Source organism: Streptomyces sp. CWNU-52B (assembly GCF_047444975.1).
Classification (GTDB): domain Bacteria; phylum Actinomycetota; class Actinomycetes; order Streptomycetales; family Streptomycetaceae; genus Streptomyces.
The window spans coordinates 1-45,318 of sequence record NZ_JBLFJV010000003.1; the positions used below are offsets into that span (position 1 = coordinate 1).

The following is a 45,318-nucleotide window of genomic DNA, read 5'->3' on the forward strand; positions in this document are numbered from 1 at the left end:
GGTGCCACCTGCGCCCTGCTGCTCCTGAGCCGCGTCCACGACCGCGCCCTCACCCGTCCGGGCCGCAGCAGGCCGGCCGCCACCTCGTAACAGGGGGCCGCCTCGGGGCCGTCGCCGCGCCCGCGGTGGCGCACGCGCCGTCGGAGGCCAGTCGGGCCGCTGCCGCGAGGTCGGTGTCCGGCAGGACGAACAGCGGGTCGTTACCGCCCAGTTCGAGCAGGAGCTTGCGGCCCGCGGCCATCGCCGCCACCGTGCGGCCGGTGGCGACGCTGCCGGTCAGGGTCACCATGGCCCACCTCCGGATGGCCGACGAGGGGCGGCCCCACCTCGCGTGGTCGGCCCACGAGGACCGCCAGCCGGTCCGGGGCCAGACCGGCTTCGACGAGGACTTCCGCGAAGCGGCCAGCGGTCAGCGGTGTTCGTTCGGAGGGCTTGACCGCGATCGGGCAGCCGGCGGCGACGGCCGGGGCGACCTTCACGACCACCTGGTTCAGCGGCCGGTTGAACGGGGTGATCGCGGCGACCACGCCGATCGGCTCGGGCACGGTGACCGCGAGCCGGTCGGCGCTCGGGACGGGGATCGACTCGCCGCGGATCCACTCGGCCTCGACGGCCGCGACCCGCAGGTTTCCTACGGCGCGTTCGACCTCGAGGGCCGACTCGATGCGGCAGATCCCGGCCTCGGCGGTGATCAGCGCCGCGAACTCCGTGGCCCGCCGGCTGATCAGGCCGGCGGCGCGGGAGAGGACCTTGCGGCGGTCGGTGGCCAGCGGGGTGGGGCCGGCGGCGCCGAGAACCGCCACTGCCGCCCCGACCTGTTCGGGACCGTCCGCCGGGAGGGTGCCGACGATGCCGGCCTGCTCGAACTCGCTGATGCAGCGCCAGGTGTTCATGGCGTTGCCGTAGCCGGCGTCCAGGTCCATGATCACCGGCAGGCCGACGGCGAGGCAGATGTTCTTGGCGTTCCATGCCATCTCGGTGACGGTGGCGAAGCCGGGGTCGGGCAGCCCGAACATGGCTGCCGAGGTGCCGGAGCCGGTCATGTGGACGGCCGGGAACCCGGCCTGTTCGATGACCCTGGCGCTCAGTGCGTCGTACGCGCTCGGCACCACGAGGATCTTCGGGTCGAGCATCAACCGCTTGAACTCACTGGCACGGGACATGCCGGTTCTCCTTGGGGTGGGTGGGCGGGCGTGGGAGGCCTACCAGCAGCGGCGACTCCAGCAGGCGCAGGAAGCGGTTGTACTTGATGATGCGGTCGCCGCGGCGGGGGCCGCCGATCTTGACGTGGCCGGCGCCGACCACGATGGCCAGGTCACAGACAGCAGTGCTCTCCGTCTCACCGGAGCGGTGGGAGGCCACAGTGCGCAGGCCCGCGTCCGCCGACGCGGTGTCCAGGGTGGCCGAGACCGTTCCGGCCTGGCTGGGCTTGAGGAGGACCGCATGCGCCAGACCGGGCCGGATGCGCCCGGCGTCGGAGACGAACAGGTCGTCGCCGACGGCGGACGCGCCGACCGCGCCCAGCCGAGGCGTGAAGGAGCCGGCGGAGGTGTGTGGTCGCGCCCTCGAAGCGGTAGCCGCCGTCCACGCTCAGATACTCGGCGGCCGCGTCGACGCCGAGGGCGACCCGGCCGCTGAGCCCGCACGCCCGCATGCCCGGACAGACGAGGCAGGGTGGTCAGTTGGTCCCCGGTCGAGCGGTTCGTGACCAGGAACCCGCTCGACGCCGACAGCCGGGCGTCGCCCAGTGTCCTGGCCAGCGCCGCACGGACCTGCAGGGCCACGCGGATGTCGCCGGTCAGGGTCTCACCGAGAGGAATAGCCATGATCTGCTGGAAGGAGTCCGCGGGACCTCGGGCACGGATACCGCCGGAGAAGGCGTTGACCAGCAGCCGAGACCGACGTCACGCTCGCGCTGTCCCTGGCCTTCGCCCGCGCTGCGGTCCGGCGCGGGCGACTCCAGCTCGTCGACAGGCTCGTTCGGCACAACGACGGGCTGCCTCGCAGCCGCCCAGCGCGTACTCGTCGTCCAGGGCACGCAGTACGGTGTCGAGTTCTCGCTGGCCCGCGACCTGCCGCCCATCGAGCACGGCATGCACCAGCTGCGCGGCGGGACCCTCGTCCAAGAGGTGACCGAGGCCCCCGGCGTTCAGACCACGGCGCCGCACGAGCCGCCCGGGCACGATGACGACCAGACAGGAACCCCAGCCGAAACTCCGCCCCCCTCAAGACGAAAAACGGCCACCACGGTGGGACGCGCGCCCCGGAATCGAGCACACCACACAGCCGTACTCGTTCGAACGACACGACCAGTCCTTGAACAGCCAGCCCATCAGTGCACAGGCACGCGTCAGCGGTAACGAACCCGAGGCGCTCCCCCTCTACGATGCCAAGGAGCCAGCCGGGGGCGAAGCCCCGCTCGATGTCCTCGCAGACAACGATGTGCTCCTCGACCAAGGAGCACAGCCTGGAGGTCGGTCGCCGAGCAGAGTGGGGACCAAGGCGGCGCAGTAGGCCTCGACGGGTTCGTCCGGAGCGGGTCCCGAGCGGGTGAACCGGGCCCCCGTCAGAGTGGCGAGGCCCTGTTCGGCGGGGACCTGACCGTACATCGACGTGGGCCTGGACACGGGTGCCGGCGTCGGCAGGGTATGGCCGCCGTCGCGTACCAGGATGATGTTGGCGGGTTTACGGTCGGCCCTCACACGGGCCTGGTTGACCGTACTGACCGCGACGAACGCGTCAACCAGGCCCGTGGTACGCCGAGCAGCCCCACCCCCACCTCCGTGCAAATGATCAGCCCTGAGTGCCGGTGCGAAGTCGTAGTCATACCTAGCGTTCACTCAATTACGGTTGCATCCACGCCTGGGTCTTCAACTCCCGGCACTGTAAGGGTTTTTGTGGTTGCCTGAGGGGGAAGTGACAGCTGACCGGGCATCGGTTTCCGCGGGATCCTGATCGGTCGCTAAGTGGTTGTGAGGAGGTGTTGCGGGGCTGCGGCCTCGCCGTGTCGCCGATCCGTCGTTGCTCTCCGGGAGAGCCGTGCCTTCGACCATCACGTATTCCGCGGCGCTTCGCTTCTGCCGTGTCAGCACCACCGACGAGAGGACATCCCCGCATGGACATGCTCGAGGCTCGCGCCCGGTTTCAGGAGCTTCGGAAGGCGGACGGGGCTGTCGCGCCCGTCGAGCTCGACCAGATCTGGGCCGCGTTGGCCACCGCTCGGCCCGAGGAGATACTCGGTGAGTGGAAAGGTGGGGAGTTCCGCACCGGTCATCCTCTCGACGGCATGCTGGAGGAGGCCGACTGGTACGGCAAGACGTTCGTCGCCCTGCACGACGCCAAACCGCTGATCTGCCGGGACGCGACGGGCAAGCTGTTCTCCAACCGCGAGCTCGGCCAGGGTGAGGCCAGTTTGTGGACCGTCGAGTTCCGGGGCGAGTCGACCGCCACCATGGTCTACGACGGGCGGCCGGTCTTCGACCACTTCAAGTGGGTGGACGACAGCACGCTGATGGGGATCATGAACGCCAAAGGGGTCCCCGCCGAGGGGCCGTTCTATTACTTCTTCCTCGAGCGCGCCACCGAGCCCTCGCAGGCCGGCGAGGGCTCGTGAGGCGTGTCCGCGTCGCGGTCGCCGAGGCGCCGGGTGCCCCGTTCACCGTCCGGGACGCGGACCTCGAGGATCCGCGGCCGCGCGAGGTGCTCGTGAGGATGACCGCGGTCGGGGTCTGTCACACCGACCTGGGGATGCGGGACACCTGGCCCCGGCGGCTCACCCCGATGGTCTTCGGCCACGAAGGCACCGGCCGGGTCGAGGCGGTGGGCGCGGAGGTGACCGGACTCGCTCCGGGGGACGACGTCTGCCTCACCTTCGCCAGTTGCGGTGCCTGCGAGCAGTGCGTGGCGGGCCACCCGGCCTACTGCCGCGCGGCGCGGACCCTGAACTTCTCCGGTGGACGCGACGACGGCACCACCCCGCTCTCGGTCGACGGCGCGCCGCTCCACGCCGGCTTCTTCGGCCAGTCCAGCTTCGCCACGTACGCCGTCGTCCATGAACGCGGCGTGGTCAAGGTGCCCCGCGACCTGCCCGCCGCGGTCGTCGCGCCGCTCGGCTGCAGCGGGCAGACCGGCGCGGGCACCGTGCTCAACCGGCTGCGTCCCGAGCCGGGCTCCTCACTGATCGTCCTGGGCGCCGGCGGGGTCGGGCTCAGCGCGCTCATGGCCGCGGTGGCCGTGGGGTGCGACCCCGTGGTGGCCGTCGACCCGGTCGCCTCCCGCCGCGCCCTGGCCACCGGACTCGGCGCCAAGGCGGCCCTGGAACCCGGGGACGGTCTGGTGGCGGCGCTGCGCGACCTGACCGGAGGCGGTGCGCACCACATCGTCGAGACCACCGGCCGACCGGAGATGGCCCGCCGGGCCGTCGGCGCGCTGCGTCCCCGTGGCGAGCTCGCGCTCCTCGCCCTCGGCGGTGAGGTGACGTTCGACGTGATGGGGCTGCTCGCCCAGGGGGTACGCGTCCACGGCGTGATCGAGGGAGACTCCGACCCCGGCCGTTTCATCCCCGAGCTGATCCGTCTGCACAAGCGGGGCCTCTTCCCGCTCGAACGACTGGTCACCACGTTCCCGTTCGAGGACATCGGCGTGGCCGTGGCCGCCATGCGGGACGGCAGTGTGGTCAAGCCCGTTCTCACCTTCGCCTGACACCGGCCCCCCGGCGGCGTGTGATTGACTTTCCGTATGGCCTCCGCCTCACCGTCCGCCCGATCGGCCGCGACCGCCGAGGCGGCCGCGGCCACTCGGCCCCGCAATCGCAAACGGCTCATCGTCGAAGCGGCCGGGCGGGTCTTCAGCGAGCGTGGTTACCACACCGCGTCGATGGAGGAGGTCGCCGCCGGCGTGGGTATCTCCGCCGCCGCCCTGTACCGGCATTTCCCGAACAAGTACGCGCTGTTCGCCGAGTGCGCCGACGTCATGGTGGACGGACTGGTCGCCGCGCTCGACGAAGTGCCGCCCGGCGCGGCCCTGGCCGACGTGCTGACCGCCGTCACCCGGATCACCGTCGCTCATCGCGCATCGGGCGGTGTGTACCGGTGGGAGGCCCGGTACCTCAGCCGCGAGGACCGCCGGCGTCTCGGGGCGAAGTTCGGCCGCCTCGTCGAGCGGGTCGACGAGGCGACGCAACGTGAGTACCCGTTGCCCGACGAGCACCTGCGGGCCACGGCCGCCCTCGGGGCGATCGGGTCCATCACCATGCATCACACCACCATCGCCCAACGCCGCGCCGAGGAACTGCTGCTGGCGTCCGCGCTCGGCGTGGCCGCGAGTGATCCCGCGGCGGGCCGACCGGTCGCTCACCCCGTCGAACTGCCCGCGCGGCCGGTGCCCCGCACACGACGCGCGGAGATCCTCGCGGCCGCCGTCCCGCTGTTCGCCCGGGACGGATTCGCGAGCGTCACGAACGGGCAGATCGCGGAGGCGGTCGGGCTGACCCCGTCCGCGCTCTACCGGCATTACCCCGGCAAGATCGACATTCTGGCGGCGGCCTGTCTCCAGGCCGCGGGACTGCTGGCCCAGGGTGTGGAGCGGAGTCTGCACGAGGTGGCCGGACCGCGCGACGCCGTCGTCGTCCTGGCCGCGACGTACGTGGCCTACAGCTTCGAGTACACCGAGCTCAACAGCGTGGCCGAGGCGGAGCTCGCCGGCTTGCCGGCCGGCCCACGGCGGCCCGTGGTGCTCGCGCAGCGGGAACACATCGCCGTCTGGGAGCAGCAGTTGCGGCTGGTCCGTCCGGAGCTGGACCCCCGTCAGGCCCGGGTGCTGGTGCACGCGGGGTTCGGCGTGGTGGTCGAGGCGGGACGCAGACTGCGGTGGCAGGACAGTCCCGGCCATCGTGCGGCCGTGACCGCTCTGGTCCTGGGCGCTCTGGGACTTTGACGGCTCTCGTTTTCTGAACGGCGCCGTGCGGCAGCGCTTCGTACGCCGTCCGGATCGGCGCCCGCCCCTCGGCCCTTCTGCCGCGGGGCGGGCAGGTGAGATCGGGCCGAGCGTTCAGGCCGCCCTGTTTCCGGTGGGGATCGTGATGGGGGTGGTGGTTCCCGAGGACCCCTTGTTGAGGAACAGCATGCCCAAGGCGCGCACGAACTGGTCGAACGTGTAGAAGGCGCCGGGCATGACGGGCGACAGTCCCTCACGGAACAGGATGAACGCCGGCCACACGGTGCGGACCAAGGCCGCCGACGCATAGTCGCGCTTCAGTCCCAGCCAGTCGCCGACCTCGTCGCTGAGGACGTAGCGGACGAACTCGTTCAGGAATCCGCGGGTGACGCCGAGGTCGATCTGTGCGGTCAGGCCGAGCAGGTCCTCCGCCAGTGCGATGCCCTCGGTCGACGGTGTGAGGATCGGGGTGAGCACCTGTGCCGACTGCCTTTCGGCGGCCGCCCAGGTCTGAGGTATGTGCTCGTCCGGCACACCGAGCAGGTGGACGGCGACCTGCCACGAGTGCAGGAACGCCTCTTGGTCCGCCGCCGGGAACGGGATCTTCCAGTCGAGCAGCTTCCTGTACACATAGGTGCCCAGGCTGTGGAAGGTGACCAGGATGTCGGCGGCGCTGATCGGGACGGTCTCGTCGGCGACCGCGCGCCAGTGCGGCGACTGGGGCAGCAGGTGACGCACCGCCGCGTGCACCACGCGTGTCTTGTTGGCGGTGACGACGAACTGCCCCGTCGGTGTGAAGGCTCCCAGCTGGGACAGGTCGTAGCCGAACGTGAACGTCTTGGCCGCGCGGTCCTGCATGTCGGCGCCGCCCGCGGACCAGTAGACGCTCTTGGCCTCGCGCGGGATCACGGTGCTCATGATTCCGCTGCCGAGCCCGTACAGCATGAAGAGGTACGTGTCCCTGCGCCGGTTGAAGTCGGCGGCACGGGCCAGCTTGGCGGGGTCGGCCCAGGAGGGCAGCCGGTTGACCTGGCGCAGGTGTGCGGCGAACTCGGCCGGCAGGCCGCTGGGCAGCGGGTCGTTGTTGTTCACCCATGACGCCCAGGCGGTGTTGATCGCCGGCACGTGGCCGTCGTCGAGCATCGAAGCCATCAGAGGGTCCGCCGCCTCGTCCCAGATCCACTCCGGGCCGGTCCCCGCGGCGGCTCCAGCCGTCGAGCCCGTCGACGCCCACGCCTGGGCCGGGTTCGCCACGCCGACGAGGCCGAGTGCGACGCCGAGCGACAGAGCTCTGCGTCTGCTGAGATTCTCCATTGACTTACCTGCTTCCCTCGAGGGCCGGGTGGTTCCAGGTTCCTTGCCGGGTCTGCGGGTTGAGCTGGATGAGCGTGATGCCTCTTGTCGCACGAATGTGATTTTCGATTAACATAGCGAGCTGTGTCGCGGTCGGCAATGGGGGTGGCTGAGGGCTCGTCACCCATGTTGCGATCCGGGAGCAGACAGCCCGGCGGTTCACCCTCTACGGGGCGAGCCGCCGGGCCGGTTCGGATCAGGCAGCCGGTGCCAGCAGGTCCGCGGGGATGCCTCCCTTGTCGGGTGCGTAGAAGTTCCTGATCTCGGTCTCCCAGGCATCCACGCCGACCCGGTCGGCGTCATCGGGCCCGAGGGCCTCGAAGAGGGCCTCGATGTTGGGCAGTTCGAAGCCGACCCCGCGCAGCATGCCGGTGAACACCGGACGGGTGACCGTACCGCTGCCGTCCACATCGCCGAGGCGGGCGAAGCCGGCCGCGAACGCGCCGATCGCCCCGCTGAAGCGCTCCGGCGACAGGACGCACGCCTGGTACTCGTCGTAGGTGATCCGGCCGTCACGGTCGGCGTCGAGTTCACCGGCCAGCGTTTTCCAGTAGCTCATGAAGCCGCCGTGCATGGCCTGCTTGCGTGCTTCGTCGGCGTCGGGCACAGCCGCGGCGACCCGGCTGCTCATCAGATCGAAGTCGTCGGATTCCAGGACTCCGTTGCCGTCGGCGTCGAACAGGGTGAACACGAGTTTCACACGGTTGACCGCTTCGTTGCGCATGGGCTCTTACCTTTCGTCAGGCCGGGGCGGGTCAGGTCGGGTCGGGTCGGGTCGTCGGGCTGAGGCCGGATCGGGATCGGGCCGGGAGACGGCACCGTGGCGGGTCGTTCGCACGGCCGTCGCGCTGTCACTGTGCGGGCTGTGCAAATCCGCTGTCCCGGGTAGCACCGGCTGATCAACAGAAAGAGTGAACTTGGATCCGCTCCGGCCCGGACGGGTGGACCGGCGCGCACGGCGCACTGGCCGAGCCGGCGGCACCCCGTTCGGGCTCCGCACGCCCTACCGCTGGTCACAGGGCCCCTCAATGATGAGCAGACCGCAGACAATCCAACCGACTCCGCACGCCTGCCTCCTGGCAGGTGGATGTGCGGGCGAAGGAGATCGCATTGTTGCTCCTCATCTCCCCGGACGGCGTCGAGGAGGCACTCGACTGCGCGAAGGCGGCCGAGCACCTCGACATCGTCGACGTCAAGAAGCCCGACGAGGGCTCGCTCGGCGCGAACTTCCCGTGGGTCATCAGAGAGATCCGCGACGCGGTCCCGGCGGACAAGCCGGTGTCCGCCACCGTGGGCGACGTGCCGTACAAGCCCGGCACCGTCGCCCAGGCGGCACTCGGCGCGGCCGTCTCCGGCGCCACGTACATCAAGGTCGGCCTCTACGGCTGCACGACACCGGACCAGGCCGTCGACGTCATGCGAGGAGTCGTCCGGGCGGTGAAGGAGTACCGGCCGGACGCCTTCGTCGTCGCCTCGGGATACGCCGACGCCCACCGGATCGGCTGCGTCAACCCGCTCGCACTGCCCGACATCGCCCTGCGCTCCGGCTCCGACGCGGCCATGCTCGACACCGCGGTCAAGGACGGGACACGGCTGTTCGACCACGTACCGCCGGACGTCTGTGCGGAGTTCGTGCGGCGGGCCCACGACGCCGGGCTGCTCGCCGCCCTCGCGGGCAGTGTGAAAGGGGGAGATCTAGGTGAGCTGACCCGCATCGGCACGGACATCGTGGGGGTGCGCGGGGCGGTCTGTGAGGGCGGCGACCGCAACGCCGGAAGGATCCGGCCGCGGTTGATCGCCGCCTTCCGCGCGGAGATGGACCGGCACGCCCGGGAAGCCGCCGCCGCCGTGACCACCGCGAGCTGACGGCGGCATGCCCACACAGCGGCCCCGGCACACAGCCGTGCTCCCCGGTGAGCGCTTCGCCGTCCTCGATCCGGCCACCGGCGAGGTCTTCGACGAGGCGCCCGACCAGCAGCCGGACGACCTGGACGCGGTCGTCGTCCGGTCCCACGAGGCCTGGCGTGACTGGCGGGCCGACCCCGGTGCCCGTACCGCCGCCCTGCTCGCGGCAGCGGACGCCGTGGAGGCGGCCGGGGCGGACCTCGCCCCTCTGCTCACCCGCGAACAGGGCAAGCCGCTGGCCGAGTCGTACCAGGAGATCGCCCGCACGGTGGCCCGCCTGCGCTACTTCGCCGGGCTGTCCCCGCGGCCCGAGCCCCTCGCGGACGGCCGGCCGGTACGCAGTGAGATCCGCTGGCGTCCGCTCGGGCCGGTCGCCGGGATCGTCCCGTGGAACTTCCCGCTCCAGCTCGCGTCCGCGAAGTTCGCGCCCGCGCTCGCCGCGGGCAACACGATGGTGCTCAAGCCGTCCCCCTTCACCCCTCTCGCGACACGGCTGCTGGCGTCGGTCGTCTCCGCCGCCCTTCCCGAGGACGTGCTGACGATCGTCACCGGCCACGAGCCCCTCGGCGCCCGCCTCGCGTCCCATCCGGGGATCCGCCACGTGTCGTTCACCGGTTCGGTTCCCACCGGACGGGCCGTCGCGCGGGGTGCGGCGGCCTCGCTCGCCCGCGTCACCCTGGAGCTGGGCGGCAACGACGCGGCCGTCCTGCTGGAGGACGTGGAGGTGGAGCGGATCGCGGACCGGCTGTTCTGGGCCGCCTTCCGCAACTGCGGGCAGGTCTGCATGGCCGTCAAGCGGGTCTACGCACCGGCCCGGCTCTACTCCCAGGTGGTCGAGGCCCTCGCAGAGCGCGCGAGGAGCACCGTCGTCGGAGCGGGACTCGATCCCGGTACGCAGCTGGGGCCGGTCAACAACGCCCATCAGCTGGCCCACGTGGAGCACTGCACGGCGCGGGCCCTGGCGGACGGCGCCCGAGCCGCGGCAGGGGGCCGTCGGCTGGACCGGCCGGGGTACTTCTTCGCGCCGACGATCCTGGCGGACGTTCCCGCCCACAGCCCGGTGGTGACGGGGGAACAGTTCGGGCCCGTCCTGCCCGTCCTGCCGTACGGGAGCCTCGACGAGGCCGTCGAGGCGGCCAACGCCACCGGCTTCGGGCTGGGAGGCTCGGTGTGGGGTACGGATCTCGACCGGGCCGAGGAGGTGGCCGGCCGGCTGGAGTGCGGAACGGCCTGGATCAACCACCACGCCGAGCTGTCCCTCGCCCAGCCTTTCGCGGGCGCCAAGGAGAGCGGGGTCGGCGTCGCGGGCGGTCCGTGGGGGCTCTACGGCAACCTCAGACCGTTCGTCGTGCACCGTCCGAGGGAGGCGTGACGATGAGGTTCGGTGCGGCGGTACTGCGTACGTACGAAAGTCCGTTCACCGTCGAGGAGGTGGTGGTGCACACCGGGCCGGCGGCCGACGAGATCCTGGTCGAGATCGCGGGCTCCGGGATGTGCCGGACCGACCTCGCGGTCCGGGGCTCGGCGGGCCGCTCACCGCTGCCTGCGGTGCTCGGCCACGAGGGCTCGGGGGTCGTGGTGGAGACGGGCGGCCCGCACACCGGCCTGAGCGTCGGCGACCATGTCGTGCTAAGTTTCGACTCCTGCGGCCGCTGCCGGAACTGCCTGCGCGCCTCCCCCGCCCACTGCCACTCGTTCGCCTCGCTCAACCTCTTCGGGGGACGCACGGAGAACGCCGCACGCTTCACCGACCTGGCGGGAACCGAACTCGCGCCCCGGTGGTTCGGCCAGTCCTCCTTCGCCGAGTACGCGATGGTCCCGGCCCGCAACGCCGTACGGGTGGACCCCGCGCTCCCGGTCGAGCTGCTGGGACCGCTCGGCTGCGGGTTCCTCACCGGCGCCGGAGCGGTCTTCCACTCCTTCGGCGCCGGACCCGGCGACACCCTCGCGGTCTTCGGCGCGGGAGCGGTGGGCCTGGCTGCGGTGATGGCGGCCACCGCCTCCGGAGCGGTGAGCGTGGCCGTCGACCGGCACCCCGCACGGCTGGCCCTGGCCCAGCGGTTCGGCGCGGCCCCGCTGCACGCCGCCACGCCCGACCTGCCGGGCCGCATCCGGCGGCTGACCGACGGCGGCGCGGCCTACGCGCTGGACACCACGGGCTCCGCCCAGCTGATCAACGACGCGCTCCGGGCCCTGCGCCCGACCGGCCACCTCGGTCTGGTGGCCCGCCTGCACACCACGCTGCCGATCGAACCGGGGGCGCTGGACGGAGGCAGGAGGATCTCCCACATCTGCGAGGGGGACGCGGTACCGGGACTGCTGATACCGAGGCTGACCGGACTGTGGCAGGCCGGGCGGTTCCCGTTCGACGAGCTGATCCGTACGTATCCGCTCGCCGACATCAACGAGGCCGAACGCGACTGCGAAGCGGGCACCGTCGTCAAACCCGTCGTGATTCCGGAGAGGCGGAGCCGATGAGCGAGACATTCGACAACGGAGGAAACGTGGTCGGCACACCGCATCACGACACCGGCATGGAGGGCGTGGACGGGGAAGGCCCCGCAGCAGAGGAAGGAGGGGTGGGCGAAGGCGGCGTAGGGGTGACCGCCCTCCTGGTCGCCGCGGCGCGCGCGATCGAGACCCACCGCCCCGACGCCCTGGCCCGGGACGTCTACGCGGAGCACTTCGTGCTCGCCGCACCGGCGTCCGCCGGCTGGCCCGTCCGCATCCAGGAGGTACCCGACGGGGACGCGAACCCTCTGTGGGGACGGTTCGCGCGGTACTTCGGTCTGCGGACGAGGGTTCTCGACGACTTCCTCCTCCGGTCGGTGCGCGCGGGCGGTGCCCGCCAAGTGGTGCTGCTCGGCGCGGGGCTGGACACACGCGCCTTCCGGCTCGACTGGCCCGACGGATGCGTGGTCTTCGAGATCGACCGGGAAGGAGTGCTGGACTTCAAGCACAAGGTGCTCGACGGGCTGTCGGCGAGTCCGAAGGCCACGCGCGTACCCCTTCCGGTCGATCTGCGCTCCGACTGGGTCGGAGCACTCGCCGACGCCGGCTTCGACCCGGCCGCACCGAGCGTCTGGCTGGCCGAGGGGCTGCTGTTCTATCTGCCGCCCGCCGCCGAGACGTACCTCGTCGACAGGGTGGACCGGTTGAGCGCCGCAGGCAGTGCTCTGGCGTTCGAGGTCAAGCTCGACAAGGACCTGCTGGAGCACCGTGACAGCCCGCTCTACACCTCTACGGCACAGCAGATCGGCATCGACCTGCTCGGCCTGTTCGACCGGGAGCCGCGGCCCGACTCCGTCGGCAACCTGACGGGCAAGGGCTGGTCCGCGTCGGTCCATGTCCCCTACGACTTCACCCGCCGGCACGGCCGCGGCCCGTTGCCCGAGCAGAACGACGCCCTGGGCGGCAACCGGTGGGTGTTCGCGAACAAGCCCCGCCCGTGACTCCGGCGGAACGCGGCTCAGCTCACGGTGAGGTGCTGTGCGACCGTGCCGGCCGCGTAGCCGCTGACGCCGAACAAGCCACTGCCGTAGGCGTCGTCGACGGCATCGACGACCGGATCGGCCCGCGGCGATGGGTGTGGCGTACGTGGCGATGTCCTCCGGCGGCAGTCGGGGCGGGACCGCCGTGATCAGTAGCGGACGGGGAGGGTGAGCAGACCGCGGGAGCGCATCGACGGCCGCCGGCGCGGTCCCTCCGGCGGAAGATCGAGCGCGAGCCCGGGAAACCGGTCGAGGAGCGCGGTGAGGGCGATCTCGGTCTCCATCCGGGCCAGCGGCGCGCCGAGGCAGTAATGGATGCCGTGCCCGAGAGCGAGGTGGCCGCTCGCGTCGCGGCCGATGTCGAGCCGGTCCGGATCGGTGAAGCGCTGTGGGTCGCGGTGTGCGGAGGCCAGAGACAGCAGGACGGTCGCTCCGGCGGGAATGCCGACCCCGCCGATGGTGACGTCCTCGGTGGGGAACCGGCGGATGGCCAGCGGCACGGGGCCGTCGTAGCGTGCCAGTTCCTCGACCGCGCCGCCCAGCAGGCTGGGATCGGCGCGGAGCGCGCCCAGTTGGTCCGGGTGGCTGAGCAGGGCCAAGGTGGCGTTGCCGATGAGGTGGACGGTGTTCTCGTAGCCGGCGATCAGGATCAGGAAGGCCAGGGACATGAGTTCGTCCTCGCTCAGCCGGTCTTCGTCGTCGTGCACGGCGATCAGGTCGGAGAGCAGGTCGTCGGCGGGGGCGGCCCGTTTGCCGGCGATGAGCTGGGTGAAGAAGGCCAGCATGGACCGGACTGCTTCCTTCGCCCGGTCCGGTCGGTCCGGGTCCGGGGCCACCAGGGTGTCGGTCCACGACCGGAAGTCCCGCCGGTCGTCCGGGGGCACTCCCAGCAGGTCGCAGATCACGGCGACGGGCAGCGGCGCGGCGTACGAGGCGATCAGGTCGGCGTGACCGTCCGACGCGATGGCGTCGAGCAGCAGGTCTGCGGTCCTCCTGACGGGTTCACGCAGGAGTTCGACACGCCGCGGGGTGAAGGCCCGCGACACCAGGCGCCGGATCCGGGTGTGATCCGGCGGGTCCATGTTGAGCAGATTGGCGTCCAGCGCCGGCGGCAGCGAGAATCCGTGGTAGCCGCCCGGCGTCGCGTTGCGCTTGTCGAGGGAGAGCCTCGGGTCGGCGATGCACCGGCGTACGTCGTCGTAGCGCGTGACCAGCCAGGCCGGAAGTCCGTCCGTACCGGTGACGCGGTGGACGGGTCCGGCCTCGCGCAGTCGTGCGTACCCGGCGTACGGGTCGGCGATCAGCGAGGCGGGGTCAACGAGGGGCGGCCCGCCGGGTGTTGTCGTTGGCATGACTCCCACCATAGGTCCCCGGTCCCCGGTCCCCGGTTCCCGGGACAGCCGAAGCACGCCGGTGCGGCGGGCAGGGGCTTGAGGCCGGTGCCCGCCGCAGCTCTGCGCCGGTTCAGCTGTAGGGGATCACCAGTACGGATCCGTCCGTGCCCGTCTGCAGTTTCGCCGTACCGTTGCCGATGGCGTTCCACACCTCCAGCCGTACGGTGCCGCCGTCCAGATCGCCCGCAGTGCCCGTGGTCGCCTTGAGGCCGCGTGCCTGCGTGTACTCCTCCCAGCCGGTGACCGGGTCGGTCGCGAAGTAGTGGTACGTCTCGGTGCGTTCGAAGTCACCGTCGCCGGTGAAGTCGTAGCTGATCCGGGCCTGCTGGCCGAGTCCGACCGTGCTGCCGGCGTCCACCTGGAGCCGGAACGCGCTCTGTGCGCCCGGGGTGAGCGTCCCGTCGACGCCGTGGGCCTCGTAGACCAGGGGCTGGTACGGGCTGCCGTCGTGGTTGGCGCCGCCGCCGGAAGCGATGGTGTCGCTGCCCGCCGTGCCGTCGGTCGCCGTGGTCAGTGCGCCACCGCCGCGCAGTCGGAAGGTGTCGCCGGCCGGCGGCTCCGGTTCCGGGTCGGGGTCCGACGAACCGGTTCCGGTGCCGCTGGCGGACGAACGCGCGGGCACGACAAGGGTCTTGCCGTCGGAGAAGGTGACGGTACGCGCCGTCGATCCGTGGTTGTGGGCCGCGTAGGTCCGGGTCGTGCCCTTGGTGAAGACGGCGGAGGTGGGGATGTCACCGGTCACGGTGGCGTCCGGGGCCCCGAGCGTGTCGAGGGTGCTGATCCAGTGGTAGGTGTGCGCCTTCGACTCCCCCTGTTCCGGTGTGTAGCCGGCGTTGCCCGCGTCCCACTGCGCCTTGGCCGCACCGGGATCGGCGAGGGACTGGAACTCCCAGAGGATGTCCCGCCATTCGACGGCCGGGCCGCCGTTCTCCCGCTCCATCTCCGCGAGGTTGCGCCGGACCGCGGCCTTCTCGGCGCCGAGGTGGAGCGAACCGCCGGTCACCGGCAGGACGTTGATGCCGTGGATCTCCTCGGGGTTGGCGGTCCACCAGGTGGCGTAGGCCGCGCCGCTGCCCCACACCATGCCCGCCGTGCCGTGGCCGAACGAGGACGGGAAGACCTCCTCGTCGGCGTCGAACCAGTACTGGGCGATCGACTCCGACTCCGTGGTCAGCAGAAAGGCGCCGAGGTCGCGCAGCGAGGTGTCACCGGTGGCGGAACCCCACAGGACCAGTGCCGCGCTGAGGTTGGTGGACTCGGAGGAGGACTCCTGGTTGTTGCCGGCCGCGAAACCCTGGTGGCCGGAGGCCCAGCTGTGTCCGGCGTAGACGTCGAAGCCGCGCAGGAAGGGGAACGTGGTGTCGGTGCGGCTGGGGTTGGCGGCGTCCCGTACGAGGGTCTTCACCATGCCGCCCCAGGCGGAGTCGGCGGCCCATCCCTGGTCGTACTGGGCGACGACGGCCGCCGCGTACACGTAGTAACTGTAGTGGAAGTGGTGGTCGTTGAGCTCGGTGTCGCTGCCGTAGGAGGCGGGGTAGCCGGTGAGCGTCTTCCAGTCCTTGTCGTAGCTGAACTCGTTCGCGCCTCCGGCCGTGAACCAGTCCTGGAGCTTGCCCTTGATCAGGCCGAGGAGCCGGTCGCGGGTGCCGCTCTCGCCGATCTGGTCGGCCACCGGGACGAGTTGGGCGAGCCGGCCGAGGGCCTTGCCCGTCCAGTAGGTGTCGGAGGCCCCGGAGAAGGGGTCGGCCGCGTTCACGACCTCGTTCAGGTAGCCGCGCAGTCTGGCAGTGTCCACGCCGTCCGACTCGGGCAGGCCGGGCAGCACCGCCGCCGATTTCTGGCTCGTGGTGAAGGAGGCCGACTCGCGGACCTTCATCGTGCCGCGCGGGGAGACATAGGTGTACGAGGTGAGGGGGTCCGTGGTGTTCAGCCACTGGTGGCGGTAGAGGGCCTGGAGCGTGCCGCGCTCGGTGCCCTCCTTCGCCTCGGTGGTGAGCGTGTAGGTCGCCTTGACGGTGCCACCGGTGTAGTCCCAGGCGGCCTTGGAGTCGGTGACGAAGCTGTACGCGTACTTCTTGAACGTCGCCAGCGCGTCGGTGGACGGCAGTACGGCGACGGAGAAGTAGTCCTTGGAGCCGAGGTCCGCGGTGACGGTGGAGCCTGCGACGTTCCAGTCGCTGCCGGTCGGGGCGAAGAGCGCGTAGTGGTGCCCGGCGACGGTGACACCCAGGACGTTGCCCTGGTCGGCGAAGACAGTGGGCGCGCCGGCGGTGGTGATCTGGGCGTTGCCGCCGGTGCCCTCGGCGTAGACGAAGGGAGAGCCGTGGCCGATGGTGGTGCGCAGGGTGCGGGCGCCGTCGGACCACTGCGGGGTGACCGTCCAGTCGGACCAGTCGTCGGCTCTGGTGTCGGGCGAGTCGAGGCCGGTCAGCCCGAGAGTGAGGTCGCGTTTGTGGGCGTACTCGTACTGGCGTCCGTCACCGACGATCGCGGGGGTGGTCGGGTAGCCGACGTCGAGTCCGCCCGCCGTCGCCTGGTAGGTGAGGGGGTGTCCGTACATCGGGGTCGAGTACGGGTTGTCGCCGTAGCGCTGGAAAGCGAGCGAGGACCACCAGTCGTTGGTGGGGACGGGCCGGTCGCGGGCGGCGTCGGTCAGTTTCGGCGTGACCGGTGTCCCGGTGTCGGTGGTGGGGCCCGATGTACCGGCGGGCCGGGTGTCGGAGTAACTGCCCGAGCCCACGGGGACGGTGGCGGCCGCCGCTGGTGCGGCTGCCGGGCCCAGGCCGACGGCGACGAGGGCTGAGGCCAGGAGCAGACCGGCGGCCGGTCTGATGCGGGGGGATGGCATGCGGCACCTCAAGTCTCACGCGAGGGGTGCCTGAGAGCGCTCTCAGGTGACCGAAACGTAAAGCCTTTGTAATGGACGTGTCAATAGATGCAACAGGGCGGTCACCGCTCAGGACGGGCCTCGGTGTCCAGGTCCGCGTGCACCAGGTCGTGGTCCGAGTACGCGGTCGGGTGGACACGCTGCTCGAACGGGACGATGCCGCGCAGGAAGATGTAGTCGAACTTGCTCCGCCAGTCGGTGGTCGGCCCGCAGTCGCCGGGAGGCGAGGGCCGGCACTGCGGGTCCGCGTCCGCGGCCAGTGCCCACATCCGGGCCAGTTCGGGGGCGTCGGGCACGGCGTTGAAGTCACCGAGCACGATCGCGCGATCGTGCTGCGCGACCTCCGCGGCGAGTGCGCCGACCTGGTCCGCCCGGACGGCCTCCTGACGCCGTTCGGCGAGGTGGGTGTTGAAGACCCGTACGGGTCGGCCGCCCACCGTGGTGGTGACCGCCAGGTAGCCACGGTCCTCGGATCCGCCGTCGGAGTACTCCACATTGACGCGGCCGGTCATCGGCGCCCTGGAGAGAAGGGCCTGGCCGTAGGCCCCCGGCCGCCACGGCACTCCCCCGCACCGGCCCCAGTTCCGCAGGACCGTCCCGTACGTGACCCGGTAGACCAGACCGTGACGGCCCTTCAGATAGTCCAGGATCCGCTCGACGTCCCGCACGCACGCTTCCTGCAGGCCGATGACCTGGGGAGCGTAGGTGGCGATCTCCGCTGCCCGGTCGCTGTTGCTCCTGTCGCAGGGGTTGCACATGTTCCACGTCATGACACGGTTCGCCACCACGTCCTGGGTGGCTTCGACGTGCGGTGACCTGGCGAAGGGTGCGTCGGCCGGTGCGCTGGGGCCGAGAAGGACCACGCAGGCCACGATCAGGACGCCCACCAGTGGACGTATGCACCTACTGGACACGAGCGCCTCCCCGGCCTGGACGTCCATGGCATCCGACGTCTCCATGGACGAGGTTATGGGACGGGTTGCCGGCCGGGGCACGCGGTGTGCGCGTACGCAGGGGGCTCCGCGCGGGGGCGTGGTCCCGGGGCGACCGGGTCCCGGGGCGACTGCCTCTACAGGCTCTCGTCGACCCTGACCACGTACTTGCCGCGCACGCCACCCGCTTCCAGCGCGCGGTGCGCCTGCGCCGTCTCCTCCAGCGGGAAGACCGTGTCCACCGCCGGACGCAGTTTCCCCTCCATCACATGGCGGGCGAGGTCGTCGAAGAGCGCCTGCTTGGGGTTACCGCTGAAGAACCGCACCCGGCCTCGTCCGTGCAGCGCGCTGGCCGCGATGTACCCCAGTGAGGCGGCGAGGTGGCTCTGGTCGAAGGCGATCGTGACCATGCGTCCGCCGGGTTTGAGCAGGCGCCGGAAGGTCCGCAGGTCGGTGCCCGCGGTGTCGAGGACCACGTCGAACCGGCCCAGTCGGCCCGCGGCGACGCTCCGGTGGTCGACGGCGTGGTGGGCGCCGAGGTCGCGGACGAAGTCGAGGTTGGCGGCGCGGGCCAGGGCCGTGACCTCGGCGCCGTACGCCCGGCCGAGCTGGACGGCGGCGTTGCCGACACCGCCCGCCGCGCCTCGTACGAGCAGGCGTTCGCCGGGGCGCAGCACGGCCTTGTCGCGCAGCGCGGTGACGGCCGTGGTGGCCACCGGCAGCGCGGCGGCGGCCACCAGGTCCAGTCCGTCCGGGACGCGGCCGAGCCGCTCGGTCCGCACGCTGACGTATTCGGCGGCGGTGCCGAATCCGACGCGGCCCACGATCCCCCACACGCGGTCGCCGACCGCGACGCCCGTCGTGCCGCTGCCCAGTGCGGCGGCCTCGCCAGTGAAGTCCAGTCCGATGCGCTGGGGGAACTTCCGGCCGGTGAGGAGGCGGGCCCGGCCGGAACGGGCCGCCAGTTCACCGCCGTTGACGCTGAACGCGCGCACCCGCACGAGGACCTCGCCGGGTGCCGGTTCGGGGCGGGGCACCCGGCTCGTGTACAGCACCTCGGGGCCGCCGTAGCGGTCGAAGAGTACGGCTCTCATCATGCGGTCGTCCATCGGTCTCACCCTTCTTCACCTGCGGTTGTGCGGGGTCTGGGCGCCGAGCGTAGGCTGCGAAGCGGACGAGATCGTCCGTTTGCACCGGAGGTGAGAGACAGTGGTGGGGGAATCCTCTCGGATCACGGGCCGGGGCGGTCTGCGGGCCGATGCCCGGCGCAACCGGGGGCGCATTCTGGTCGCCGCCCGCGCGGTCTTCGCCGAGCACGGCATCGACGCCCCCATGGCGACGGTGGCCCGGCGGACCGGGGTCGGCGTGGCGACGCTGTACCGGCACTTCCCGACCCGCGACGCCCTGGTGCGGGCCGCGTTCGCCCAGCAGATGGAGACCTGTGGCCGCGCACTGACCGACGCGCTGGCCGACCCCGACCCGTGGCGGGGCTTCGAGCGGCTGGTCGAGACGGTCTGCGCGCTCCAGCGGGAGGAACGGGGGTTCCCCGCGGCGTTCGTCGCCGTCTTCCCGGACAGTACGGCGGACCAGGTACGGGAACGGGAAGAGGCCGAGCGGGGCCTGATGACCCTGATCGGCAGGGCGAAGGCGGCGGGCGCTCTGCGGGCCGACTTCCACGCCTCCGACCTGTCCGTGGCCCTGCTGGCCCACTGCGGTCTGGTCACCGCGATGCCTCACGACCGTGCGGCGTCCCAGCGCCTGGTGGCGTACCTGCTCCAGTCGTTCCGCAGCGACGCGTCCCCGCGGGCGCTGCCCCCTCCCAGCACGCTGTCGCTCCGCAGCCTTCCGCTCACCGCCGACGGCCCCGGAGGGCAGCACATGCCCGCGCGGTGATGCGGCGCGGCGCCGGTGTCCGGCGGCCCGTCCCCGGGCTGACCGGCTGTGCGGCTGCTGCCCCGCTGTCGGGCGGTCGGGCGGTCCGCGAAGAGAGCTGGTTCCGTCCGGCTGACCTGGCATGACGTAGGTCACGGACAGCTCGCGTCGATCTCGGAACGCTCGGCCGCTCCTTCCCTGCCGCAGCCCTTAGGCTTGGTCCGTTCTGGGGCTGCCGGGCAATGGTGCTCAGCGCGAGAAGCCACCGGGGACCGGCAACGGTCCCGGGACGTACCTCGCCTCCCACTACCGGACCACCGTCCTTGAAAGGTCTCCCGCACCATGCCCCTGGCACTGCTGGCCCTCGCCGTCGTCGCGTTCGGCATCGGCACCACCGAGTTCGCCACCATGGGACTGCTCCCGCAGATCGCCGACGGGGTCGGGGTGTCCGTACCGCAGGCCGGCAACCTCGTCTCCGCCTACGCGCTCGGAGTCGTCGTCGGCGCCCCCGTCCTCACCGGCATCGGTGCGCGCATACCCCACAAGCGACTGCTGCTGCTCCTGACCGGGCTGTTCGTGGTCGGCAACGCGGCGTCCGCGCTCGCGCCCGACTTCGGTCTTCTCTTCGCCGCGCGCTTCCTGTCGGGTCTGCCGCACGGGGCGCTGTTCGGCGTGGGCGCGGTCGTCGCCTCCCGGCTGGTCGCTCCCGAGCGGGCGGCGCGCGCCGTTTCGAAGGTGTTCCTCGGGCTCACCGTCGCGAACATCGTCGGCGTACCGGCCAGTACGGCACTCGGACAGCAGCTCGGCTGGCGCTCCGCCTACTGGGCGGTCGCCGTCATCGGCCTCGTCGCCCTGGTGGCGCTGGCGCGGTTCGTTCCTCACCAGCCGCGCGGGCAGCACTCCGGCATCGGGCACGAGCTGCGGGCGATGGGGAACAAGCAGGTCGTGATCGGGCTGGCCACGGCCGTCGTCGGGTTCGGCGGGTTCTTCGCCGTCTACAGCTACCTGGTGCCGATGCTGACGAACCTGACGGGCATCTCCGACGCCTCGACCACCCTGGTCCTCGCGCTGTACGGCGTCGGCATGACCGCCGGCACGCTGCTCGCGGGCCCGCTCACGGACCGCGCCCTGCGGCCCACGCTGTACGTGGGGCTCGCCCTGCTCGCCGCGGGGCTGGTGACGTTCTTCTTCACCGTCCACAGCATCGTGCCCGCCCTGATCACCATCACGTTCATCGGTGCGATGGGCTCCCTCATCACCACACCCGTCCAGATGCTCCTCATGGCCAAGGCGAAGAACGCCCCGACCATGGCGGCGGCCTCCAACCACTCCGCCTTCAATCTGGCCAACGCCGGCGGTGCCTGGCTCGGTGGCCTGGTCATCTCGGCGGGCTGGGGCTGGGCCGCGCCCAATCTGGTCGGCGCCGCTCTCGCCGTGGCGGGCCTCGGTCTCGCCTTCGCGGGGGGCCTCATGGATCGCGACGGCTCCCCGTCCGAGACGATCATCTCGTCCACGGGCAAGGCGGCGGCCCCCGCGACGGCAGCGGCAGCAGCAGCGACGGCGACAGAGGCCGAAGAAGGTACGGCGCCTCAGCGCACGTAGCACCCGGCAGTGGCCAGGTCCCAAGGGCCGGAGGCAAGGGTGATCTCGGCAGGGCCACCGGCTGGTCCGGGAGGAGCCGTGTGAGGGCGACCCGGGGGCGGGCTCCGAGTCGGTGAAGCCGTTGCGCAGGTGGTACTCGACCGACCTGGGCGACGGTGACGGTGACGGTGACGGTGACGGTGACGGTTGCGAACGTCTCCCCCGCCGCGCGCAGTTCCGCACGGGCGGGAGCCCGCTTCACCGCCGACAGGCTCCCCGCGGGTTGCGTCGCGTACGCCCCGTACGGACATACGGGGCGTACGGACTTACGGGTGCTCGGGGTGAGTACAGGGCCGACCCGGCTCTCCGCGGTTCGTCAGGCCCGGGTGGTCCGGGGAGGGCCGCCCGGTCGGTGGGCGAGGCAGGGTGACGTACGGCGAGTCGTGGCGTCAGAAGTGTTGACAACGATGTCAGATGCGTGATCTAGTCCGCTTCCGTCCGGCCGAGGTGCCGCTGATCGGGCTGCGAGGGGGGCTCACCGCGATGACCTGCACACCGCCCGCTGTCCGCGGTGACCGCTCGTGGCACAGACCGAACAGCCCCCGCCCGACGCCCCGTACCCGAGCCCCGCTCGTGTCACCGATCGAACGTGACCACTGCGTCCGTCACTTGGAGATCACCTCTCATGTCGCGCGCACAGGAGAGGTGCGGAACAGGAGACCGCTTCCATGCACAGACCCCTCCGCCGATGGCGCAGCCGCGCCTCGACAGCCCTCGCCGCACTGCTCGTCGCCGGCGGCGCCCTGAGCCCGGTGCCCGCCCTCGCCGAAGCCCCCGCGCCAGCGGCCGCGGCCGCTGCCGAGCCCACCTCCCTGGTCAACCCGTTCATCGGCACACAGAACTTCGGCAACACCTTTCCCGGTGCGAGTGCGCCCTTCGGCATGGTCCAGGTCAGTCCGGACACCGGCGGCCAGGGCGGCTACGACTACCAGCAGGACAAGATCCACGGGTTCAGCCAGACCCATCTCTCCGGCGTCGGCTGCTCCGTCATGGGCGAGCTGCCGATCATGCCGACGACCGGTGCGGTCGACGACGTCGACCCCGACGCCTACCGCTCGGCCTTCTCGCACGACGACGAGGACGCCGAACCCGGTTACTACCGCGTCGGGTTGAAGACGTACGGCATCGACGCCGAGCTGACCGCCACCTCCCGCACGGGATGGCAGCGCTACACCTTCCCCTCCACCGACCGTGCCAACGTCCTGTTCAACACGGGCCAGGCCAACCAGAAGGTGTACAGCTCGGAGGTACACGTCGTCGGCGACCGGACGGTCGAGGGCCGGGTCGAGGCGGGCAACTTCTGCGCGGGCAAGGACAAGCACACCGTCTACTTCACCGCGACCTTCGACCGGCCGTTCACCTCGCACGGCACCTGGCGCGGCAGCACTCCCGCCCCCGGCGAGCGGGACGCGGCCGGCGAGGGCGGGAACGGCGGCTGGGTGACCTTCGACGCCGGCTCCGACCGTGACGTCGTCGTCAAGGTGGGGCTCTCCTACACGGGCGTCGAGGGCGCCCGGAAGAACCTGACGGCGGAGACCGACGACTCGTACGACTTCGACGCCACGCGCGCGGCGCTGCACGCGACCTGGGAGCAGCAGCTCGCCGCCGTCAAGATCGGCGGTGGCTCCGCCGAGCGGCAACGCGCCTTCTATTCGGCCCTGTACCACGCGCAGTTGCACCCGAACCTCGCCGGAGACGTCGACGGCCGGTATGCGGGCTTCGACCGGAAGAACCATGTGGCCTCGGGGTTCACGCCGTACCAGAACCTGTCCCTGTGGGACACGCACCGGCCGCAGAACCAACTGCTCCAGATGCTGCAGCCGAAGGTAGCCCGTGATGTCGCGCTGTCGGCCGTCGCGACCGGACGGGACGGCGGCTGGCTGCCGCGCTGGTCGCTCGCCAACAGCGAGACCAACATCATGACCGGCGATCCGGTGACTCCCTTCCTGGTCGAGGCGTGGTCCAAGGGCCTGCTCGCGGGCTACGAGAAGGAGGCGTACGCGCTTCTCAGGAAGAACGCGCTGAGCACGCCGCCGGACGACTCGCCCTACAACGGCCGTGCGGGGGTCGCCGCGTACCAGGAGCGCGGCTACATCCCCAGCGGGCTGGAACTGGGGAAGGACTGCGCGGACAAGGGCGGCGACAACGACTGCAACCATCCCGCCTCGGCGACCCTGGAGTACGCGGCGGCGGACGCGTCGCTGGCCCTGATGGCCGAGGGACTCGGTCACACCGCGGACGCCCGCCTGTTCGCGGCGCGCGGCCAGTGGTACCGGAACCTGTGGGACTCGTCCATCCAGCAGTTCCGGCCGCGCACGACCGACGGCACCTGGCTGACGCCCTACGACCCCGTCGAGGCGGGCCACCAGTTCCATGAGGGCGGCGCCTACCAGTACCAGTGGCTGGTGCCCCAGGACCCGGCCGGGCTCGTCTCCCTGATGGGCGGCAAGCGGAAGACGGAGAAGCGGCTCGACTCCTTCTTCGCCTACGACAAGCTGCTCGCGGACCCCGCCAGGACCGCTCGCGAGGACTGGATCTCGGCACCGTACGACTACTACGGCAAGCCGACCTACAACCCGAACAACGAGCCCGATCTGCACTCGCCGTACCTGTACTTGTGGGCCGGCGCGCCTGCCAAGACCGCCACGGTGGTGCGCTCCGCGATGACGCTCTTCACGGACGGGCCCGACGGCATGACCGGGAACGACGACCTGGGCACCATGTCGGCCTGGTACGTGTTCTCCTCCCTGGGTCTGTACCCGACGACGAACGGTGGTGACTTCCTCGCCGTCTCCAGCCCGCAGTTCCCGTCCGCGGTCGTCCGCGTCGGCGCCTACGGGAAGAAGCAGGGCGGCACCCTGACCGTCGAGGCGCCGGGTACGAGCGACACCCGGCGCTATGTGAAGCAGGCGAAGTTCGGCGGGAAGAGCCTGCGCGCCACCTGGCTGGACTGGGACGCGGTCGCCAAGGGCGGCAGCCTCGCCTTCGAGATGGCCGACACCCCTTCGGCATGGGGTACGGGCAAGAACGCCGAGCCGCCGTCCGTGAACCACGCGGCGGCCGATTCCCGACGGCACCTCGACGCCTCGCTGCGCACCGGATCCGACGTCGTGCCGACGTCCGACAGCGCGCAGAGCGTCCGTCTGAAGCTGGACGTGCTGGGCCAGTCCCCCGGCACGCTGCGGGTGGACGTCGGCGCGAAGGTTCCCGGCGGCTGGACCGTGAAGACCTCCAAGCCCTTCTCTCTCGCGTCCCACCGGCTTCCGGTCCAGCGGACCGCGACGGTGGACGTGGGCGTGCCGGCCGGCACCGCGCCGGGTTCGTACACCGTGCGGCTCACGGCGAGCGCGAAGGGGGTGAAGCCCGTGGAGCGGGTCGCGACCGTCGAGGTGCGCGCCGCGGCCCGCTGCGCGGCCAACGCCGACGAGCAGTGCGCCGTCGATCTCGGCAAGGAGGCGAACCACGACGGCACCGCGACGGTCGCGGCGTCCGACGAGGGCGACTTCGACGGGGGCGGATGGAGCTACGACGCTGATCTGCTGCCCGCGGCGGGTCCGGTCGACTGGGACGGCGTGACGTACAACGCTCCCGATCCGTCCGGGACCGCCGCGAACTTCGTCGAGGCGCGCGGCCAGGCCATGCTGCTGCCTGCCGGGTCGTACGGCGCGCTGCACCTGGTCGCCGCGGCGCATCACGGGCCGGTGACGACCATGCTCACCGTCCGCTACACCGACGGGACCACCGCCGAAGTGCCCGTCCCGGTGGGCGACTGGGCGGGAGGGACACCGCAGGGCGGCTCCGTGGTGCTGGAGATGCCTCACCGGATCAAGCGCGGGCAGGGCGTGGACGCCCCGCCGGTGCGTCTGTTCGGTGCCTCCGCGGAACTCGACGCGTCGAAGACGGTCCGTTCTGTCGGCCTGCAGAACGATCCTCGGGTACAGGTCTACGCGATCACGCTCAGGTAGGTGTCGGGCAGGACCGCGTACGCTCCCCGGCCGCCTCGGGGAATCCGCGCGGTGGCGGCGTGACCACCACGGTCACGCCGTCACCGCGTCGGCCGCTACCCGATCGCGGCTGCCGTCTCGTCCTCGACCGGGATGCCCAGTTGGCCGGCCACGGTGGCCAGTGTCGTCCCCAGCGGGAGTGCGACCCGGGTGACGGCGTGCACGTCGCCGCGGGTCGGGTCCCGGTTGACGATCAGTACCGGCTTCCCGGCCTGGGCCGCCTGGCGGACGAAGCGGAGCCCGGACATCACGGTCAGTGAGGAGCCGAGGATCAGCAACGAGCTGGCCGCACGGACCAGTTCGCGGCACTGACCGACCCGCGGGGCGGGCACGGATTCGCCGAAGAACACCACGTCCGGCTTGAGGATGCCGCCGCAGAGCGTGCAGGGCACCACGTGGAAGTCCCCGACCTGCTCGTCGGTGAGGTCGGCGTCACCGTCGGGGTTGACCGCCGCGGCCACCGGGTCGAAGCCCGCGTTCGCCTCTTCGAGCCTGCGGGCGAGTTCGCGGCGCGGGACGAAGGTGCCGCAGGACAGGCAGACGACCCGGTCCAGACTTCCGTGCAGTTCCACGACGCCCTCGGTGCCGGCGGCCTGGTGCAGGCCGTCGACGTTCTGCGTGATCACTCCCGTGAGCCGCCCGTGCCGTTCGAAGGCGGCGACGGCCCGGTGCCCGGTGTTGGGGCGGGCACGGCCGAAGGTGCGCCAGCCGAGATGGCTGCGCGCCCAGTACCTGCGCCGCGCCTGCTCACCGCCGACGAAGTCCTGGTACGTCATCGGGGTGTGCCGGCTCAGGCTCCCGCCGTCGCCCCGGTAGTCGGGGATGCCCGACTCCGTGGAGATGCCCGCTCCGCTGAGCACCAGCACCCCGCCGGAGCGCAGCGCGTCGGCGACCGGCCGGGGGTCCGTGGTGGCGGGCGGCAGGTCTTCGGTGGGGGTCCAGCTCAGAGTGGGGCGCATGCGCATGCCACCAGAGTAGGCAACCGTCCGGGTGTTCGGGCCCAGGTGTTCGGGCCCGGGTGCCCGCTCGCTCCGCCGGTGCGACACTGGCCATGTGACGGAGAGTGAACGGGAGACGGAGCGGCGCTTGGAGCAGCGCTTGGAGCGGGCCGTCCTGGAGCTGCTGGACCACCGTGCGCCCACCTCGACGATCTGCCTCTCCGACGCCGCTCGGGCGGTCCGTACGAAGGAGGACGGCGACTGGCGCGACCTCATGGAACCCGCCAGGCGCGCGGCCCGGCGGCTGGTCGACGCCGGCGAGGTGGAGATCACCCAGGGCGGCCGGCCCGTCGAGCCGAGCGAGGCCCGCGGCCCGATCCGCATCCGCCGCAGCCACAACAACAGCCGCGACCGTGGTCGCGACCCCGACCGCGACCACTGAACCGGAGCCCGGCCCACGGCATGCCCGGCAGGTGTTCACCAGCTGATCGCGGCCGCCACCGGCAGATGGTCGCTGCCGGTCCTCGGCAGCGTCCACGAGCGCTTCGGTGCCACTCCGCGGACCAGGATCTGGTCGATCCGCGCCACCGGGAACGCCGCAGGCCAGCTGAAGCCGAAGCCCTTCCCCGCCACGACCTGGGCCGAGTGCAGTTGCGCGGTGATGCCGTCCAACGCGCGGTCGTCCAGGGTGCCGTTCAGGTCACCGAGCAGGACCACGCGCTCGTTCCGCTCGGCGGCGAGGGCCTCGCCGAGCGTCCGGGCGTTTCTGTCCCGCGTGTCCGCCCAGAAGCCCGCTCGGGGGTTCACCCGTACGGAGCCCAGGTGGGCCACGTAGACGGCGAGGGGCCCACGGTCCGTCGCCACCGTGGTGCGCAGCGCGCGGTTGTCCGCCATCTTCGCCTCGGCCGGCTTGGTGTCCCCCAGCGGCCCGGCATCCGTCCCGATGTCGACGGGCCGGGTGTCGGACAGCGGCAGCTTGCTCCACAGCCCGACCGTGCCCTGCACCGTGTGGTACCGGTACGCCGTGGCCAGCTCCTTCTCGTACGTGCTCACGTCCTGCCCGGTCAGTTCCTCCAGGGCCAGCACATCCGCACCGGAGGCGGCCAGGGCGCGTGCGGTACCGACCGGGTCGGGATTCTCCGCGCCGACATTGTGGCCGGCCACGGTGAGGTCGCCACCCGGCTGGGACTTGTCCGTGAGCAGCCCGCCGAAGAGGTTCAACCACACCAGCACCGGCAGCAGCAGCGCGACCGCCGCCAAGGCGGAGCGGCGCCACAGCGCGGCGGCGAGCAGCACCGGGACGCACAGGCCGAACCACGGCAGGAACGTCTCCACCAGGCTGCCGAGGCCACCGTGGTCGGTGATCCGGCCGTGGGACAGCAGGAGCAGGCCCAGCGCGAGTGCGAGCGCCGCGGGCACCGGGCCACGTTTCCATGGCCCCGGTCCTGACAGGGCGCGGATCGCGCGGCGTAGGCCCGCGTGCCGGGTCCCGCCGGTCCCGGTCGGCGGTGCGCCGGTCGACGTGCTCGGTGCACCGGGCTCCGCCGGGCTGTTCTGCCCGGTCTCCGTCGCGTCCACCCGCGTCATGACCTTCCTCGCTCACTGCTTCTCACGGCTGCGTCGTCACGCCGTCGGGGACCGCCCACGGCAACCGGACGGCGGACCCGGCGGGGCGTTGTTCGTGCCGATGTCGGCGTTCGCGTCATGCCACCAGTGAAGACAGCTCCTTGTTGCCGCCGTGTATGCGGTTTTCGATACGCCGACGACACACTCCGGCTCGTAGCCTGGCGGACATGCGTGTCTTGGTCGTCGAGGACGAGCCCTTCATGGCGGAGGCCATCCGCGACGGTCTGCGTCTGGAGGCGATCGCGGCCGACATCGCCGGTGACGGCGATACGGCTCTGGAACTGCTCGGCGTCAACACGTACGACGTCGCCGTCCTCGACCGGGACATCCCCGGGCCGTCCGGTGACGAGATCGCCCGGCACATCGTCGCCACCGGCAGCGGCCTGCCGATCCTCATGCTCACGGCGGCCGACCGTCTCGACGACAAGGCTTCCGGGTTCGGGCTCGGTGCCGACGACTACCTCACGAAACCCTTCGCGCTCCAGGAACTCGCCCTCCGGCTCAGGGCGCTCGACCGCAGACGCGCGCACAGCCGACCGCCCGTACGCGAGGTCGCGGGTCTGCGCCTTGATCCGTTCCGCAGGGAGGTCCACCGGGACGGCCGCCATGTCGCGCTGACCAGGAAGCAGTTCGCGGTGCTCGAAGTCCTCGTCGCCGCCGAGGGCGGTGTCGTCAGCGCCGAGGAACTCCTGGCACGCGCGTGGGACGAGAACGCCGACCCGTTCACCAACGCCGTACGCATCACCGTCTCGGCCCTGCGCAAGCGCCTCGGCGACCCCTGGCTCATCGCCACCGTGCCGGGTGTCGGCTACCGCGTCGACGCGGCGCCCGGCAGCGGGCGCGAGGGAGGGGATCGTGGATAGGTGGCCCCGGCTGAGCGTTCGTCTGCGACTCACCCTCAGCTACACCGGGTTCCTCATGCTGGCCGGCGTCGTGATGCTCGTCGCCGGGTGGCTCTTCCTGACGCGGGTGAAGCACGTCGGGCTCGTCTTCGTGCCCGACTACCGTCTCTCCGTCGCGCGCGACTTCGCTCCGATGGCGGCCGTCACCCTGCTGTTCCTGCTGGTGTTCGGTCTCGGGGGCGGCTGGTTCCTCGCCGGGCGCATGCTCGCCCCGCTGAACCGCATCACGCACGCCACCCGCACGGCCGCGGACGGCTCGCTCTCCCACCGCATCCGGCTGCGGGGCCGCAAGGACGAGTTCCGTGAACTCGCCGACGCCTTCGACACGATGCTCGCACGGCTCGAAGCGCACGTCGCCGAGCAGCGGAGGTTCGCGGCCAACGCCTCTCACGAGCTGCGTACGCCGCTGGCGGTGACGAAGGCGCTTCTCGACGTGGCCCGCGCCGATCCCGATCAGGACACCGGCCAACTCGTCGACCGCCTCCACACCATCAACACCCGGGCCATCGACCTCACCGAGGCGCTGCTCCTGCTCGGCCGCGCCGAGCAGAGGTCCTTCGCCCGGGAGCACGTCGACCTGTCCCTCATGGCGGAGCAGGCCGCCGAGACACTCCTGCCGCTCGCGGAGAAACGCGGCGTCACCCTGGAGACCGGCGGCGACACCGCCCTCACGCTCGGCTCACCGGCGCTGCTGCTCCAGCTGACCACGAACCTCGTGCAGAACGCGATCGTCCACAACCTGCCGGAGCACGCCCACGTATGGATCCGCACCGGCGTCCGCGCCGGCACCGTGGTCCTCACCGTCGAGAACACCGGTGAGGCGCTCACTCCTCAGCTGGTCTCGACGCTCACCGAACCGCTCCGACGCGGTGCCGAGCGCGTGCACACCGAGCGGGCCGGTGTCGGGCTCGGGCTGGCCATCGTCAGGAGCATCGCCCAGGCGCACGACGGAGCCGTCGCCCTCGCCCCGCGTCCGGGCGGCGGGCTCCGCGTCACGGTGGAGCTGTCCGCGGTGTCCCCTACGGTGCGACGAACGGCATGTCCAGGTGGATCTTGATGACGTCGCCGAGCAGCCCTGGTGCGAAGTTCAGCCCGAAGTCGCCGCGCCGGATCTCGCCCGTCGCCTCGAAGCCGGCGTGCTTCTTCTGGTCCAGCGGAGAGTCCACGACTCCGCCGAACTCGACGGCCAGGGTGACCGGACGGGTCACGTCCCCGATCGTCAGATCGCCCTCCATCGTCCAGTCCTCGCCCTCCCCGGAGATCCGCGTCGAGCGGAACGTGATCGTCGGCCGCTTCGCCACGTCGAGCAGTTCGTCCGAGCGGGTGTGCGCGTCCCGGTCGGCGTTCCCGGTGTCGATGGAGGCAAGCGCGATCTCGGCGGTCACCCGCACGTCGCCGACGGCCTCACCGACGTACAGTCCCGCCGTGAACTCGGTGAACCGGCCGCGCACCTTGCTGATCCCCAGGTGGCGGATGGTGAAGTTGACCGCCGAGTGATGGGGGTCCAGTTCCCACTCACCGGGGGTGAGGGGCAGCGCGGAGACGGATGCGGCAGCGGTGTTCGCAGAGGTGTCATTACTCATGGCTCCATCCTGTGAGCCCGCCGGCGGAAGAGGGAGACCGGCCGAAGGGTAGTAGTGACAGGGCCATCCTCCACGCGCGCACACGTTGTACGTTCGAGAGGTGAACGACAACGAGTTGGGGACCTTCCTGCGTACCCGCCGCGAAGCCGTCACCCCGGCCGAGGTGGGACTGCCCGCGGGCTTTCGCCGTCGTACGCCGGGGCTGCGCCGCGCCGAGCTGGCCACCCTCGCCGGGATCAGCGTCGAGTACCTCACCCGGCTCGAACAGGGCCGTGACCGCAACCCCTCGCCCAAGGTTCTCGGCGCCGTCAGCGACATCCTCCAGCTGTCGACGGCGGACCGCCTGCTGTTGCACCGGCTGGCCAGGGAGCACGGCGAGGGCAAGGACCTGTGCCAGTCGGTCACCGCGCCCCCGGTGCGCACGGTGCGCGCCACGATCCGGGCGCTGCTCGACGGTCTGGAACCCGCCCCGGCCGTCCTGCTCAACTGGATGGGAGACATCGTGGCCTGCACCCAGGGCTACGAGCGCTACGCCCGGCCGCTGGGCCTGCTCGACGGTGACCCGCCCAACATCGTGCGGTACCTGTTCACCGACGCACGGGCCCGCGCCGCGTTTCCCGGGTGGGACCGGCTGGCCGACGATCAGGTCGCCCATCTGCGCAGCGAGGCCTCGCTGCACGACTCCCATGTCGCCGCCCTGGCCGACGAGCTGACGGCGGCGGTGGGGGCCCCGTTCAGCGACCGGCTCGCCGCTGTTCCGACGCTGCCCTCCCGGTTCGGACTCGAACTGGTCGATCATCCGCAGGCGGGCCGGCTGCGTCTGTCGTTCGAGACGCTCGCGCTGGTGGACGAGGGCCAGCGTCTCGTGGTGCACATGCCTGCCGACGAGGCCACGGCCACCGCGCTCGACGGTCTCAACGGCCGCAGGCCAGGGGTGCTGCGGGCGGTGAGCGGCTGACGGTCAGGCAAGGAACTCGGTGACCGTCCCGGTGAACCAGTCCGGATCCTCCTCGGCCACGAAGTGCCCTGTCGGCGCGACCGTTCCCCGCACGTCGTCCGCGTGCGGGCTCAGCGCCTCCGCGGTGCCGGCCGTGCCGGACAGGGCGGTGCCGATGGCCAGGACGGGCATGGGCAGTTTCCGCTCGGCCAGCAGGGCGCGGTTCTCCTTCCCGTCCTCCAGCAGGGTGCGGTAGTGCTCGAAGCCGCCGCGCAGCCGCTCGCGTCCCGTGTACGCCCGCGCGTAGGCGGCGAGGTCGTCGGGGCTGAAGGTCCCGGGGTTGGACATGGCGGTGAACGTGGCGGTGAAGAACTCCAGTTCGTGCCCGTCGAGGAGCATCTCGGGCATGTGCGGGGCCATGAAGAGACCGAAGTGCCACATGCCGCCCTCGGCGACGTCCATCGCCTCCTCCAGGCCGAATCCGGGCAGGAAGGAGTCGATCAGGACCAGGTGGGAGATGTCGTCGGGGTGGGCGGCCGCCCAGGCCAGGGCGATCATCGAGCCGATGTCGTGACCGGCCACGGCCACGGGAGCGGTGAGGCCCAGTTCCTTCAGGACCCCGCGCATGTCGCGTGCCTGGTCGGTCTTCGCGTACCCGTCGTGGGGCCGGTCGCTGGCGCCGGTGCCGCGCAGGTCGGGGGCGACGACCGTGTGGGTCCGCGCGAGGGCCGGCAGGACACGGGCCCAGGCGCGCGAGGACTGCGGCCAGCCGTGGAGCAGGACCAGGACCGGTCCGCTGCCGCCGACCGCGACGGAGAGGTGGGTTCCGTTGGTGGCGATCCGGTGGACCTGGAAGCCGTCGGGAAGCCAGTCGTCGGTGCTCATGAGGTTCCGTTCCATGAGGTCCCCTTCCATGAAGGGGAGGTTGTGGTGGTGGGAAGGGGAGGCTGTGGTGGTGGTCAGTGGTGTGCCGGTCACACGCCGGGGGCGGCGAGTTTCCTCAGACGGGCTTCGCCGATCGTCGACAGCATGTCGGTGTGCTCGGGGCGCCATCCCAGGTCCCGCTGTGCGCGGACCGCTCGCAGTCTGCTGGAGGCCGCCATGACGAGGGCTCCGAACTCGCCCCACACCACGGCAGCCTCCTCCGGGGTGAGGCTGCGGGTCCGCACTCCGAGGTCCCGCGCGACCCTCTCCGCGATCCACCGGTTGGGGACCTCCCCGGCGACGGCGTGGTAGAGCCCTCCCGCACGTCCCGTCTCCAGCGCGAGAGTGAACAGGCGGGTCACGTCGTCGATGTGGACGTGGCTGTAGGTGTTCAGCCCCGGCCCGACGTAGCAGGCCGCCCCGGTCGCGGCGACCGACCGGTAGGTCATCGGCACCAGGCCGTGGTCACCGGGACCCCAGATCAGTCCGGGCCGGACGACCATGCCGCGCAGCCCATCGGTGGCGGCGGCCAGGACGGTGTCCTCGGCGGCCTTGCGGAAGCCTGCGAGGGGTTCGACGGCGAAGGGCTCGCCCTCGGCGAAGGTGTCCTGGCTCCACGCGCCCGCGGTGCGCTGCATGAGTACGCCGCTGCCGGAGAGGAAGACCAGGGTCCTGCCCGTCCCCGCCATCGCGCGGGTCAGCTCCTCGACGGCCGCGGTCTCCTGCGCCGGCTCCGCCTGGGCGGCGTAGACGACCGCGTCGGCCCGCAGAGCCGCCTCGATCGTGGCGAGTCGACGGGTATCCAGGTCCGCGGCGACCGGGGTGATCCCCTGGGCTTCGAGGCTCGTGGCGGCCGCATCGGTGCGGGCCAGGCCGGTCACGGTGTGTCCGGTGCCGGCCAGGTGCCGTGCGAGGGCGCCGCCGACGAATCCGGTGGCGCCGATGACGAAGACTCTCATCGTGCTGGTCCTCACGCGGGCAGCGGGCTGAGTTCGCCGCCGTCCGCGTACAGGACCGCGCCGTTCATGTAGCTGCTGGCCGGACCGACCAGGAACGAGACGATGTCGGCGATCTCGCTCGGGTCGCCCGCACGGCCGCGCGCGTTGGCCTTGTCCTGGAGCGCGATCCGGTCCCCGAGAAGCGCCGCCGCGCCCTCGGTGCGTACGGGGCCCGGTGAGACGGCGTTGACCCGTACGCCGGAGGGGCCGAACTCGGTCGCCCAGTAGCGGGTGAGTGTCTCCGCACCGGCCTTGGAGGCCCCGTACGCCGCTCCGAACGGGGCCGTCTGGCGCGCGGAGCTCGATCCGATCAGCACGATCGAGCCGTGTCCGCGCCGGACCATGGCCGGTGCCAGTGCGCCGACCAGCAGGAACGGGGCGCGGGTGTTGACCGCGAACTGCCGGTCGAAGCTCGCCGCGTCGGTCCCGGGAGTCGGAGCGAACTCGAAGAGGCCGGCGTTGTTCACCAGGATGTCCACGTCGCCGGCCTCGGAGGCCAGGCGCAGCGTGTCCTCGGCGTCGGCGAGGTCGGCGGGCACGAACCGGGCCGTGCCTCCTTCCGCCGCGATCTCCTTCACCAGGGCCTCGCCCCGGGCCCGGTCGCGTCCGTGCAGCACGACCTCGGCCCCCTGCCGGGCCAGGTCCGTCGCGACGGCCTTGCCGATTCCCGAAGTCGCCCCGGTCACGAGTGCGGTGCGCCCCTGCAGAGCGGTGCTGATGCTCATCACTGTCTTCCTGTTCGTGGAGGTCATGACGCGCCGTGTCGGGTCGCCCATGGCGTCCCGGCGCCATTCCACTATGCCCGCCAGATGTTCTGTTGACAAGAACATCTGGCGAGTAGCGGATGGATGCTAGGGTGGGGCCGTGAGCGCATCCACGTCCGACAGCAAGAAGCCGCGCGGTGAGCCCGAGGGCCTCACGCTGGGAACCGACCTGGGCTGGGCCATCCGCCTGGTCTCCACCGCGTTCAGCCGGGTCGCCACCGAATCGGTCGCCGACCTGCCCGGCGGCGCGCGCGGCTATCTCGTCCTGATGGCCCTCGCCGCGGGTGAGCCGCCCACGCAGCTCGCCCTGGCCAAAGAGGTCAGCCTCGACCGCACCGTCATGACCTACCTGCTCGACGACCTCGAAGCGCACGAGCTGGTGACCCGCAGGCCGGACCCACGCGACCGGCGCGCACGCCAGGTCCTCCTCACGGCCACCGGACGCACCCGGCTCGACGAGGTACGGCGCGGTCTCGCCGCCGCCGAGGCCCGCCTCCTCACCGACCTCGACGACCAGGACGCGGAACAGTTGCGCACCTTGCTCTCCCGCGTCGCGCGGACCGCCCAGCGGGAATCGCTCGCCCCCACCGAGACGGACTGCTGACCGGCTCTCGTCGGGTGTCGACCCCGACGAGGCCGGCCGTCACCGGGCTGATGCGGGGCCCTGCGGGACTCGGCCGGCTTCTCGGGTGCGGGTTCGCCGTGGCTGGTCGCGCAGTTCCCCGCGCCCCCAAATAACCGAGCCCTGCCGGTTCACAGCAGGTTCGGCAGGTCGGGCCCTGTGTCTCCTTCTCCTGCGGCGTGGGCCAGGGACCAGAACAGCAGGGCCACGCCCATGGCTCCCGGGTCGGGGGCGCCGAGCGCCCGGTCACCGACGTAGGAGGCGCGTCCGCGGCGGGCGCGCAGGTTCGCGGTGTCGCGTGCGCCGGTGAGCGCCGCGTCGGCCGCGGCGCCGAAGGACCCGCCGGTTTCGAGCGCGTCCCGGGCCGGGGCCAGGGCGTCGACCATCGTGCGGTCGCCCGTCTCCGCCTCCCCCACGCGCTGGATGGCGGCCAGGCCCTCGCGCACACCGGTTCGCCAGCCGTCCAGGTCGTCGGTGTGGGCGGCGAGCCCACGGGCGATCTCCTGGAAGAGGAGTCCGATCAGGGGGCCGCTGGTGCCGCCGACCTCGTCGAGGAAGACATCCGCCGCGACGCCGAAGGCCGGTTCGGCGGGTCGGGCGTCCAGTGCCGCGCGGACCCGGTCGAGCCCGTCGCGGAGGTTGTCGCCGAAGTCGCCGTCGCCGGAGTGCTGGTCGAGGGTGGTCAGCGCGTCGTGTGCGGTGCGGGCGGCGTCCGCGTAGGTGCGCAGCACGAGCCGGTGGTCGACGGTCATCGGGTGGGCTCCAGGGCGGGGAAGGCGGGCGTGCGGGCCGGGCGGTTCCAGAGGTCGAGCCATCCGTCGCGCAGCACGGTGAGGGTGAGGGAGAACCCGCTCATGTCGAGCGCCGGGACGTAGCTGCCGACGAGGCGGCCCGCCACGTGCACGCCGCGCCGGCCGAGCGCCTCGCAGACGAGGGCGTGGACCGCCTGGAGTTCCAGGAGGGTGGTCGCGCCGAGTCCGTTGACCAGGAGCAGGACGCTGTCGGCCGCCTGCGGCTGGGCTCCGAGCACCTGGTCCGTCATGTGGGCGACGAGGTCTTCCAGGCCGGGGTTCGGCAGGGTCCCGGCCGCGCGCTCGCCGTGGATGCCGACGCCGTACTCGAGGGTGCCGTCGGGAAGTTCGAACGCTTCGCCGCCCCGGGACGGTGAGGTCTGGGCGCGCGCGGCGACCGCCACGCTGCGGGAGGCGGCGGTGAACCGCGCGCCGAGGTCGGCGAGTTCGTCGAGTCCCAGGCCCGTGTCCGCCGCGCCGCCGAGGAGCTTCTCCACGATGACGGTGGCTCCCGTGCCGCGGCGGCCGGTGGCGGTGGCGGCGTCGTCGGTGGCCAGGTCGTCGTCGACGAGGACGCGGCGGACGGGGATGCCGTCGGCCCTGAGGCGTTCGGCGGCGATCCCGAAGTTGATGCGGTCACCGGTGTAGTTCTTGACGATGTGCAGCACGCCGTCGGGTCCTGCGGCCTTCTTCGACGCCTCGTGGATCTGACGGTTGTGCGGGGAGGCGAAGACGCGGCCGGGGACCGCCGCGTCGAGCATGCCGAGGCCGACGAAGCCGCTGTGCAGGGGTTCGTGGCCCGAGCCGCCGCCGGAGACGAGGCCGACGCGGCGGGCCGGGGCGCGGTGGCGGCCGGTGAGGTACAGCGGGTCGGTGTGGAGTTCGAGCAGGTCGGGGTGGGTGAGGGCGAGGCCCTGCAGCGCCCGCTCCACTGCGTTGTCGGCGGGCAGGAAGAGGCGGTTCATGGAGCGGGAGTCCCTTCGAGGACGGTTTCGGCGGGGGTCCGCGGGGCGTCGGCGGCCGGCGGCGCATCGCCCCGGCCCAGCCGGGTGGCGGCCAGTGCGGAGAGGACCGCGACGCCGACGCAGTAGAAGATCAGCCACTTCCAGTGGCCGCCGGCCGCGGAGAGCAGCGCGGTGCCGATGAGCGGGGAGAGCCCGCCGCCGAGTGTGGCGCCGATCTGCTGGGTGACGGAGAGGCCGGTGTAGCGGACGTTGACCGGGTAGAGGTTGGCGAACAGCGCGCCCTGCGCCCCGTACATCGCGGCGTGGCCCACGCCGAGGCCGAGCGTCATGCCGAGCGCGTACGCCCAGAAGTGGCCCGTCTCCATGAGCAGGAAGAAGGGGACGGCGAGGAGGGCCTGGAAGACGGCTCCGGCGATGTAGACCTTGCGGCGTCCGACGCGGTCGGAGAGCGCTCCGAAGTACGGCAGCGTGCAGCACTCGACGGCGCAGGCCACCAGGACGGCAAGGAGCACCGGGCCCTTGGGCAGGTCGCGTTCGGTGGTGACGTAGGCGATGGCCACCACGTAGTAGATGTTGAACAGGCCGCTCTCGGCGATCTTCGCGAGGACGGAGAAGAAGACCGTGCCGGGCTGCCGGGTGAAGACCTCGCGCACCGGCAGGCTCCGCACCTCCCGCTCCGCGCGCATCTTCACGAACTCCGGGCTCTCGGTGATGTTGAGCCGCATCCAGATGCCCACGCCGACCAGGAGGATGCTGACCAGGAACGGCAGGCGCCAGGCCCACGAGTCGTAGGTTCCGGCGGGCAGGGTCGCGTCCAGGACGGAGACCAGGCCGACGGGGATCAGCACGCCCGCGGGGGTGCCGATGTGCACGAGCGAGGTGAAGAACCCCTGGCGGCGGACCGGGCTGTACTCCAGGGTCATCAGGACGCCGCCGCCGTACTCGCCGCCCATGCCCAGGCCCTGGACGAGGCGGATGAGGACGAGCAGGATCGGCGCCGCGATGCCGATGCTGTCGTAGGAGGGCAGCAGGCCGATGGCGAAGGTGCCCAGGCCCATCATGAGCATGGTGATGACCAGCACGTTCTTGCGGCCCAGGCGGTCACCGAAGTGGCCGAAGAAGATGCCGCCGAGCGGGCGGGCCGCGTAGCCGACGAAGTACGTGGCGAAGGCCGCCAGGGTACCGATCAGGGGCGAGACGTCGGGGAAGAAGACCTTGTCGAAGACCAGTGCTGCCGTGGTCGCGTACAGGGTGAAGTCGTAGTACTCCACGGTGGTGCCCAGCGCGCTGGCCGTGACGACCTTGCGCAGGGACGCCGGGGATTCCGGGGTCTTGACGGGGACGGACATGCTCGCTCCATTGCGATGCGGCTCGGATGACGTGGCCGGTGCCGGCTGTCTGCTGATCCTGCCTCGGCACCGGCCGTGTCCGGAAAGATGCGGTTCTCCTGGCCAGGGAGCGCGTGCTAACATCTGATGCATCAGACATTACATCCGCGCTGAGGTTGCGGCAACACCCCGGAGGTCACATGAAGGACATCAGGCTCGGCGGGATGATCTCGACGGTCGTCACACCCTTCGACGAGCACGACGAGGTGGACCTCGACCTGCTGCGGGGTGAGGTGAAGTACCTCCTGGACCAGGGTGTGACGGCGATCTGCGCCTGCGGCAGCACCGGCGAGGGCCAGACGCTCTCCCTGGAGGAGAGCGCCGCGATCTGCGCGACCGTCGTGGACGAGGTGGCAGGACGCGTCCCGGTCATCGGCGGCGTCATCCAGAACTCGACGGCCCAGGCCAAGCGGTACTCCCTGGCGCTGAAGGAGGTGGGCGTCGACGCTCTCCAGGTCACGCCCGTGCACTACGTCTTCGCCCCCTCCCCGGAGGAGACCGTCGCGCACTACCGTGAGATCGGCGAGGCCACCGACCTGCCGATCGTGCTCTACAACGTGGTGCCCTGGGCCCTGGTCCCGGTCGACACCATCGCGATGCTCAGCGATGTGCCGCAGGTGGTGGCGGTCAAGCAGTCGGGCGGGGACATCCACCTCCTCGCCGACCTGCTGCACCGGCTGCGCGACCGGTTCACCGTCCTCGCCGCCCTGGACGACCTGCACTACCCGGCGTTCGTCATGGGAGCCCACGGCGCCCTGGCCGCCATCCCGACGGTCACACCGAAGCTCAGCGTCGAACTGTGGGACGCGGTCCAGGCCGGCGACCACGTCAAGGCGCTGGAGCTGCACGAGCGGATCCTGACGGTCTGGCGTGCCATCGACGCGCCCAACCTGCCCGCCACCCTGAAGGCGGCGCTGGAACTGCTGGGCCGCTCCCCCGGTCTTCCCCGACGGCCCTTCAAACCGGCCACCGCGGCCGAGCGCGAGCGCATCGCAACCGCCCTGCGAGCCGCTAACCTGATCGATTAGATGTCGTGTGTCCAGCGCCAGGGAGCTGCCGCGCGACGACCGTCCGAGAAGAGGGTCGACCATGGCCACCACGTCCGTCCGTAGCCGTCGCGGGACCACTCCCCTGATCGTGGAGTCGATCTCCGAGCAGCTCTACTCCATTCTGTGCGAGCGGATCACCACCGGCGTGTACGCGCCCGGTTCACGTCTGGACCCGCAGGCCGTCGCGAGCGAGTTCGGTGTGTCGCGCACCCCGGTGCGCGACACGCTGGCCCGCCTGGAGCACGACCGGCTCGTCGAGACCCGTCCTCGCTCCGGCACCTTCGTCACCCGGCCGTCCCGGCAGGACGTCCACGAGGTGTGCCAACTGCGCAAGGGGCTCGAATGGCTGGCGACCGGCGTCGCCGCCCGGACGATGCCGGTGGAACAGATCACCGATCTGCGCGACGAGGCCGTCGCCGCGCTGCGCGCCGCCGAACAGGGCGACTACGAGCCCTTCTTCGCCAGTGACACCCGCATCCACGGCGAGATCATCGCTTTCACCGGCAACAGCCGGCTGATCACCGCCCGGGAGAGCGTCGAGCCGTTCGTCTACTGGCTGCGCGTACTCGGCGCGACCGGTCCGCACCGGCTCGCCGGCTCCACCCGGCGCCACATCGAGATCCTCGACGCCATGACCGCCCGCGACGTCGCGGGCGCACAGGAGGCCGCCGCGCTCCACCTCGCCGAGGTGGAGGAGTGGACGCTGGCGGACATGGCCTCCCACGAGATCGTCACCTGACCTCGCCGGCCGGCGAGGGCGACACGACCCCACCGCGTCGTGTCCGTCGTGTCACCCCTGCCGGCCCGCCTCGGCTCAGCAGGTCAGCTTCGCGTCCGCCCAGTCCGCGTGGTCCGAGTCGATGCCGTCGCCGCCGTCCGTGACGACGAGGCGAACCGTCCGGGCTCCGCTCACGTCGGCCGAGACCGGCTGCGCCGGCATCGCGGTGGTCAGGACCCCGGTCTGGGCGACCTTGACGTCGTCGGCCCAGATCTCGAAGGCGACGGTGCCGTTGGCGTCCTTCTCGTCGTCGACGCCCACCTCCGCGGTGACCCGCTCGCAGGCCTCGGCCGTGTAGTACTCGATGCTGCTCTCGGCGTGCGCGCCCAGCCCCGTGGCGTACCCGACGCCGCCGATGGTGATCGGCCGGCCGTCCCCCGCCGCGCTCTCCCCGTTGCTCGTGTCGCGTTCGACGGGCCCCCAGCCGTTGGTGGTCGACAGCCAGGGCAGGGCGCCGAGCGAGGAGACTCCCGCCGGCGGTGCCACCACCACGGACGCCCGCAGCGGCAGCACGCTCTCGGCGCGTACGCCGGTGGGTGAGCGGTACGACGCCCTCAGCGTCAGGTCGTACGAGCCCGTGGGCGCGTCGGCCGGTGGGACGATCCGCCACTTCGTGCTCAGCGCCCGGCCGGTCGGCAGCGTGCCCGCGGTGGTCGGCGAGGCCGCTCGCACCGTCCAGCCCGCCGGTCCGCTCAGCGCGACCGAGACCCGGTTCGCCGGGGTCCGGCCGAGGTCGGTGACCTTCGACGTCAGCGTGGTCGCCCTGCCCGCCTCGACCAGCAGGCCGTTGTCGACACCGAGTTCGACGGCCGGAGGCTGCTCGGCCCACCTCGGGTCCACCGAGGCGCGGACGAGCACGGTGCCGTGCGCGGGGACGGTCGCGGAGATCGTGCCCGCGGTGTTGTAGCTCCTGTGCTGCCAGAGATCGCGCAGGGCGTAGGCGTCCGCGTCGGGCAGTCCGACGGCTCGGGCGGTCGTCTCGATCCGCTGCGGACTGCCGGTCTCGTTGAACAGGGCCACCGCTCTGCTGCCGTCCCGCATCTCCTTGGCGACGACCCAGCGGCCGCCCTCGGAAGAGAGCACCTCGCCCTGCCGTCCCAGCGGGTCCTGGTCGACCGCGATGACCTCCTTGTTGTCGAGGATCTCGAAGGTCGCGTCGGAGGCCGTGCGCAGGTCGGAGCCGATGAGCAGGGGCGCGGCCATGATCGACCACATGGAGAAGTGCGAGCGGTACTCGGTGTCGGTCATGCCGCCGTTGCCGACCTCCAGCATGTCCGGGTCGTTCCAGTGTCCGGGACCGGCGTGCGGCGCGAGCGGCAGGTTCTGCTTGAGGATCGACAGCATCGAGCCCCAGCTGTCGCTGATGTCACCGGTGGTGCGCCACAGGTGCCCGACCTCCGACGCCCATTCCCACGGTTCGTTCTCGCCCCACTCGCAGATGCTGTAGACGATGGGGCGCCCGGTGGCCTTCAGGGCGTCACGCATGGTGGTGTACCGCGTCCTCGCGTCCACGCCCTGATTGTTGCAGTTGTCGTACTTGAGGTAGTCGACACCCCAGTCCGCGAACTGCTGGGCGTCGCTGTACTCGTGTCCGAGGGCGCCAGGGAAGCCGACGCTGTCGCACGTCTTCGTGCCGGCGCTGGTGTAGATGCCGAGTTTGAGTCCCTTGGCGTGCACGTAGTCGGCGACCGCCTCGATCCCGCCGGGGAATCGCGTGGGGTCGGGCACCAGCTTGCCGTTCGCGTCCCGGGAGGGCAGGGCCCAGCAGTCGTCCAGATTGACGTACCGGTACCCGGAGTCCTTGAGCCCCTTCTCCACGAAGAGGTCCGCGATCCCCTTGACCATGTCCTCGTCGAACTCGGCACGGCAGTGCGTGGAGTTCCAGTTGTTGAAGCCCATCGGCGGGGTGAGGGCGAGGCCGTCGCCCGGCTCCGGTACGGCGGCCTCGCCCGGTGAGGCGTGCTCCGCGGCAGTCGGCGGCGCGGCGGCGGCGAGGGCCGGCGGCGTGGAGCCGACCACGCACAGCAGGCCCGCGGCGACAACTGCCGCCGTTCTTCTCCGGATGGTGCGAGCGTGAAGGTGGCGCATCACTACGTCCTCCGCGAAAGTCGGATCAGCACAGGTCCATGCCCTTGAGCGCGTTCCGGGATCATCAAAGGCTATGGGCCACGGCGGCCGTGTGCTGATCACGGATCCGGCCAATATGGATCAGTTCCGCGGACGGCCGCGTCCCACCCCGCCCCGCCCCGCGGAACGGGGGCGGGACGGGGACGGGGACGGGGACGGGGCGCCGGTGCCAGGCGGTTCCTCGCTCAGGGGTACGAGACCACCGTGGACGGGACCGTGTCGGTGCCCGAGGTGGGGGCGCCGATGTCGTTGATGACGTGGGCGTACTGGCCCTGACCGCCGAGTGACACCACGAGGATGTTGTGGAACTTCACGCCCCCGTTGTTCGGAGCGGCGAAGCCGTGGTGCTGGACGATCGTCGGGTCGACGTTGTAGAAGCAGTAGCTGCCCAGCCCCCAGCCCTCGTGGGAGGTGACCGAATCGGCCACCTTGTACGCGGCGTACCCCCTCAGGGAGCCGTTCTGGATCGCGGCCTGGTTCGGGGCGTCGTATGCCTTCTCGTTCTGGAAGAAGATGGTGCGGCCCCGTTGGCCGAACCACTGCACGTCGTACTTGTTGAAGTGCTCCACGAACAGACCGGTGGCCAGCACGTCGTCGCCGTTCACCACGACGCCGTAGTCGGCCCGGTTGGTCTCCCAGCCGACCCCGGTGCCGTGGTCGGCACGCCACACCCAGGTGTGGTCGACGATGGTGTGCCGGTTGTTGACCACGATGCTGGTGGTGGCCTTGCCCGCACCCGCGCCGCCGATGCGGACGAAGACGTCCTGCACGGTGGTCGGGTTGGCGGAGTGGTCCCGTGTCGCGCCCTGGGGGCCGACTTCGAGCAGCGTGGTGGAGTTGACCTGGCCGGCGTCGATGAGGAATCCGGCCAGCCGCACCCCGTCGACGTCGGCGACCTTGAGCGCCGTGACCCCGTTGTCCGGGATGAGGGTCGCGTAGCCCAGGCCGAGGACGACGGTGTCGGCCCGGTTCACCTGGACGGCCTGGTCCAGGTGGTAGATGCCGGGCGTCAGCAGGAGGTGGAGTCCCTCGGTCAGCGCCTGGTTGAGGGTGGCCGCGGAGACGCCGGGCTTGGCGACGTAGAACTGCGACAGCGGCAGGGAGGTGCCCCGCGGGGTGCCGTTGCCCCAGGTGACACCGCGTGCGTTGGTCCGCTTCTCCGGCAGGAAGACGCGGTAGTCGCTGCCGTCCAGGTACAGGAAGGGCTTCTCCCGCGACACGGGGGTCGTCTCCAGCGTGGTGTACGGCGGGTTCGGGAAGCTCTGCGCCGGGGCGCCCTCGACACCTGAGAACACCATGTTCCACACGGCGTTGAGCCAGCCGCCGACGGAGCTGTCGCGGGTGTACCACTGCTGCTGCGAGTACGGTCCGACCTGGCCGTCGATGCGGCTGTCCGCGATGTAGCCGCCACTGGCCCAGCCGTAGCCGTCGGGCGACAGATTGAGACCGCCGCGCACGTGCATACGCCGGAAGGGCGCCGCCTGCGCCACGGCCCAGCGGTTGGTGCCGTTGACCGGGACCAGCGCCAGGTTCTCCGCCGAACGCCAGAAGTTCTGGGTGGCGTTGCCGTTGAACCAGCCCGCGTCGACGGTGACGTCGCCGTTGATCGTCGTGTCGTCGGGCGACAGGCCGAGGCCCGCGATCGAGGTGTAGAAGCCGAGCTGCGCGTTGAGCCCCTGGTACGTGCCGGGTTTGAAGAACAGCGCGTAGCGGCCGGTGCCGAACTGCGCCGACTCCTGCTGGCGGAACACCTCGTCCAGTTTGCCCTGGATACCGGCGGTGGACGGGTCGAAGACGATGACGTTCGGGCCGAGATCGCCACCGCCGGGCAGGGCCTTCGCGGAGGTCGGCGCGGCGGGGGCGGCCGACGCGGGTGAGGCCAGGCCGGACAGGGCCGAACCCGTCGCCACGGCGGCAGCGGCGCCGAGGACGGTTCGACGGCCCACCGAGGGCCGGGGGGCGGGGGGATCCATGGGGGAAGCAGGCATGGGGGCGACTCTCCTCGTTCAGGAAACGAACAGTGGGGGGTTGTGGGAGCGCTCTCTCGCCGTTGCATGCTTCATCCGCGTGAACCGCGCGTCAAGAGTTGCGACCGGAGTCACGGAAGTTGTTGCCCTTCATTCAGTAAGTCCTGTGCGTACCGGCGCATTTGACAGGTTTTCGGCTGCTTGGCGGCCGATCTTCCGCTCGGCGGCGCGTTCAAGAGGTGGGCGCGAGAAACCAGCGGTCCCTTCCGCCGGATCCCTTGACACCCTTCGCTCCCGCCTCAACACTCCGTCACGGGAGAGCGCTCTCCCGTAGGTTTCCCCGTGCTCTTCCGCTTGCGCGGCCCGTCCCAGGGACCGCACCCCCCACAGTTCTCCCATCGACGTGTCAGGAGGTCTCCATGCCACGGAGATCGCAGATCGTCTCAGGAACCCTGATCGCCGGCGCCCTGCTGCTGACCTCGCTCGGTCTGAGCGGCGTCGCGGCCACCGCCGGTACGCCGCCACCGCCGGACGGCGTGCGCGCGGCCGCCGCCGTGCACCACGCGGGCCACACCATGGCGGTGTCGACCGCCGACTCCCCCGACGACCCGGACGGTGACGGCTACATCCCCGCGAACCCGCCGGTGACGGGCGTCCAGCCGTCCACGCAGGAGCCGCCCCACCGCTACTTCCACGAGTTCCAGGCCAACTGCTCGGTGAGCCACACCAAGCCGGACGACCCGATCGTCTACCCGCAGCAGCCCGGCAAGTCCCACGACCACACCTTCATGGGCAACCGGACGACGGACGCGAACAGCTCGACGGCCTCCCTCGACGCCGGCACCACCACCTGCAACGCCCCGGGTGACCGGTCGGGCTACTGGATGCCCACCCTCTTCAAGGGGGACCAGCCCGTGCGGCCCGTCGGACCGCAGGTCATCTACTACAAGGCGGGCGTCACCGACTACACGAGCGTGCGGCCCTTCCCCAAGGGGCTGCGGTTCCTCGTGGGCAGCCCGACGCAGAGCGCTCAGGAGTTCCGCGCGCACCGCGGCTTCGTCGAGGGCTGGGAGTGCGGAGACAGCTTCTTCAACGTCGACTTCCCCACCGACTGCCCCAGCCGCCCGGACGTCCAGCTCAACATCCGCTTCCAGGCGCCCAGTTGCTGGGACGGCAGGTACCTGGACACACCGGACCACAAGAGCCACATGGCCTATCCCGTGGTCAACCCCGGGACGAACAACAACATCTGCCCCGCGAGCCACCCGGTCGCGCTGCCGATGATCGAGTTCAAGATGGCCTTCCCCGTCAACGGTGACCTCTCTCAGGTGCGGCTGGCCAGCGGACCGGCCTGGTCGTTCCACTACGACTTCTTCAACGCCTGGGACGCGCCCACCCTGGACGCGCTGGTCGGCCACTGCCTCGTCGGCGGCCTGCAGTGCGACGCGCGCGGCTACGACCAGACACACCCCGAGGCCGGCGCGGCCCTCGACGAGAACTACGAGCTTCCCTGAACCGGGGCGGCCGGACCGGGCACTCCCGCCGC

38 protein-coding genes are annotated in these 45,318 nt (G+C 71.3%); 18 read left to right on the forward strand and 20 right to left on the reverse strand.

Translation table 11 applies throughout. The features are described 5' to 3' along the window. Positions 1 to 49: 49 nt before the first annotated feature. From ACLVWQ_RS02440 to ACLVWQ_RS02450, 3 genes are read right to left on the reverse strand one after another with little or no spacing between them, the layout of a single operon-like run. Positions 50 to 289, reverse strand: a complete 240-nt coding sequence (locus tag ACLVWQ_RS02440) for an aldehyde dehydrogenase family protein (RefSeq protein ID WP_414106418.1) — start codon at positions 287 to 289, stop codon at positions 50 to 52. Next, positions 201 to 1,163 carry an aldehyde dehydrogenase family protein gene (locus tag ACLVWQ_RS02445; RefSeq protein WP_414106419.1) on the reverse strand — a complete coding sequence of 321 codons (963 nt, stop codon included), beginning with the start codon at positions 1,161 to 1,163 and terminating at the stop codon, positions 201 to 203. The genes ACLVWQ_RS02440 and ACLVWQ_RS02445 overlap by 89 nt, the downstream gene beginning before the upstream one ends. Next, the gene (locus ACLVWQ_RS02450) at positions 1,147 to 1,524 is read right to left on the reverse strand and encodes a hypothetical protein (protein ID WP_414106492.1); all 378 of its coding nucleotides are present in this window, start codon (positions 1,522 to 1,524) and stop codon (positions 1,147 to 1,149) included. Before ACLVWQ_RS02450 ends, ACLVWQ_RS02445 begins: the two co-directional genes overlap by 17 nt. Positions 1,525 to 3,115: 1,591 nt before the next feature. Here ACLVWQ_RS02450 and ACLVWQ_RS02455 point away from each other — a divergent pair. Genes ACLVWQ_RS02455 through ACLVWQ_RS02465 form a run of 3 tightly spaced genes read left to right on the forward strand, consistent with a single transcriptional unit; the run spans position 3,116 to position 5,934 of the window. Next, entirely contained in the window at positions 3,116 to 3,613 is a 498-nt protein-coding gene (locus tag ACLVWQ_RS02455) for a DUF4334 domain-containing protein (protein WP_414106420.1), read from the forward strand. Further along, a complete protein-coding gene (locus ACLVWQ_RS02460) occupies positions 3,610 to 4,701 on the forward strand; it encodes an NAD(P)-dependent alcohol dehydrogenase (protein ID WP_414106421.1) in 1,092 nt (363 codons plus the stop codon). Before ACLVWQ_RS02455 ends, ACLVWQ_RS02460 begins: the two co-directional genes overlap by 4 nt. Positions 4,702 to 4,737: 36 nt before the next feature. Continuing rightward, positions 4,738 to 5,934, forward strand: a complete 1,197-nt coding sequence (locus tag ACLVWQ_RS02465; RefSeq protein ID WP_414106422.1) for a TetR/AcrR family transcriptional regulator — start codon at positions 4,738 to 4,740, stop codon at positions 5,932 to 5,934. Between the two features lie 114 nt (positions 5,935 to 6,048). On the opposite strand, the gene ACLVWQ_RS02470 is transcribed toward ACLVWQ_RS02465, so the two are convergent. Together ACLVWQ_RS02470 and ACLVWQ_RS02475 are read right to left on the reverse strand one after the other, a co-directional pair. After that, positions 6,049 to 7,248: an oxygenase MpaB family protein gene (locus ACLVWQ_RS02470; protein WP_414106423.1), complete on the reverse strand. Its 1,200-nt coding sequence runs from the start codon at positions 7,246 to 7,248 to the stop codon at positions 6,049 to 6,051. 235 nt (positions 7,249 to 7,483) lie between these two features. Beyond that, complete coding sequence (locus tag ACLVWQ_RS02475; protein WP_414106425.1) at positions 7,484 to 8,011, reverse strand: EF-hand domain-containing protein; 528 nt, start codon at positions 8,009 to 8,011, stop codon at positions 7,484 to 7,486. Positions 8,012 to 8,397: 386 nt separating this feature from the next. On the opposite strand from ACLVWQ_RS02475, the gene ACLVWQ_RS02480 reads away from it, so the two are divergent. From ACLVWQ_RS02480 to ACLVWQ_RS02495, 4 genes are read left to right on the forward strand one after another with little or no spacing between them, the layout of a single operon-like run. Continuing rightward, positions 8,398 to 9,153, forward strand: coding sequence for a (5-formylfuran-3-yl)methyl phosphate synthase (locus tag ACLVWQ_RS02480; RefSeq protein ID WP_414106426.1), 756 nt, complete (start codon positions 8,398 to 8,400; stop codon positions 9,151 to 9,153). Positions 9,154 to 9,160: 7 nt separating this feature from the next. Further along, on the forward strand, positions 9,161 to 10,564 hold the full coding sequence (locus ACLVWQ_RS02485) for an aldehyde dehydrogenase family protein (RefSeq protein WP_414106427.1): 1,404 nt from the start codon (positions 9,161 to 9,163) through the stop codon (positions 10,562 to 10,564). Between the two features lie 2 nt (positions 10,565 to 10,566). Beyond that, entirely contained in the window at positions 10,567 to 11,670 is a 1,104-nt protein-coding gene (locus ACLVWQ_RS02490; protein WP_414106428.1) for an NAD(P)-dependent alcohol dehydrogenase, read from the forward strand. A 26-nt stretch (positions 11,671 to 11,696) separates the two neighbouring features. Then, complete coding sequence (locus ACLVWQ_RS02495) at positions 11,697 to 12,644, forward strand: class I SAM-dependent methyltransferase (protein ID WP_414106493.1); 948 nt, start codon at positions 11,697 to 11,699, stop codon at positions 12,642 to 12,644. 188 nt (positions 12,645 to 12,832) lie between these two features. Here the strand turns inward: ACLVWQ_RS02495 and ACLVWQ_RS02500 are convergent, their stop codons facing one another. From ACLVWQ_RS02500 to ACLVWQ_RS02515, 4 genes are all read right to left on the reverse strand, one after another. Further along, positions 12,833 to 14,035, reverse strand: coding sequence for a cytochrome P450 family protein (locus ACLVWQ_RS02500; protein ID WP_414106430.1), 1,203 nt, complete (start codon positions 14,033 to 14,035; stop codon positions 12,833 to 12,835). Positions 14,036 to 14,147: 112 nt separating this feature from the next. After that, positions 14,148 to 16,925 (reverse strand): glycosyl hydrolase, encoded by a 2,778-nt coding sequence (locus ACLVWQ_RS02505; RefSeq protein WP_414106431.1) that lies wholly within the window; start codon positions 16,923 to 16,925, stop codon positions 14,148 to 14,150. A gap of 101 nt (positions 16,926 to 17,026) precedes the next feature. Further along, the gene (locus ACLVWQ_RS02510; protein WP_414106432.1) at positions 17,027 to 17,923 is read right to left on the reverse strand and encodes an endonuclease/exonuclease/phosphatase family protein; all 897 of its coding nucleotides are present in this window, start codon (positions 17,921 to 17,923) and stop codon (positions 17,027 to 17,029) included. 110 nt (positions 17,924 to 18,033) lie between these two features. Beyond that, a complete protein-coding gene (locus ACLVWQ_RS02515; RefSeq protein ID WP_414106433.1) occupies positions 18,034 to 19,005 on the reverse strand; it encodes an NAD(P)-dependent alcohol dehydrogenase in 972 nt (323 codons plus the stop codon). Positions 19,006 to 19,108: 103 nt separating this feature from the next. Between ACLVWQ_RS02515 and ACLVWQ_RS02520 the strand changes: the two genes are divergently transcribed. From ACLVWQ_RS02520 to ACLVWQ_RS02530, 3 genes are all read left to right on the forward strand, one after another. Beyond that, complete coding sequence (locus tag ACLVWQ_RS02520) at positions 19,109 to 19,789, forward strand: TetR/AcrR family transcriptional regulator (protein ID WP_414106434.1); 681 nt, start codon at positions 19,109 to 19,111, stop codon at positions 19,787 to 19,789. Positions 19,790 to 20,110: 321 nt separating this feature from the next. Continuing rightward, the gene (locus tag ACLVWQ_RS02525; RefSeq protein ID WP_414106435.1) at positions 20,111 to 21,370 is read left to right on the forward strand and encodes an MFS transporter; all 1,260 of its coding nucleotides are present in this window, start codon (positions 20,111 to 20,113) and stop codon (positions 21,368 to 21,370) included. Between the two features lie 707 nt (positions 21,371 to 22,077). Beyond that, entirely contained in the window at positions 22,078 to 25,374 is a 3,297-nt protein-coding gene (locus tag ACLVWQ_RS02530; RefSeq protein ID WP_414106436.1) for a GH92 family glycosyl hydrolase, read from the forward strand. A 95-nt stretch (positions 25,375 to 25,469) separates the two neighbouring features. On the opposite strand, the gene ACLVWQ_RS02535 is transcribed toward ACLVWQ_RS02530, so the two are convergent. Continuing rightward, positions 25,470 to 26,378 carry an NAD-dependent protein deacetylase gene (locus tag ACLVWQ_RS02535; RefSeq protein WP_414106437.1) on the reverse strand — a complete coding sequence of 303 codons (909 nt, stop codon included), beginning with the start codon at positions 26,376 to 26,378 and terminating at the stop codon, positions 25,470 to 25,472. An 88-nt stretch (positions 26,379 to 26,466) separates the two neighbouring features. Here ACLVWQ_RS02535 and ACLVWQ_RS02540 point away from each other — a divergent pair, with 88 nt between their 5' ends. Continuing rightward, positions 26,467 to 26,793 (forward strand): DUF3253 domain-containing protein, encoded by a 327-nt coding sequence (locus ACLVWQ_RS02540; RefSeq protein ID WP_414106438.1) that lies wholly within the window; start codon positions 26,467 to 26,469, stop codon positions 26,791 to 26,793. A 35-nt stretch (positions 26,794 to 26,828) separates the two neighbouring features. Here ACLVWQ_RS02540 and ACLVWQ_RS02545 read toward each other — a convergent pair whose 3' ends face one another. Continuing rightward, complete coding sequence (locus ACLVWQ_RS02545) at positions 26,829 to 27,938, reverse strand: endonuclease/exonuclease/phosphatase family protein (protein ID WP_414106439.1); 1,110 nt, start codon at positions 27,936 to 27,938, stop codon at positions 26,829 to 26,831. A gap of 206 nt (positions 27,939 to 28,144) precedes the next feature. Between ACLVWQ_RS02545 and ACLVWQ_RS02550 the strand changes: the two genes are divergently transcribed. Further along, positions 28,145 to 28,840 carry a response regulator transcription factor gene (locus ACLVWQ_RS02550; protein ID WP_414106440.1) on the forward strand — a complete coding sequence of 232 codons (696 nt, stop codon included), beginning with the start codon at positions 28,145 to 28,147 and terminating at the stop codon, positions 28,838 to 28,840. Then, complete coding sequence (locus ACLVWQ_RS02555) at positions 28,833 to 29,936, forward strand: sensor histidine kinase (protein ID WP_414106441.1); 1,104 nt, start codon at positions 28,833 to 28,835, stop codon at positions 29,934 to 29,936. Before ACLVWQ_RS02550 ends, ACLVWQ_RS02555 begins: the two co-directional genes overlap by 8 nt. Here ACLVWQ_RS02555 and ACLVWQ_RS02560 read toward each other — a convergent pair. Further along, on the reverse strand, positions 29,899 to 30,462 hold the full coding sequence (locus tag ACLVWQ_RS02560; protein ID WP_414106442.1) for a YceI family protein: 564 nt from the start codon (positions 30,460 to 30,462) through the stop codon (positions 29,899 to 29,901). The two genes, ACLVWQ_RS02555 and ACLVWQ_RS02560, sit on opposite strands and share 38 nt — an antisense overlap. A 100-nt stretch (positions 30,463 to 30,562) precedes the next feature. On the opposite strand from ACLVWQ_RS02560, the gene ACLVWQ_RS02565 reads away from it, so the two are divergent. Continuing rightward, a complete protein-coding gene (locus tag ACLVWQ_RS02565) occupies positions 30,563 to 31,420 on the forward strand; it encodes a helix-turn-helix domain-containing protein (protein ID WP_414106443.1) in 858 nt (285 codons plus the stop codon). Positions 31,421 to 31,423: 3 nt separating this feature from the next. On the opposite strand, the gene ACLVWQ_RS02570 is transcribed toward ACLVWQ_RS02565, so the two are convergent. The 3 genes from ACLVWQ_RS02570 to ACLVWQ_RS02580 all read right to left on the reverse strand — a co-directional run bounded on the left by ACLVWQ_RS02570 (position 31,424) and on the right by ACLVWQ_RS02580 (position 34,046). After that, positions 31,424 to 32,299 carry an alpha/beta fold hydrolase gene (locus ACLVWQ_RS02570; protein ID WP_414106445.1) on the reverse strand — a complete coding sequence of 292 codons (876 nt, stop codon included), beginning with the start codon at positions 32,297 to 32,299 and terminating at the stop codon, positions 31,424 to 31,426. Positions 32,300 to 32,373: 74 nt separating this feature from the next. Continuing rightward, positions 32,374 to 33,282 (reverse strand): NAD-dependent epimerase/dehydratase family protein, encoded by a 909-nt coding sequence (locus ACLVWQ_RS02575; RefSeq protein ID WP_414106446.1) that lies wholly within the window; start codon positions 33,280 to 33,282, stop codon positions 32,374 to 32,376. Between the two features lie 11 nt (positions 33,283 to 33,293). Next, complete coding sequence (locus ACLVWQ_RS02580) at positions 33,294 to 34,046, reverse strand: SDR family NAD(P)-dependent oxidoreductase (protein ID WP_414106448.1); 753 nt, start codon at positions 34,044 to 34,046, stop codon at positions 33,294 to 33,296. A gap of 139 nt (positions 34,047 to 34,185) precedes the next feature. Here ACLVWQ_RS02580 and ACLVWQ_RS02585 point away from each other — a divergent pair, with 139 nt between their 5' ends. Then, complete coding sequence (locus tag ACLVWQ_RS02585) at positions 34,186 to 34,689, forward strand: MarR family winged helix-turn-helix transcriptional regulator (RefSeq protein WP_414106449.1); 504 nt, start codon at positions 34,186 to 34,188, stop codon at positions 34,687 to 34,689. A 149-nt stretch (positions 34,690 to 34,838) separates the two neighbouring features. Here ACLVWQ_RS02585 and dhaL read toward each other — a convergent pair whose 3' ends face one another. The 3 genes from dhaL to ACLVWQ_RS02600 are packed head-to-tail and all read right to left on the reverse strand — an operon-like array spanning position 34,839 to position 37,812. Beyond that, positions 34,839 to 35,459, reverse strand: a complete 621-nt coding sequence (gene dhaL, locus ACLVWQ_RS02590) for a dihydroxyacetone kinase subunit DhaL (protein ID WP_414106450.1) — start codon at positions 35,457 to 35,459, stop codon at positions 34,839 to 34,841. Then, positions 35,456 to 36,463, reverse strand: coding sequence for a dihydroxyacetone kinase subunit DhaK (locus ACLVWQ_RS02595; protein ID WP_414106451.1), 1,008 nt, complete (start codon positions 36,461 to 36,463; stop codon positions 35,456 to 35,458). The genes dhaL and ACLVWQ_RS02595 overlap by 4 nt, the downstream gene beginning before the upstream one ends. Beyond that, positions 36,460 to 37,812: an MFS transporter gene (locus ACLVWQ_RS02600; protein WP_414106452.1), complete on the reverse strand. Its 1,353-nt coding sequence runs from the start codon at positions 37,810 to 37,812 to the stop codon at positions 36,460 to 36,462. The genes ACLVWQ_RS02595 and ACLVWQ_RS02600 overlap by 4 nt, the downstream gene beginning before the upstream one ends. Positions 37,813 to 37,991: 179 nt before the next feature. On the opposite strand from ACLVWQ_RS02600, the gene ACLVWQ_RS02605 reads away from it, so the two are divergent. Continuing rightward, the gene (locus ACLVWQ_RS02605; RefSeq protein ID WP_414106453.1) at positions 37,992 to 38,879 is read left to right on the forward strand and encodes a dihydrodipicolinate synthase family protein; all 888 of its coding nucleotides are present in this window, start codon (positions 37,992 to 37,994) and stop codon (positions 38,877 to 38,879) included. Between the two features lie 61 nt (positions 38,880 to 38,940). Continuing rightward, positions 38,941 to 39,639, forward strand: a complete 699-nt coding sequence (locus tag ACLVWQ_RS02610; RefSeq protein ID WP_414106454.1) for a GntR family transcriptional regulator — start codon at positions 38,941 to 38,943, stop codon at positions 39,637 to 39,639. Positions 39,640 to 39,714: 75 nt separating this feature from the next. On the opposite strand, the gene ACLVWQ_RS02615 is transcribed toward ACLVWQ_RS02610, so the two are convergent. Together ACLVWQ_RS02615 and ACLVWQ_RS02620 are read right to left on the reverse strand one after the other, a co-directional pair. Further along, positions 39,715 to 41,766, reverse strand: coding sequence for an NPCBM/NEW2 domain-containing protein (locus ACLVWQ_RS02615; RefSeq protein WP_414106455.1), 2,052 nt, complete (start codon positions 41,764 to 41,766; stop codon positions 39,715 to 39,717). Between the two features lie 224 nt (positions 41,767 to 41,990). Then, positions 41,991 to 43,793 carry a coagulation factor 5/8 type domain-containing protein gene (locus ACLVWQ_RS02620; RefSeq protein ID WP_414106456.1) on the reverse strand — a complete coding sequence of 601 codons (1,803 nt, stop codon included), beginning with the start codon at positions 43,791 to 43,793 and terminating at the stop codon, positions 41,991 to 41,993. Positions 43,794 to 44,191: 398 nt separating this feature from the next. Between ACLVWQ_RS02620 and ACLVWQ_RS02625 the strand changes: the two genes are divergently transcribed. Next, on the forward strand, positions 44,192 to 45,286 hold the full coding sequence (locus tag ACLVWQ_RS02625; RefSeq protein ID WP_414106457.1) for a DUF1996 domain-containing protein: 1,095 nt from the start codon (positions 44,192 to 44,194) through the stop codon (positions 45,284 to 45,286). Positions 45,287 to 45,318 lie beyond the last annotated feature (32 nt).

What these genes read in the sequence shown, in the direction of transcription:
- ACLVWQ_RS02545 (WP_414106439.1), bottom strand. Translation starts at nt 27,938, where the DNA reads ATGACGCGGGTGGACGCGACGGAGACCGGGCAGAACAGCCCGGCGGAG.
- dhaL (WP_414106450.1), bottom strand. Translation starts at nt 35,459, where the DNA reads ATGACCGTCGACCACCGGCTCGTGCTGCGCACCTACGCGGACGCCGCC.
- ACLVWQ_RS02535 (WP_414106437.1), bottom strand. Translation starts at nt 26,378, where the DNA reads ATGCGCATGCGCCCCACTCTGAGCTGGACCCCCACCGAAGACCTGCCG.
- ACLVWQ_RS02515 (WP_414106433.1), bottom strand. Translation starts at nt 19,005, where the DNA reads ATGGACGACCGCATGATGAGAGCCGTACTCTTCGACCGCTACGGCGGC.
- ACLVWQ_RS02560 (WP_414106442.1), bottom strand. Translation starts at nt 30,462, where the DNA reads ATGAGTAATGACACCTCTGCGAACACCGCTGCCGCATCCGTCTCCGCG.
- ACLVWQ_RS02530 (WP_414106436.1), top strand. Translation starts at nt 22,078, where the DNA reads ATGCACAGACCCCTCCGCCGATGGCGCAGCCGCGCCTCGACAGCCCTC.
- ACLVWQ_RS02475 (WP_414106425.1), bottom strand. Translation starts at nt 8,011, where the DNA reads ATGCGCAACGAAGCGGTCAACCGTGTGAAACTCGTGTTCACCCTGTTC.
- ACLVWQ_RS02440 (WP_414106418.1), bottom strand. Translation starts at nt 289, where the DNA reads ATGGTGACCCTGACCGGCAGCGTCGCCACCGGCCGCACGGTGGCGGCG.
- ACLVWQ_RS02490 (WP_414106428.1), top strand. Translation starts at nt 10,567, where the DNA reads ATGAGGTTCGGTGCGGCGGTACTGCGTACGTACGAAAGTCCGTTCACC.
- ACLVWQ_RS02615 (WP_414106455.1), bottom strand. Translation starts at nt 41,766, where the DNA reads ATGCGCCACCTTCACGCTCGCACCATCCGGAGAAGAACGGCGGCAGTT.
- ACLVWQ_RS02445 (WP_414106419.1), bottom strand. Translation starts at nt 1,163, where the DNA reads ATGTCCCGTGCCAGTGAGTTCAAGCGGTTGATGCTCGACCCGAAGATC.
- ACLVWQ_RS02485 (WP_414106427.1), top strand. Translation starts at nt 9,161, where the DNA reads ATGCCCACACAGCGGCCCCGGCACACAGCCGTGCTCCCCGGTGAGCGC.
- ACLVWQ_RS02465 (WP_414106422.1), top strand. Translation starts at nt 4,738, where the DNA reads ATGGCCTCCGCCTCACCGTCCGCCCGATCGGCCGCGACCGCCGAGGCG.
- ACLVWQ_RS02470 (WP_414106423.1), bottom strand. Translation starts at nt 7,248, where the DNA reads ATGGAGAATCTCAGCAGACGCAGAGCTCTGTCGCTCGGCGTCGCACTC.
- ACLVWQ_RS02550 (WP_414106440.1), top strand. Translation starts at nt 28,145, where the DNA reads ATGCGTGTCTTGGTCGTCGAGGACGAGCCCTTCATGGCGGAGGCCATC.
- ACLVWQ_RS02620 (WP_414106456.1), bottom strand. Translation starts at nt 43,793, where the DNA reads ATGCCTGCTTCCCCCATGGATCCCCCCGCCCCCCGGCCCTCGGTGGGC.
- ACLVWQ_RS02525 (WP_414106435.1), top strand. Translation starts at nt 20,111, where the DNA reads ATGCCCCTGGCACTGCTGGCCCTCGCCGTCGTCGCGTTCGGCATCGGC.
- ACLVWQ_RS02605 (WP_414106453.1), top strand. Translation starts at nt 37,992, where the DNA reads ATGAAGGACATCAGGCTCGGCGGGATGATCTCGACGGTCGTCACACCC.
- ACLVWQ_RS02570 (WP_414106445.1), bottom strand. Translation starts at nt 32,299, where the DNA reads ATGGAACGGAACCTCATGAGCACCGACGACTGGCTTCCCGACGGCTTC.
- ACLVWQ_RS02575 (WP_414106446.1), bottom strand. Translation starts at nt 33,282, where the DNA reads ATGAGAGTCTTCGTCATCGGCGCCACCGGATTCGTCGGCGGCGCCCTC.
- ACLVWQ_RS02625 (WP_414106457.1), top strand. Translation starts at nt 44,192, where the DNA reads ATGCCACGGAGATCGCAGATCGTCTCAGGAACCCTGATCGCCGGCGCC.
- ACLVWQ_RS02600 (WP_414106452.1), bottom strand. Translation starts at nt 37,812, where the DNA reads ATGTCCGTCCCCGTCAAGACCCCGGAATCCCCGGCGTCCCTGCGCAAG.
- ACLVWQ_RS02595 (WP_414106451.1), bottom strand. Translation starts at nt 36,463, where the DNA reads ATGAACCGCCTCTTCCTGCCCGCCGACAACGCAGTGGAGCGGGCGCTG.
- ACLVWQ_RS02510 (WP_414106432.1), bottom strand. Translation starts at nt 17,923, where the DNA reads ATGGAGACGTCGGATGCCATGGACGTCCAGGCCGGGGAGGCGCTCGTG.
- ACLVWQ_RS02580 (WP_414106448.1), bottom strand. Translation starts at nt 34,046, where the DNA reads ATGAGCATCAGCACCGCTCTGCAGGGGCGCACCGCACTCGTGACCGGG.
- ACLVWQ_RS02500 (WP_414106430.1), bottom strand. Translation starts at nt 14,035, where the DNA reads ATGCCAACGACAACACCCGGCGGGCCGCCCCTCGTTGACCCCGCCTCG.
- ACLVWQ_RS02505 (WP_414106431.1), bottom strand. Translation starts at nt 16,925, where the DNA reads ATGCCATCCCCCCGCATCAGACCGGCCGCCGGTCTGCTCCTGGCCTCA.
- ACLVWQ_RS02610 (WP_414106454.1), top strand. Translation starts at nt 38,941, where the DNA reads ATGGCCACCACGTCCGTCCGTAGCCGTCGCGGGACCACTCCCCTGATC.
- ACLVWQ_RS02455 (WP_414106420.1), top strand. Translation starts at nt 3,116, where the DNA reads ATGGACATGCTCGAGGCTCGCGCCCGGTTTCAGGAGCTTCGGAAGGCG.